Raw genomic sequence first — 57,394 nt, 5'->3', positions numbered from 1 at the left:
GCCCGGACTGCGGGGCCGCCGCCGAGCAACTGGGCATGGTGGAACGGCGGCTCGGCGAGCTGCTGGCCCAGGCCCTGCTGGGTGGTCCCGCCGGGGACTACCTCGCCTCCCGGCCCGGCCGTACCGGTCCCGGTGCCGGGGAGGGGCCACCCGCCGCGCCCTCCCCCAGGACCGGCCGGCCCCGCCGGCCCGGGCGGCACCGCCTCCCGCCGGACGCCGAGGCCCCGGGGCGGGGGCCCGCGCCCTCCGTGCGCGGGCACGCCAGGGTGCTGCTCACCGGAGTGGGCCTGGCCTCCGCCCTGGCCCTGGGCGCGGTGCTGACGTCCACGCTGTGGCCGGTCGGCGAGGTCCTGGACGCCCCCAGAGGGCCGGAAGGACCGGCCGCCGCCCGCACGGACGCCGGTGGCACCGGCGGCACCGACGGCGCCGGTGGCACGGCGGTGCGGCAGGCCGTACCGCCCACGCCGTCCTCGTCCACGTGGGACACGGGGCCCGCGGCGTACACGGGGCCCGCGGGCGCCTCGCCGGGCGGCGGGCCGCACGACGCCTCCGCCGGCCGCTGCCCCGACGTGCGCGGCGGCCGGGCGGAGCAGGCTGCGGGCGCGCCCCTGTCCGTGTACGCATCCGCCGCCCAGGGGCTGCGGTGCCGGGAGGACGGTCCGCCGTGCGGCCCGGCCGACCGTGCGCTGTGCCTTCCGCAGCCGGCGGACGGCGGGGTGCTGCACCTGGGCGGCTGTACGGACCGCTCCGCCGGGGCCGAGTCCTCCGGCGTGCGCCACGACCCGGCGTTGCGGGGCGGCCTCCTCGCCCGCGGGGTCCGGGACCCGGCCGCCGCACCCGCCGCCCCGCTGCCGGGCGCGGACGTCCCGGCGAAGGTCCGCGACGGATCCGCGGAGCAGCGGTGGCTGCGGGAGGGCGTCCCCCTCCGGTCCCGGACCGTGCCGGGCGCGGGCGCCCTCCCGCTCGACGCCCCGCCGCCGCGCCACGGGACCGGCTGCGGCTGCGGCTGCGGCACCACCGCGTGCACGACCGCCGTGCGCTCGGGCCGCGGCTGAGCCACGCTGGAGGCAGGAGGTGCCGATGCAGCCCGTCGAAGCGCTCGACCGGATCGCGTTCCTGCTGGAGCGGGCACAGGCGCCCACCTACCGTGTCCGTGCTTTTCGCACGGCGGCCGCCGCGGTCGCGGCGATGGGCGGGGACGAGGTCCGCGAGCGCGCCGCGGCGGGCACGCTCCGGTCGGTGAGGGGCATCGGGCCGCGGACGGCGCAGGTGGTGGCGGAGGCGCTGCAGGACCGGGTGCCCGGCTACCTGGAGCGGCTCGAACGGGACAGGGCACCGCTCGCCGAGGGTGGCGAGCGGTTGCGGGCGCTGATGCGCGGCGACTGCCACGTGCACTCCGACTGGTCGGACGGCGGGAGCCCCATCGAGGCGATGGCACAGGCCGCCGCCCGTCTCGGGCTCGACTGGGCGGTGCTCACCGACCACTCGCCGCGGCTGACCGTCGCCCGCGGCCTGTCCGCCGACCGGCTGCGCGAGCAACTGGACGTGGTGGCCGCGCTGAACGCGCGCCGGCACCCCTTCCGCCTGCTCACCGGGATCGAGTGCGACATCCTGCCCGACGGCTCGCTGGACCAGGAGCCGGACCTCCTGGACCGGCTGGACGTGGTTGTCGCCTCGGTCCACTCCGAGCTGCGGATGGACGCGGACGCGATGACCCGGCGGATGGTCGCGGCGGTGCGCGACCCGCGCACGGACGTCCTGGGGCACTGCACGGGCCGTCTGGTCGGTGAGCGTAAACGGCCCGAGTCACGGTTCGACGCCGAGGAGGTCTTCGCGGCGTGCGCGGAGACGGGCACCGCCGTGGAGATCAACAGCAGGCCGGAGCGGCGCGACCCGCCGCGCCGGCTGCTGCGTACCGCGCTGGCGGCGGGCGCGCTGTTCTCGGTCGACACCGACGCGCACGCGCCGGGCCAGCTCGACTGGCAGGTCATCGGCTGCGCCCGGGCCGAGGAGTGCGGCGTCCCGGCCGGCCGGATCATCACCACCTGGACGGCGGACGAGCTGCTGGCCTGGGCCGGGACCCGGCGAGCGCCCTGACGTGGCCGCGGCGCCGGCCCAGGGCCGCGGCCGGCACGCGGAACCGGCCCGGGGTCTTCTCCTCCCCCGGCTCAACTGTCCCTTGTGCCACATCGGCCGAGGTGACGAGGATGTTCGTACGGCCCACGGGTGTTGCCTCGGACATGGCGGCTCCCGGGCCCCCTGCCTGCGGCCGCCGCCGGCAGCCAGCGATGCGACAAGGAACGAGAGATGCCACTTTCCGGTGAGTACGAGCCCAGCACGAGCGAATGGGTGCGCGACCAGGTCGAGCTGTACGAGAGCTCGGGCGGCACGGAGGGGACGACGCTGCGGGACATGCCCGTCGTCGTCGTGACGATGCATGGTGCGAAGAGCGGCAAGATCCGCAAGACGCCGCTGATGCGGGTCGAGCACGAGGGCGCCTACGCGCTGATCGCCTCGATGGGCGGCGCCCCGAAGCACCCGGTCTGGTACTACAACCTGCTGGCCGACCCGCGGGTAGAACTCCAGGACGGCCCGGTTCGCCAGGACATGACGGCCCGTGAGGTCACCGGCGACGAGCGGGCCCTGTGGTGGCAGCGCGCCGTCGAGGCGTACCCGGACTACGCCGACTACCAGAAGAAGACCGACCGCCGGATTCCGGTCTTCGTGCTGGAGCGTGCCGCGACCCCGCACTGAGCGGCCGCCCGGGCGCTGCCGAAGCGGTGCGGGGCGCCTTTCCGTGCACCCGCGCCCCGCGCCGCCCACCACGCACCGCCTGCCGCCTGCCGCCCGCGATCGGATCACGCGCACCCGCCGCGCGCGGATCGGGCGGCCGGCCACCGGGCACCCGGCGGCGCCACGGGGGCAGGCCGCCGGGTGCCCGGTTGCCGAGGCCCTGCCGGCCCGGGACCGCGAACACCCGGGCCGCACCGGCCGGGCCGCACCGGGCCGCGCGGCCGGGCCCGGTCCTACCGGTGTCAGGAGGCCGCGGCCACCGCGCCGGACAGGCCGGCGAGGATCCGGTCCGGGGTCAGCGGCAGTTCGCGGTAGCGCACCCCCGTGGCGTGGTGCACCGCGTTGCCCACGGCGGCGGCGGTGCCCACGATGCCGATCTCCCCGATCCCCTTGCTGCCCATCGGGTTGAGGTGGGCGTCCTCCTCGTCGATCCAGTGCGCCTCGATGTCGGCGATGTCGGCGTGCGAGGGCACGTGGTAGAGCGCGAGGTCGGTCTCGGTGAAGTCACCGAAGGAGGGTTCCATGGTGCTGCCCTCCATCAGGGCCATCCCCGCGCCCATCGTCATGCCGCCGAGGAACTGGGAGCGGGCGGTTCGGGCGTTGAGTACGTGCCCGGCCGCGAACACTCCGAGCAGCCGGCGGATCCGCACCTCCCCGCTGTCGGTGTCCACCTGCACCTCGGCGAAGTGGGCGCCGAACGCGTCCCGTGCGTACCCGGCGCCGCGGTCGGCCGCGTCGGAGGTGTCAGCGGTCTCCCGGAGCCCTTCCGGCGGCAGCGGGCCCCGGTGCTCGGCGAGCCGGCCGGCCAGGGCGGTGCACGCCTCGTGGACGGCGGTTCCCCAGGACGCCGTCCCCGACGAGCCGCCGGCGAGCGGCGCTGTCGGCAGCGCGCTGCTGCCCACCTCGGCCCGCACCCGGTCCAGCGGCACGCCGAGCGCGTCGGCGGCGATCTGCGCGAGGACGGTGCGGGACCCGGTGCCGATGTCCGCGGCGGCCACGCGCACCACGTGGCTGCCGTCGGGGAGGGCGTGGGCGGTGGCCAGGGACGGCTGGAAGTGCACGGGGTAGAGCGCGGAGGCCACTCCGGTGCCGATGAGCAGCGCTCCCCTGCGGTCGCTGCCGGGCCGCGGGTCGCGCCCCGCCCAGCCGAAGCGGTCGGCGCCCTCGCGCAGGCAGTCCACGAGGTGGCGGCTGCTGAAGGGGCGGTCGCTGTCCGGCTCGCGGTCGGTGTCGTTGCGCACGCGCAGCTCGATCGGGTCGAGGCCGAGGGTGCCTGCGAGCTCGTCCATGGCCGACTCCAGCGCGTACATGCCGGGGGCGACACCGGGGGCGCGCATCCAGGAGGGGGTGGGCACGTCGAGCGGGACGGCGCGGTGCACGGTGCGGCTGTGCTCGCAGCCGTACATGGTGCGGCCCGGGGTGGCCGCCTGCTCCACGAACTCCTTCACCCGGGAGGTCTGCGTGGTGATCTCGTGGACCAGCGAGGTCAGCCGCCCCCCGCGGTCCGCGCCGAGCCTTATCCGGTGCAGGGTGGGAGGGCGGTGGCCGACGATGGCGGGCAGGTGCCGCCGCGGCAGCGCGAGGGTCACCGGCCTGCCGACCTGCCGGGCGGCCATGGCGGCGAGCACCGCGTGGGGCCGTGGTGTGCCCTTGGACCCGAAGCCGCCGCCGACGTGTTCGGCGACGACGGTGACATGGTCCTCGGGGAGTTCGAAGAGGGCGGCGAGCGCGGCACCGACCGCGCTGGCACCCTGGTCGGAGTCGTGGAGGGTGAGCCGGTCGCCGTGCCACTCGGCGGTGGCGGCGTGCGGTTCCATCGGCTGGTTGTGCTCCGGTGGCACCCGGTAGCCGGTGTCGACGCGGACCTGCGCGGCCTCGAAGGCGGCGTCCGGGTCGCCGCGTTCCCGCACGGCCGGATAGCCGCCGTTGACGGACTCGGGGATGTAGGCGTCCGGGTGGTCGGCGGTCAGGGCGGCGTCATGGGGTTCGGTCTCGTAGTCGACGTGTACCGCGGCGGCCGCGGCGCGCGCCGCCTCCAGGGTCTCGGCGACGACGAGGGCCACGTACCAGCCGCGGTGCGGCACCCGGTCGTCCTGCAGCACGCGCAGGACCGCGTCGCCCGCGTCGCCGAGCCGAGGCGCGGTGTCCGGGGTGAGGACGGCCAGCACACCGGGCAGGTCCAGGGCCTCAGCGTCGTCCACCCGCACCACCCGGCCACGGCTGACCGTGGCGGGCACGGGCCAGGCGTAGACGCGGCCGTGGGGGTGGTACTCGGCCGCGTAGCGGGCCGTGCCCCTGACCTTCTCGTGGCCCTCCCTGCGTTCGACGGAGGCTCCGAGGGCCGGGCCGTCGGGGGACTGGGACGGTGGGGGCGCCCGGTGGCCCGTGCGGGGGGCGGCTGCGGATGCCGCTGTGGTGTGACGCATCGCCGGTTCCTTCCTGAGCAGCGTCGGTCGGGTGCCGCGGCTGCCGCCCGTGCGCCTCGTGCCGCGGGCCCCGCGGCGCCCTGCGGCCGTGGGCGGCGTGCGTGGGCGGCAGGTCCGGGTGGTGCGGGTGGGCGGTGCGCGCCGGTCAGCGCGGCCCGGCCAGCCGGGTCAGCACCTCGCAGGCCAGGTTGCGCGCCAGCGGAACCTTGTAGGCGTTGTCCCGAAGGGGCTCGGCCGATGCCAGCTCGGCGTCGACGGCGCGTTCGACGGCGGCGCGGGTCGGCTCGACACCCCGTAGCGCCTCCTCCGCGCGGTGGGCGCGCCAGGGCCGGTGGGCGAGGGCGCCGAAGGCGAGCGCGCTGCGCCGCACCAGGCCGTCCTGCACCTCGACGAGGGCGGCCACCGAGGCGAGCGCGAAGGCGTACGAGGCGCGGTCACGGGCCTTGCGGTAGGCCGAGGGGAGGCCGGCGCTGTGCGGGGGCAGCACGATCGCGGTGATCAGCTCGCCGGGCCGCAGCACGGTGTCCTGCTCGGGCCGGTCCCCGGGCAGCCGGTGGAACTCGGCGGCCGGCACGGACCGCTCGCCGCCGGTGCCGTGCAGCTCGACCGTCGCGTCGAGGGCGGCGAGGGCGACGGCCATGTCGGAGGGGTGGGTGGCGATGCAGTGCGGGGAGTGCCCCAGCACGGCGTGGTCGCGGTGGCTGCCCTCGCGGGCGGCGCAGCCGCTGCCCGGCCGGCGCTTGTTGCACGGCTTCGCGGTGTCCTGGAAGAAGGGGCACCGGGTGCGCTGGAGCAGGTTGCCGCCGGCGGTGGCGATGTTGCGCAACTGCCCGGAGGCACCGGCCAGCAGGGCCTGGGAGAGCACGGGCCAGCGGTCGCGTACCACCGGGTGGGCGGCGATGTCGCTGTTGCGGGCGGTGGCTCCGATGCGCAGCGCGCCGTCGGGGCGCAGCTCGATGCCGTCCAGCGGGAGCCGGCTGATGTCGACGAGGGCGTCCGGGGCCGTCACACCGAGTTTCATCAGGTCCACGAGATTGGTGCCGCCGCCGAGGTAGTGCGCGCCGGAGTGCCCGGCGTAGGCGGCGGTGGCCTCGTCCAGGGTGGCGGCCCGTACGTAGGCGTAGGGCTTCATTCGATCACGTCCTCGACGGCGGCGACGATGTTGGGGTAGGCGCCGCAGCGGCAGATGTTGCCGCTGAGCCGGGTGCGGATCTCGGCCGCGGTGAGCGCGACGGGCGTCTTCGCCGGGTGGCCGGGGTCCGTGGCGTCGGAGGGGTGGCCCGCCTCGGCCTCGGCGATCATGCCGACCGCGGAGCAGAGCTGCCCCGGGGTGCAGTACCCGCACTGGAAGCCGTCCCGGTCCAGGAAGGCGCGCTGGAGCGGGTGGAGGCGCTCGCCGTCCGCCGCCGCGAGTCCCTCGACGGTGGTGATGTCGTACCCGTCCTGGGCGACGGCGGGCAGCAGGCAGGCGTTGGCGCGGCGGCCCTCGACGAGCACCGTGCAGGAGCCGCACTGCCCGTGGTCGCAGCCCTTCTTGGCGCCGATGAGGCCGAGCCGCTCGCGCAGCACGTCCAGCAGCGACGAGCGGTTGTCGACGACGAGGGTGCGCGGGGTGCCGTTCACGTTGAGGGTGATGCGGGAGTGGGTCGCCTCCGCGGGCTCGCCGGCGGCGCCGGTGTGGGGGCCGTGCGGCTCCTGCGGGGTCCTCGGGGCGTCGGTGCCGGGGAGCAGCGTCACGGTCCTCACCTCTGCGGGGGTTGCTCACGGGACTCGCGGAGCGCGTCGGTGCCTTCGGCGCTCTCCGGTACGACGTGCACGGCGGCCTCCTCCGCCGATGCGGCGGCGCCGCTGATGCCGACGTCCTCGGCGAGCAGGTCCTTCTCCTCGTCCTCGTGGGCGCCCTCGTCGGGGGCCACCAGGCGTCCTGCGCGGTCGTCGCCTACCTCGTCGTCGCGGGGCTCGCCGTTGCCGCCCGGGGCGTCGCCGATGCCGTCGTCGAGGAGCGCGTCGTCGAGGGCGGGGTCGGGCTCCTCCTCCGCGAGGCGCTGGTCCAGGCTCTCGCCCTCGTTCTGCTCCCGCGCCGTGGTGCCCTGGTGCTCCACGGCCAGCGGCCGCTCGGGCGGCGAGACGCCTTCGTCGTAGGGGTCGGCGCCCCGGTCGATCAGGGTGTCCTCGGGTTCCCGGATGCCCTCGTAGAGCGGCTCGTCGGGGTCGTCAGGCTGGTAGACGTCGTCGCCGCTCGTATCGTCGGCTGCCATGGGTGGGGCCCTCCCTCCGGCTTCTTCTCCCTGGAGCGCGTATCCAGACTGGGACGGACCACACCTGCCTCTGCGCGCCGGCCGCCGGCGGGAGGCACCGCCGCCGGCCCGCGGGAGGCACCGCCGGGGAGGGCGCTCAGCCGTCGCTGCGGCCCTCGACGAGCACCTCGCCCGCGCGGGTGCGGTAGTACAGCACCGACCGCCCGCTGCGCCGCCGTCCGGCGAGGCCGGCGTCGAACAGGACCTTGAGGTGACGGCCGACGGAGCCCAGGCCCTGGCCGGTCAGGGCCACCAGTTGGGTGGTGCTCTTCGGGGTGTCCAGCAGCACGAGGACCTGGGCACGTGCCGGTCCGATCAGCCGCCCCAGCGCCTCGGGCACCGCGGTGCGGCCCGCATCGGCGAGGGTTCCCGAGCAGGGGTGGACGACGGCGTACCGGTCGCAGGGCGGGGGCGTGGCCCAGCAGACCCAGCCGTGACCGCCGGGCGTGACCGGGACGAAGAACAGACGTGCGCCGGAGACCTCCCGCGGCGGGTGGTCGCGCGGGTTGACCTGCAACCTGCTGCCGCCCAGCCAGCGCATGCCGGGGCGCATGGCGTCCAGGACCGCTGCCCAGCCGCCCTGGCCGAGCCGGCCCGAGCGGGCGACGATGTCGGCCTCGATGATCCTGCGGCGCCGCTCCCAGTCGGGCAGCACGGTGTGCCGCCACACCCAGGTCAGCAGATCGGCGGCGCGTTCGGGCAGGTGGCAGCCGTCCAGCTCGGCGGGCAGCGGGCCGCCGAGCGCCATCCGCAGATCCTGCCGCGCGTGCTCCGCGGACATGGCCCTGACCTGCTGTATCTCCCGGTCGAAGGCGGGCTCGTGGACGCCGGTGGGGGCGGGGGTGAGGAAGTCGGCGATCCAGCGGTCGCTGTGTGCGGCCCCGACGAGCCGGGCGGTGACCGGGTCGGCGGCGAGGAGGGCCTCGTAGGCGCCGAGGTGGCGGTCGAGCCAGGCGCGCTCGCCGGGGTGCCCGGCAGTGCGGGTGTGCAGGGCGAAGAGGCAGGCGGTGGTCTCGGCAAGGGCGGAGACGAGGAACCTGCCGCCGGCCAGCGTGTCGGCGTTGACCTGCCACAGTCCCAATGGTTTCGCCTCCGGGCGCAACATTAGCCTCCGCCGTGTCCGCCCGCGGAGACTCCCGGCATGCGCACCTACGGGGATCTCTTTCGGGTGCCCGAGTTCCGGTCCCTCTTCCTGTCGGTGTCGGCGCAGGTCGCCGCGCAGACGGTGAGCGGTCTCGCCCTCGGCACCCTCGTCTACGGGGCGACGGGCTCGCCCCTGCTGTCCGCGCTGAGCATGTTCGGCTCGTCGTTCGCGCAGGTGGCAGGCGCGTTGACGCTGCTGTCCGCGGCCGACCGGCTGCCGCCGCGCGCCGCCCTGACCGGTATCGCGGTGGTCTTCGCGGTGGGCACCGCGGCGCTTGCGGTGCCGGGCCTGCCGGTGTGGGGGCTGCTCTGCCTGGTGCCGGGTCTGGGGCTGGTCGCCTCGGTCGGGGGCGGGGTGCGCTACGGGCTGCTGAGCGAGGTGCTGCCCCGCGAGGGCTTCCTGCTGGGCCGCTCGGCGCTGAACATGTCCGCGGGCGTCATGCAGGTGTCCGGCTATGGACTCGGCGGCGCGCTGGCGGTGGCGCTGTCCGCTCGCGCGACGCTGCTGGCGGCCGCCGTGCTGTACCTCGCGGGGGCGTGCGCGGCCCGCTTCGGCCTGGAGAGGCGCCCGGCCCGCGCGACGGGCCGGCCCTCCGTCGGCGAGACCTGGCGGACCGACAGACGGCTGTGGTCGTCCGCACCACTCAGATGCCTCTATCTCACGCTCTGGGTGCCCAATGGGCTGATCGTCGGCTGTGAATCGCTATTCGTGGCCTATGCGCCACATCACGCGGGGCTGCTTTTCGCCGCCGCCTCGTGCGGCATGCTCGTCGGCGACACGGTCGCGGGGCGGTTCGTCCCGCGGCGGCTGCGGCACCGGCTCGGGGTACCGCTGCGGCTGCTGCTCGCGGCACCGTACCTGCTCTTCGTGCTGCCGCTGCCCCTGTCCGCCGCGGTCGCCGCCGTGGCGGTGGCGTCGACGGGTTTCGCGGCGAGCCTGCTGCTCCAGGAGCGGCTGATGGAGTTGACGCCGGACGGGGTGGGCGGACAGGCGCTCGGACTGCAGTCGTCCGGCCTGCTCTTCCTGCAGGGCGTGGGGGCCGCCCTGGCGGGCGCCGTGGCCCAGCGGACCTCGCCGGGCACGGGCATGGTGGTGATGGCGGCGGCGTCGATCGCGGTGACGCTGGTGCTGGCGCCGGGGTTGCGGCCCGAGCGGACGGGTCGGCGGGGCCGGCGCGGCGGCGGGCACACGGCGGTGGACGTGCCGCGGCCCGGCGACGGAGCCGCAGCGGACCGTTGACCGGGCCATGCCCAGCCAGCCGCTTTTCGGACTGGTTTCCACGCCCGCGGGCATGCGGCCGGGTTCCGCCCCCACGGCAACCTCGGAACCTACCGTGATCCGGAAAATGACAAGTAGCCGTTTTCGGCCAGCCGACGTCATCCGCCGCCCGGCACGCGCATTGGCCGGAACCTCATGGTGACAAAGCCCTCGGGAATCGATATTCGTCGTCTGATCACACCATGTCGTGCGCGGGTCACGCTCCGCTCACCATGGAGTTGGCCGACGCGACGGGGGTTGCCGTGCACGACGAGATCCTGTGCCAGGTCACCGCCTACGGAGTGTGCGGGGGCAGGCGGGTCGGCGTACCGCTCGGCACCTACCGGGCCCCGACGCTCCCCCTGGCCCTGTGGTGGCTGCGGGACCGCGCGGCATGGATGGCCGACCGGCTCGACCCGGACCCGGCCAGCGCCTTCTTCCCCGCGGCGGCCCTCGCCCCGGTGGCGGACTCCGTACCGGATGTGCCGAGCGCGCTGCGCGCCTGGTGCTTCGACCCCGGGCACCAGGAGACCGTGGCCGAGGAGCTCGCCGCCGGACACCTCATGCGGTTCGTCACGCAGGACGACACGACGGAGTACGAGCTGCTGGCGGAGTCGGTGGACGCGATGCGCATGCACCGGGCGATGCCCCTGCTGACCGTCAGCGTGCCGACCGGCACGGACTGAGCGCCCAGCGCCTCCCCGAGCCCCGCCGCGGCCCCGCCCCCACCCCCTTCAAGCCCACCCGCACCCCTGCCCCGCCGACAGGCCCGCCCCCGCCACCTTCCCGTCTCCCCGGACCACACCACCGCCCAGGGGGCCGCCCCGTCACGACCCGCACGCAGAGCCTCCGCACTCTGGTCCGTACCAAAGCCTTGACATGAACATCACTCACTTCTTGAATCGGTGGCGGACCGCTCCCCGGAGCCGCCCCCACACCTTCCACCTCCCCCCACACCACGGGACAGGCTGCTCTCCGGCTTGTCACGGGAAGGAACCCGATGAGCAAGACCGACCCCGTCGCCCGCCGCCTCGGCCCCCGGCTCCTCGTGCTGCTCGCGCTGCTGCTGGGTATCGCCGTCGTGCCCGCATCCGCGCAGACCAGGGCCCCCGCCGCGGATCCGTTCAAGGTGCTCGCCTTCTACAACGGCACCTACGACGCCGCCCACATCGCCTTCGTGCACGAGGCCAACGAGTGGTTCCCCCGGGCGGGCGCGGAGAACGGCTTCACCTACACCGCCACCGACAACTGGGACCTGCTCGCGGACGGCTCCGCGCTGTCCCAGTACCAGGTGGTGCTCTTCCTCGACGACGCCCCGCAGACCCAGGCCGATCGCTCCGGCTTCGAGAGCTACATGGCGGGCGGCGGCGCCTGGATGGGCTTCCACGTGTCCGCCTTCACCACCGACGCGGGTAGCTGGCCCTGGTACTACGACCAGTTCCTGGGCAGCGGCGACTTCGTCTCCAACACCTGGGGGCCCACCGCCGCCACCCTGCGCACCGAGGACCCCGACCACCCCGCGACGGCCGGCCTGCCCGCCACGTTCACCTCGTCGGTGAGCGAGTGGTACAGCTGGAGCAACGACCTGCGCCAGAACCCCGACATCGACATCCTGGCCTCGGTCGACCCGGTGAGCTTCCCGCTCGGCACCGATCCCGACCAGTCCTGGTACGACGGCTACTACCCGATCCTGTGGACGAACACCAAGTACCGGATGCTGTACGCGAACTTCGGCCATGACGCCATGGACTACGACACCAACACCCCGCTGTCGTCGACGTTCGACAGCGACACCCAGAACACGTTCCTCCTGGACGGCCTGAAGTGGCTGGGGACGGGAGCGGCGCCCGCCGCCTGACCCGCCCACCCGGTCCCAGCGCGGTCCCGCCCGCGCCCTCACCCCACGTGGCCGGTCACTGCCCCAGTGCAGTGCCCCCCCACGGCCGCTCCGCCCGGTCGGCCCTCGCTTCCTACCGCTGTGGTCGACTTAACCTGGTATTGACCCGCTATGGCGGACTATGGAAGTAACACGACCGGGCTGCGGCGTGCGGCTTGCGATGCAGTCGGGCCTTGACCTGCTCTTTCACTCTGGAGTGATGGGGATGCACAGCCGTTTCCAGCCGGACCGGCGGCTGACCGCCCGCATGCTGGTAACCCTCTTCCTGCTCGGCCTGCTCTACGTGGGCTTCGTGGCCGCGCTCATCGTGCTGCTCAATTCCGTGATCCTCGTGGTCGTCATCGCGGCCGGCCTGCTCTGGGCGCAGTACTGGTTCTCCGACAAGATCGCGCTGTATGCCATGCACGGCCGGATCGTCTCCCGCGAGGAGGCGCCGCACCTGCACGGTGTCATCGACCGCCTGTGCGCCGCCGCGGACATGCCCAAGCCCGAGGTGGCCATCGCCCGCACCGACATGCCCAACGCGTTCGCGACCGGCAGAAACCCCAACCACTCGGTGGTGTGCGTGACCACCGGCCTCCAGCGACGTCTGGAACCCGAGGAGCTGGAGGGGGTCCTCGCCCACGAGCTCTCGCACGTGGCACACCGCGACGTGGCGGTGATCACCGTGGCGTCGTTCCTGGGTGTGATCGCCGGACTCGTGGTGCGGTTCGCGTTCTACTCGGAGCTGTTCGGGCGCGGCCGCCGCGATCAGAACACCCTGGCCCTGCTCGCGATGGTGGTCGGTGTGTCGATCGCGGTGTACGCGATCAGCTTCGTGCTGATCCGCGCCCTGTCGCGCTACCGCGAGCTCGCCGCGGACCGGGCCGGAGCGATGCTCACCGGCCGACCGTCGGCGCTGGCCTCGGCCCTGACCAAGCTCACCGGCGACATCGCCCGGATCCCGACGCGTGACCTGCGCACCGCCAAGGCGTTCAACGCCTTCTACTTCACGCCCGCGCTCGGGGCGGTTCCGGGCTTCAGGCAGTTGTTCTCCACCCACCCGAGCCTGGAGCAGCGGCTCGACCAACTGGCGAAGATCTCCGCCCAGCTCGGCCCCGCCGCGGGCAGCAGGAGCTGAGCGCATGGGTTTCCTCGACACCCTGTTCGGGCGCAGCCGTCCGGCCGCGCCCGACCTGGACCAGCTCTTCGCGCTGCCCTCGGCGGCGGTGACCCTCCAGGCCGCGGCCTCCTTCGTCCCGACCGGGGTCGGCTCGGTGTGCTTCTCCAGCGTGGAGGGCGCGGAGTTCACGCAGGTGTACGACGGCGTGCGGGAGCTGCTCGACGCGGACACCGCACGCAGCGGCCCGCCGATCGCCTTCGAGCAGGACGCCTACGGGTACTCCTGGCTGATCTCCCGCCGGGCGCCCGAGGACCTGCCCGCCGTCGTCGCCGACCTGCACGCGGTGAACTCCGCCCTGCACGAGTCCGGCTTCGGCCCGCAGCTACTCTGCTCACTGGTGGGCTTCAACGATCCCAAGGGGCGCAGGCTCGCCCTGGTGTACCTCTACAAGCGCGGCACGTTCTACCCCTTCGCGCCGCTGACCGGCGAGCGCCGTGACAACACGCTGGAGCTCCAGACCCGGGCGGTCCTCGCGGACGACGTGCGCATCGAGCCCGATCTCACGCGCTGGTTCCCGCTCTGGGGCGCGCCGGGGCTCTGACCGCGGCCCGGCGCACCGCCCGCGCCTGCGCCGGCACCCGCAGGCATCGCTCACGGTACCGAACGCGGTACCGGACCTGCCCTGGCGCAACGCATAGAACGCACCGAACGCAACCGAACGCACCGCACCGGGCCGACGACTCACTTTCCGAGCGCGGCGGCCCGTGCGGCGCGCCGGGCGAGGACCCCTTCCTCGGCCGCGGCCATCTCCCGCAGTGCCGACGCCCGCTCCTTGCGCGCCAGCCGGTCGAGGTAGAGGCGTCCGTGCAGATGGTCGACCTCGTGTTGCAGACAGCGGGCGAAGTACCCCCGGCCCTCGATCACCAGCGGGGTGCCGTCCTTGTCGCGGCCCCGTACGACGGCCAGGTCCGGCCGGGGCAGCACGCGGTAGGGGCCCGGCACCGACAGGCAGCCCTCGGCCTCCTCGGCGAGGCGGCGCCGCGCGGCGGGCAACTCGTCCAGCACGGGGTTGGCGATGTGCCCGACGTGCCGCACGCCCCACTCGTCGGCGCAGTCCCACACGAACAGGCGGAGGTCCGCACCGACCTGGTTGGCGGCGAGGCCCGCGCCCTCCGCGACGGCCAGGGTCGCGAACATGTCGTCCACCAGCCGCGCCAGCTCCGGCGACCCGAAGTCCACGACCTGTCGGCAGGGGCGGTGCAGCACCTCCTCCCCGACCACGGTGACCCGGCGCACCGCTCCCCGGACGGCCTCGGGGACGAGCCGCGGACAGGCGTCCACCGGCGCTCCCTGCACCCGCACCCGCACCCGTCGCTCTCCTGCGCTCCCATGCCCGAACCCCACCGCCATGGCGCCCCACACCCCTTCCGCTCACGGGTCCGTCCGAAGGCGCGGGCCGAGCCGCGCGGCCATGGACCCGAGGATGCTTGCAAAGTGGTTTGCAAAGTAGCACACTGCGGCGTGTGACCGAGGAGAACCGACACGACACCCCTGACACCCCTGGCCTCCCTGGTGCCCCTCCGTGCCGCACCGCCGGCGGTGCGGCGCCGCACACCCCGGGCCGCTCCCCTCAGCCGCTTCCCGACCATCCGGTGCGGATCGCGCTGCTCGACCTGCTCGCCGAGACCGGCACCGTCACGGCCACCGAGGCCGCGGCGCGGCTCGGGCACAGCTCGGGCCTGTGCTCGTTCCACCTGCGCCAGCTCGCCCGGCACGGGCTGGTGGAGGAGGCGCCGCACCGCGGCGGCAGGGCACGGCCGTGGCGGTTGCGGTGGGACGGACCGCGGCAGCCGGAGGGGGCGGCACGGGAGTTCACCGCGCTGGCCCGGGACCTGGAGGACGAGAGCCACAAGCGCTGGCTGGAGCAGCGCCCGCGGCTGCCGGTCGAGTGGCAGGGCGACCACTCGTTCTCCGCGGTGGTGCACCTCACCCCTGCGGAGGTCGCCGAGGTGGCCGCCGGAGTACGGGAACTGCTGGCCGCCTACCAAGGGCGGGACAGGGACCCGGCGGGGCGGCCGGCGGACGCGGTGGCCGTCGCCGCGGTCACCCGCCTCTTCCCGCTGCTGTGAGGATCCGGCGCCACCCGGGGCCCCGCTGCACCCAGCGCCGCCCCGCGGGGCCCCGGGGAGGGCTCCGAGGGCTCCGAGGGCTCCGAGGGCTCCGAGGGCTCCGAGGAAGCCGTACCGGTTGGTTCTCCGTGGGCCGGGGTCGTCGCTATATCCGCCAGGTGCGGAGTTGTTCCGCGGCCGAGTAGACGTCTGCGTCGCCGTCGCGCACCTTGCGCACCAGGCCCGACAGGGCCCCGTAGGGCGGGTCGACGCCCTCGCCCGACTGGCCCATGTACTGGGCGGCGACCAGGGCGGCGTAGAGGGAGTTCAGGTGGGGCAGCGGCTCCAGGCGCACGATGGCGTGCAGGAGCGCCGCGGCGCGCCAGGCCGCGTCCGGGTCGGAGGCGGCGAGCGTCGGCATCTTCGTCTTGTGGCGGGCGACGGCGGCGACCAGTGCGGAGTAGTCGGCGACCGACACGTCCTCGGGCATGGCACGCTCCTGGACGTCGAGAAGCCATGACACGTCGATGTAGAGGGGCATCAGGCGACCGCGGCTCCCCGGCCACCTCGCCGCGAGGGTGGCAGCTCGTCGGGGAACGCCTCGTCGAACTCGGCGCTCAGCTTCTCGCCCCAGGCGAGCGCGCCCGCCACGAACTGCTTCCGCTGGTGCTCGCGCACACCGAGATCGTGCAGATACTGCTTCAGGCTCTTCCCCTCGGCGGCTGCCGCCGCACGGACCCCCTCCAGTTCCTCGTCGGTGAACGACACATTCAGGGATGGCATACCCTCACGGTACCAACCTGGTGCCACCCGGGGAACGACCCTCCCGCCGCACGTGGGAGCGCAGACGGTCGCACACGGAAGCACGGAAACGGGGGAGGCGCCACGGGGCCGGCCGGAGGCACTGCCGTAGCGTGCGGCCATGACCACACACAGCTCGGTATCCGATCTCCCCACCACCACCCGCGCCATCGCCGCGCTCTCCGCGGGACCTGTCGACGCGGACAGTTCGTTCGCCGCCGTCGACATCGCGCTTCCCGCGCCCGGCCCGCACGATCTGCTGGTCGAGGTCAGGGCGGTCTCGGTGAACCCGGTCGACATCAAGGTGCGCACCGCGTTCGGCGCCGCCGAGGCGCCCAAGGTCCTGGGCTTCGACGCGGCCGGCGTCGTGGTGGCGATCGGCTCCGAGGTCAGTGCCTTCTCCGTGGGCGACGAGGTCTACTACGCGGGTTCCATCGCACGCAACGGCGCCAATGCGGACCACCATCTCGTCGACGAGCGCATCACCGGGCACAAGCCTCGGTCGCTGGACTTCGCGGCGGCGGCCGCGGTGCCGCTGACCACCCTCACCGCGTGGGAGTCGCTGTTCGAGCGGATGGCCCTGCGCAAGGACAGCACGGACACCGTACTGGTGATGGCCGGCGCCGGCGGGGTCGGCTCCATGGCGATCCAGCTCGCCCGGCAGCTCACCGGCGCCACCGTCATCGCGACGGCCTCCCGCGAGGAGTCCGCCGCCTGGGCCGAGTCGCTGGGCGCGCACCACGTGGTGAACCACCACGCCCTCCGCGACGACCTGCGCAAGGTGGCGCCGGGCGGTGTGAACCGCATCCTCTCACCGTTCTCCCTGGGCAACGTGCAGACGTACGCGGACGTGATGGCGGTGCACGGCCAGGTGGTCGCGATCGACGAACCGGCCGGCCTGGACACCCTTCCGCTGAAGGCCAAGAGCCAGACGTGGCACTGGGAGCTGATGTTCACCCGTCCGCTGTTCGATCCGGAGAGCACCGCCCAGCGGGAGATCCTCGACGAGGCGGCCCGCCTGTTCGACGCGGGCGTCCTGAAGTCGACGCTCACCAGGAAGCTCACCCCCATCACACCGGAGACGCTGCGCGAGGCGCACCGGGCGGTGGAGGGTTCCACCATGGTCGGCAAGATCGTGGTGGCCAAGGAGTGAGGCCCCCTCGGGGCACCCGGCGGCGGCACACCGCGGGCCCCGGGCCCCGTGACGCCCACGGGGCCCGGTACGGGCTCGACCCCCGGCTCGGGCTCCGGCAGGCGTGACCTGCGCGCGTCCGTAGGTGACCGTTCGGTGGGCGTGCGGCGGGCGTGCGGAACGGCACCGTGCGGCGGGCGCGAGCGGAGCGGTGCCCTGGTCATCGGCAGTGCCCCTCGTGGGCGGGGGCGCCCCTTGTCATCGGCGGCGCGCCGCCCGGTGCCCGGCGCGCCCCCGCCCACCGCCCACCGCCCACTGACGCCCACCACCCGCCCCGCCGTCCCGACCTCCTGACCCGGCTCCCCCGCGGTCCGGCTTCCTCTCCAGGCCGAGGGCGGGCCGGGTGGGGGCCCGCCCAGGCGCGCCGGACCCGCGGGCGACCCGTAGCCAATATCTCTTTGTCAGAGCTAACCTTTTCGTATGGCCCGAGAAGACCTTGCGGACGCACTGGCCGATGCGCTGGCCGGGATCCAGCGGCTGATCCGACGGCGGGTGCGCAGCACCATGGCCGAGCCCCGGCTGCGCGGTGCGCAGGTCGAACTGCTGCGGCTGGTCGTCGCCCGGCCCGGCATCCGCGTGTCGGCGGCGGCCAAGGAGCTGTATCTGGCGGGCAATTCGGTCTCCACGCTGGTCAACCAGCTCGGCAAGGCGGGTTACCTGATCCGCGAGACCGATCCCGAGGACCGCCGTTCCGCACTGCTGCGGCCCACGCCCGCCGCCGAGTCACGGCTGCGGGACTGGCAGGCGCGGCGCAGCGCCCTCGTCCGCGGGCAGGTGGCACGGCTGAGCGAGGCCGACCGCGCGGCCCTCGCCGCCGCCGTCCCCGCACTGCGCAGACTCGCCCAGAACCTGCACGAGGAAGTGGAGGGCCCATGACCGACACACCGGAGACGGACATGCAGAACACGGCCGACACGCCGGGGACGGGCGGCTCCGGTTCACCAGCGGCACCGTCCGGCGCCCCGGACGCTCCGTCAGGCGGGGCGGAGGGCAGCGCACCCCCGGCGTCCCGTGCCGCGCCGCGCACGACCGGCGGCGCCACCCCGGCACGCACCGCCCCCGAGGACCCGGTTCCGCGAGGCACCGCCCACGACGGCGGGACACCGGCGCCCCCCGCCCACGACGAGGCGCCGTCCCGCACCTCCGGGACGCACCCCGCGGCCGACGCGACGACCGACGCCAGGGCCGACCCCACGGCCGAGCAGCCCGCCCGCGGGCGCCGTGCACCCGAAGGCGCCGGGACGGACGCCGTCGCCTGCACGGGGCTCGACTACACCTTCGGGACGACGAAGGCCGTCGACGGCCTGGACCTGGCGGTGGCCGCGGGCGAGGTCTTCGGCCTCCTCGGGCCGAACGGCGCGGGCAAGACCACGGCGATCCGCTGCCTCACCACCCTGCTGCCGGTGTCCGCGGGCACGGTAAGGATCTTCGGGCACGACGCGGCCCGGGAGCGGATGGCGGTGCGCAGGCTGCTGGGTTACGTGCCCCAGCAACTGTCCGCGGACTCCGGCCTCACCGGCCGGGAGAACGTCGCCCTCTTCGCTCGGGTGTTCGACGTCTCCCGGCGGGAGCGCGCGGCCCGGGTCAGCCAGGCGCTGGAAGCCGTCGATCTCTCCGACGCGGCCGACCGAATGGCCAAGACCTACTCGGGCGGTATGATCCGCCGACTCGAACTCGCCCAGGCGCTGGTCAGCGCGCCGCGCCTGCTGATACTCGACGAGCCCACGATCGGACTCGACCCGATCGCCCGCACCAGCGTGTGGGAGCACATCAACGCCGTGCGGAACGCCACCGGCATGACCGTACTGGTGACCACGCACTACATGGACGAGGCCGACCAGTACTGCGACCGGGTCGCCCTGATGCACCGGGGCCGGATCCGCGCGCTGGGCACCCCCGACGAGCTCAGGTCCGATCTGCGTGCCCGCCGGGCGGCGACCGGCGAGACCCCCGCGAACCCGACGCTGGAGGACGTCTTCCGGGACGTCGCCGGCAGCGGCCTCGACGAGTCAGGAGACTTCCGCGATGTCCGAAGCACCCGCCGCACCGCCTCACGCGTCGGCTGACCCGCACTCCACCGCCCGGGCTTCCGGCGCTCCCCGGCCCCTCGACCTGCTGGTGACCCCGCCCGCGGCGCGCGCCGGATGGCGGGTGCTGCCCGCACGGGTCGCCGCGATGTGCGCGGTCGAGCTGCAGAAGCTGCGGCACGACCGCACCGAGCTCTACACTCGCGCCATCCAGCCCGCCCTGTGGCTGCTGATCTTCGGCGAGACCTTCACCCGCATCCGCGCGATACCCACCGGTGACGTCCCCTACCTCGACTACCTCGCGCCCGGCATCATCGCCCAGTCGGCGATGTTCATCGCGATCTTCTACGGCATCATGATCATCTGGGAGCGCGACGCCGGTATCCTCACCAAACTGCTGGTGACGCCCACCCCCCGGTCCGCGCTGATCACCGGCAAGGCGTTCGCGGCCGGTGTGAAGGCGCTCATCCAGGCGGTCGTGGTCGTCGTCATCGCTGCACTCCTGGGCGTGGCGCTGACATGGGACCCGCTGAGGCTGCTGGGCGTGGCGGTCGCCGTGATCCTGGGCTCCGCGTTCTTCTCGTGCCTGTCGATGTCCATCGCCGGGATCGTGCTGACCCGCGACCGGTTGATGGGCATCGGACAGGCCATCACGATGCCGCTGTTCTTCGGCTCCAACGCCCTGTACCCGGTGGGCGTGATGCCCGGCTGGCTACAGGCCATCAGCAAGATCAACCCATTGAGCTACCAGGTCGACGCGCTGCGCGGCCTGCTGCTCGGCACCCCCTCGCACCTTGGCGCGGATTACGCGGTCCTGGTACTCGCGGCGCTGCTCGGCATCACCGCGGCCTCCTCACTACTGCCCCGCCTCGCCCGCTGACGGCCCGGTCGCAGCATGGATCCACAAAAAAGGATCACCCGACCCCCTACACATAAACCGAAAATAAGGGCAGAATGGGATAAACAGCCACTAATCGTGGCAGTGAGTTCGGTCGGACTTCGTACAGTGAGGAGTCGAGTCCTATGGCCGAAGTTCACCACAGGGGTGACATCACAAGTCACCCCGATGTGGACGAAATGAGGGCACGATACGCCCGGGTACTCGGTGGACGTGACGTCGTACTGATGGATGCGCCGGTGTTCCTCATCGGCCTCTACTGCGCCGTCTCGCCCTGGGTGGTGCACTTCACCACGAACCAGTCGTTCCTGGTGGTGCACAACGTGATCATCGGCATCGCCATCGGCCTGCTGGCCCTGGGGTTCACCGTGACCCCGGCCAGGATGTACGGGCTGAGCTGGGCCATGAGCGCCATCGGCGTGTGGCTCATCATCTCGCCGTGGATCGTGGGCACCAATCCCGACGCGGGCGTCATCGCCAACAACGCCGTCCTGGGCGGCCTGACCGTGGCATTGGGGCTCTTGTGTGCGGCTGCAGCGGCGAAAGCCAAAAGCAGCCCACGCGCATCCGCTTAGGCCGGCGGCACGAGGGAAGGGGGCATGACCAGCCCTCGCTGCCGGCGCCGGGCCACACCGGACGCAGCGGCGCAGGGCGCTGCCCAACACACCGGACCGCCGTCCTCACCCGGGGACGGCGGTCGGCATCGGCCGGTTCGCCGCGGTGCGGACCGGCCGACGTGCTGGCGCAGTCGGGCACGGTGCGTCCGGAGTTGATCGAAGTCGCCTCCCCCGGCATCACACACCAACCGATCGTGTCTGGTGTCGACCGCTCCCCGGCAAAGCCCCAAGACCGGGGCGGGTGAGGGCATACCCTCGAAAACCGGGGGACGAGCGCGGTCGGTGGCACGAAGAGAGCGGTGGAGCGTGGTCGTTGGACAGCGGCATACCGGGACCCTTGCGGTGCAGCAGATGCGCCCCGGAGACCACGCGTTCCTCTGCTACGGCCAAGCGCGCGGCACCGACCCCCGGGAGGGCGGCGCATCCCCCGGCGCGGGGACGGACGGCTGGGACGTGCTGTCCGCCTTCATCTGGTCGGGCCTGGCCCGCGGCGAGAAGGTCCTCGTCCTGCCCCCGCCCGGCCTCACCGAGCCGATGGTGTGGGCCCGCCTCCAGCAGGCGCCCGGGCTGCTGCTCGCCACCGGCCGCACCTCCGGCCAGCTCCGTCTGACCAGCATGCGGGAACTGCTCGGCCACGGCGGGCGCTTCACCGCGGAGCGGCAGTGGCAGCGCATCCGGGAGCAGGCCGGGGCGGCCCGCCGCGAGGGGTACGCCGGCCTGCGCGCCTACGTCGACATGGGCTGGGCCGCGGACCTGGACACCGGTGTCGAGGAGCTGAGGGACCGGGAGCGGCGCGCCGACCACCTCTTCACCGACCGCTTCTACAGCGAGATCTGCGCCTACCACCGCCGCGACTTCCCCACCGGCGTCCTCGACACCCTGTGCGAGGCCCATCCCCGCAACCTGCTCTCGGGCCTCGGCCAGTTGCACGCACTGCACGACCCCGGGGCCCTGCGCCTGATCGGAGAGGCGGACATCGCCACCCGCGGGTGCTTTCGCCGAGCCCTGCGAACGGGGCTGTCCGGCGCGGCGCCGGGCACGCGGCTGACCGTCGACCTGACAGGACTGACGTTCCTCGGCGGCGAATGCGCCGCCGACCTCGTGGAGGCGCTGGACCCGGGCGCCGGCCAAGGGGACGTCAGGGTGCGGTGCACGGCCCGCGACGCCGCCCTGCTGTTCCGCCTCGGCGCCGACCGCTCCGCCGTGGACACCCTCCCCGCTGACGCCCGCACCGCCACGGCACCCGCCCGGTGGCCACCCGGCGGCGGCCGTCGCGAAAACGGTTTCCACGCCGGACCGCCGGTCGGATATCGTCCCCGGGACGTGCGGCAGCGGTGAGAGGAAGACACGGATGACCATGGAACGGATCGGCCCTCCCTCCGTCGCGGGAGAGCGCGAGATGCTCCGCGCATTCCTCGACTTCCACCGCGCGACACTCGCCCTGAAGTGCGAGGGCCTCGGCGACGAGGAGCTGGGCCGGCAGTCGATGCCGCCGTCGACGCTCTCCCTGCTCGGCCTGGTGCGGCACATGGCGGAGGTGGAACGCACCTGGTTCCGCCGTGTGGTGAACGGCGAGGACATCCCCCTCGTCTGGTCCGAGGAGGGCGACTTCCAGGCGGCGTACGACGCTCGCGGGGCCACCGGCCCCGAGGCGTTCGACGCCTGGCAGGCGGAGGTCGAGCGGGCCCGAGCCATCGAGGCCGCCGCGGACTCCCTCGACCTGGTGGTGCACTGCGAACGGTGGGGCGAGGACGTCTCCCTGCGCCTGGTGATGCTGCACCTCATCCACGAGTACGCACGCCACAACGGCCACGCCGACTTCCTCCGCGAGGCCATCGACGGCACCGTCGGGGTCTGATTCCGGCCGATTCAAACGGCCGATAATAAGCGATCGACCAACGATGTGAACTTCTGACGCCCCATCAGTCCGTGATGCGCACCCTGTTCCGCACCCCACCCGCTTCTTCCACCGCAGGACCTCCTCCCTGCTCAGCGGATCCGCACCCGGGCGCCCACGGCCCGTCCCCGGGGCCCGCTGCGCCGTTCTCCGCACTCTCTTGACGGGTACGCGTCGAGCTGTATGGTCTAGTCCAAGCAGCAGGACCTGCTCCGCCTCGCGTGTCCCCTGTGCGGTGGCGGTCACGGTTTGTGCCGCCGTCCCTTCGCGCCTCTTGGCCCCACAACTCGAGAGGCCGGCCTGCCGAATGCTCTCCGGTACCCCCATGACGCATTCGGGCGGGAAGACCTGATGTGAAGGAGTACGCATGCACGCAAAGAGAAAGCTGGCCGCGCTCGTCGGCGCGGCACTCGCCCCGGTCATCGCGGTCAGCCTCCCCTCGGGTGCCGCGAGTGCGCACGGCTACATCTCCCAGCCGCCGAGCAGGCAGGCGCAGTGTGCCGCGGGTGTGGTGAACTGCGGTGACATCAAGTACGAGCCCCAGAGCGTCGAGGGTCCCAAGGGCCTGACCAGTTGCAGCGCCGGAATTTCCCGGTTCTCGGACCTGGACGACAACAACAAGGGCTGGATCGTCACCAACGTCGGGAGCACGGCCACCTTCAGTTGGAAGTACACCGCGCGGCACGCCACCAGCAACTGGCAGTACTTCGTGGGCGGCACCAAGATCGCCGAGTTCGGCGGCAACAACCAGCAGCCCGGTGACACCACCACCCACCAGGTGAACTTCGGCGGCCTGCGCGGCCACCAGAAGGTGCTCGCGGTGTGGAACATCGCCGACACCGCCAACGCGTTCTACTCCTGCGTCGATGTGAACATCGGCTGAGGCACCGCGTCATGTCGGCCACCGGGCATCTCGCCCGGTGGCCGAACACCGGGCACCGCGCCCGGTGTGACGATCGCACCACCAACCCCCACACGCATGTGCACCACCAACCCCCCACACGCACCAGTGCCGCCCCCTCAGGGAGCGGCAGGCAGGAGTGACCAACGTGCGAAGGCGCATGATCGGGCTGCTGACCGCGGCCGCTTCCGTGGTGACGCTGTCCGTACTGTCCCTGGCGCCGACGGCCTCGGCCCACAACACCTCGGTGGAGGCCGACTTCGTCGTCAGCGAAGCCCAGTTCAACAGCATGTTCCCGAGCCGGAACTCGTTCTACACCTACAGCGGCCTGACCGACGCGCTCAGCGCCTACCCGGGGTTCTCGCACACCGGCAGCGACACCGTCCAGAAGCAGGAGGCGGCGGCGTTCCTGGCCAACGTCGCCCACGAGACCGGTGGCCTGGTCTACGTGGTCGAGCAGAACACGGCCAACTACCCGCACTACTGCGACACCTCGCAGCCCTACGGCTGCCCGGCGGGCAACGACAAGTACTACGGCCGGGGCCCGATCCAACTGAGCTGGAACTTCAACTACAAGGCCGCGGGTGACGCGCTGGGCATCGACCTGCTCGACAACCCCGACCTGGTGCAGAACGACTCCGCCGTGTCCTGGAAGACCGGCCTGTGGTACTGGAACACCCAGAGCGGCCCGGGCACCATGACCCCCCACGACGCCATGGTCAACGGCGCCGGCTTCGGCGAGACCATCCGCAGCATCAACGGCAGCCTGGAGTGCGACGGCAAGAACCCCGGCCAGGTCCAGTCCAGGATCGACAACTACACCAGGTTCACCCAGATCCTGGGCGTCGACCCCGGCGGCAACCTGAGCTGCTGACCCGGGGCGCGGCCCGGGCGCGCACCCGGGCCCGCCACGGGCCACCTCGACGCGGGGCCCTGCGCACGCAGGTGCGCAGGGCCCCGCGTGCCGTCCGGCCGCGGCCGCAGGTTCGGTGCCCGCCCCGGCCGTCAGCTCAGGCGCACCGCCGAGGCGAGCGCGCGAGCCGCCTGCGCGGACACCTCGGCGACGATGTCGGCGGCCGAGTCGACCCCGTTGATCAGGTCCACCGCCTCGCCCGCCCACACCGGGACGGCCGCCGTGTCACCGCGCGCCACGGCCGCCCGGTACTGCTCCAGCGCGGCCGCGTCCGCGCCGAGTTCGGCCTCCCTGCCGTGCCAGCGCACCAGGAAGTCGTTGCGCAGCGTCCGCGCCGTGTAGCGCGCCGGCCACGGGGCGCCGCGGGCGATGTCCAGCACCCGGCTGCGGTGGGTGTCCTCACCGCGGCCCTCGACCAGCGCCTTGAGCACCCGCGCGGGCACCAGCGCCTCCCGGCTGGCCTGGAAGCGGGTGCCCATCAGAGCACCGGCCGCCCCGAGGGCCAGCGCGGCGGCCACCCCGCGCCCGTCCGCGATACCTCCGGCCGCCAGGACGGGCGTCGGTGCGGCCGCGTCGACCACCGCGGGCACGAACGGCAGGGTCGCCCGGCCGCCCCCGTGCCCACCGGCCTCCGTGCCCTGCGCGACCAGTACGTCGGCACCCGCGTCGAGGGCCTGGACCGCTTCCGCCAGACTGGTGACCTGCACCAGCAGCGGAACCCCGGCTTCACGGACGCGCCCGGCGAACGGCCGGGGGTCTCCGAAGGAGAGCATCACCGCGGCGGGCCTGTACTCCAGTGCCCGTGCCACGGTGTCCCCGTCCACCGCCCAGCTCAAGAAGCCCACTCCCCAGGGCCGGGTGGTCTCCTGGGTGACCAGCGACAGCTCACGTTCCAGCCAGGCGCGCTCGCCCCGCCCGCCGCCGACCATGCCGAGACCACCGCCCCGCGACACCGCGGCGGCGAGCGCCCCGCCCGCGCTGCCGCCCATCGGTGCGCACACCACCGGACAGTCGATCCCCAGCAGTTCCGTCAACGCCGTCGTCCATGCCATGCGCCCATCATCACCCTGGCCTGCGGCGTCCGGGGTGCCGGGGCGCTGCGGGGCACAGGGCACCCGAGGCGTTCTTGCGGTGCGACACTAGTTGCGACCACCTTGCAACAAAGCCGGAGCCGCTGCTACGTTCTGGATGTTTCGGCTGGTCGTCGAGTGTTGGGGAGGCGCCTTGAGCGGCGACATAGGGATCGAGCCGACGCTGGGTGAGCGTCTCGGGCTGTTTCGCCGTTCGCTGACACGCCAGGACAGGCGGTCGCTGGGCGGGATGGCGGGCTTCATCGTGCTGCTGCACGTGGTGGGCTTCGGCGTCCTGTTCGGGCTCGTCGCGCCGCACCACTACCACCTCGGCGGCGACCACCCCGTCTTCAACGTCGGTGTGGGCGTACTGGCCTACACCTTCGGACTGCGGCACGCCTTCGACGCCGACCACATCGCCGCCGTCGACAACACCACCCGCAAGCTCCTCGCCGACAACACCGCGCGCGAGACGGCCGGGCGACCGGTGGAACGCAGGCCGCTGTCGGTGGGCTTCTGGTTCTCACTGGGGCACTCGACGATCGTCTTCACGCTCTCCCTGCTGCTCTCGTTCGGGGTGAAGGCACTCGTCGGCCAGGTGGAGCACGACGACTCCAGCCTGCACTCGGTGACCGGCATCATCGGCGCGTCGGTCTCCGGCGTCTTCCTGTGGATCCTCGGCATCCTCAACCTCGCGGTGCTGGTCGGCATCCTCAAGATCTTCCGGCAGATGCGCAGCGGCCACTACGACGAGCAGGAGCTGGAGGACCAGCTCAACAAGCGGGGCCTGATGAACCGATTCCTCAACGGCCTCACCAGGTCCGTGCGCAAGGCGTGGCACATCTACCCGATCGGCGTGCTCTTCGGCCTCGGGTTCGACACCGCCACCGAGGTGGGGCTGCTGGTGCTCGCGGGCGGGGCGGCGGCGTTCAGCCTGCCGTTCTACTCGATCCTGGTGCTGCCGATCCTGTTCGCGGCCGGGATGTGCCTGATGGACACCATCGACGGGGTGTTCATGAACGCCGCGTACGGATGGGCCTTCGCCAAACCGGTGCGCAAGGTCTTCTACAACATCACCATCACCTCCATCTCGGTCGCGGTCGCGCTGATCATCGGCACCATCGAACTCGTCGGCGTGCTCACCGACCAGGCGAACATCACCTCAGGACCGCTGGCCGCGATCGCCGCAGTCAACCTGGACTACGCCGGATACGGCATAGTCGCCCTGTTCTTCCTCTCCTGGCTGGTCGCGCTCCTCGTGTGGCGCTACGGCCGCATCGAGGAGAAGTGGTCGGCGAACCTCGCCCCGCACGGCGACTGAGGGCCCGCCGACCGCCAACCGGCCTCCCGGAACACTCGGTCCCGCCCACCGGCCGCACGGTGCCCGGACAGCCCCGGGGAGGGGGCACCGCGCCCGCCCCCGCCCACACCGGCCTCCCCCGCCCCGCAGCGCACTGGACGAGCAACGCCGCCGACAACGCCTGGATCTCCGTCGACCTCGGCGGCACGCTGCGGATCACCTGCGCACCCTGAAACTGGGACGCCTCCTACGGCACGCGGTACGTCCTGGGCAGGTCTCGGCGGCCGACGTCCGGCGGCGCCGCGCCGACGTGCAGTCCCCCGCGGACGCGTCCGGCCTCCACGACCGCATCGACCTGCCGGCCCCGGCGCGGGGCCGCTACGTGCGGACGCTGGGCCTGGAGCGGCGGTCCTTCTACGACCCCGCGCCCGCCACCGCCCAGTTCGGCTACTCGCTCTACGAGATGCAGGTGTGGGGCACGGGCGGCGGCGCCCGCGCGGCCTGCCCGGCCCTGCCCGCGGAGTCCGGCGGCGACCACCGCACCGTCTTCCAGGACGGCTTCGACGGCACCGCGCTGGATCGCGGCAAGTGGCGGGTGGCCACCACCGGCAGCACCATGGGCTCGGTCAACGGCGAGGCGCAGGTATACACGGACTCCGGCTCGTCCATCTCCGTGCCGAACGGCGCCCTGGCGCTGAAGGCCCGCCACTGCAAGGGCTGCACCACCGCGCCGGGCGGTGGGGTCTACGACTCCTCGTCGGGCCGCATCGACACCAACACCAAGCCGGACTTCACCTACGGCAGGGTCAGCGCGCGGATCCGGATGCCGGTGGGCGACGGGTTCTGGCCGGCGTTCTGGCTGCTCGGCAGCGACGTCGACGACCCCGCGGTGTCCTGGCCTGCGAGCGGCGAGACGGATGTCATGGAGAACACCGGCTACACCGACTGGACCAGTTCGTCCCTGCACGGCCCGGGCTACTCGGCGGACGGGAACATCGGCGTCACCCAGCACTACCCGTCAGGGCAGGACATCTCCGGCCGGCACACCTACACCGCCGAGTGGACGCCCACCGCCATCCGCTTCCACGTCGACGACCGTCTGACCACCGAACCGGCGCGGCAGAAGGTGGAATCCACACGCGGCTCATGGGTGTTCGACCGCAACCAGTACCTCATCCTCGACCTGGCCCCGGGCGGCGCCTGTCCGGCCGGCTGCAACAAGGTGACCGCACCGTACTGGGGCCTGCCGCAGTCCAGCGTGGACAAGGTCGCCGCCGGCGGCGTCCGACTCGACGTCGACTGGGTGAAGGTGGAGCAGAAGGGCTGAGGACCCCGTACCGGGCGGTGGGGGCGGTCGCGGGCCCGCCCCCACCGTATTCAGGCCAAAGGCTCGCAGGCGCGGTGTGCGGTGCGCGGGCTGCCCCGGCTCCGGTGCGACCGGTGGCTGACCACCGGTAGCCGGGGTGTCCGCGGGACGGCGCGGATGCGCGCACGCGCGCGTCTGCGCCCTCACGGACAGTGACGCTTCCCAGGTCCGGGGCAGGGGGGCAGTCTCGGCCACCGGTGTGATCACACCGCTGCCCGAGGGATCTTCATTGTCTAGAGTCCTCTGTGTCGGTGCCCGATCCCAAGGCCGGGCACCGACCGGACTGCCGCGCCGCAGGAGCTATATCGGCTGGGCTCCCCCGCCCCGACGTCTCCACGGCGCGGCAGTCGGTCTCCGCCCCGCTCCGGTCCCCGACCCACTCCGGTCTCCGACCCACTCCGGTCTCCGGGCGACACTGCCACTCAGGCGTTCTCCCCCGCCGACGGCAGTACAGCCCGGCCCTGGTGTCTCATCCTCAAGTCAAGGGTGAGACACCACTCTTTAGGTGCAACAGAGTCCACTCGTTGGTGGTGTCTTCTCCGGCAGAACGGCCGCACACACATGTCCGGCGCAGTACGAGAGACTTGACGACGCGGTGCCGCATGCTCCGATGTGGGTAGCATCCGGCACCAACACCGCACACACCACACACACAGAGAGCGGGGAGAGATGCCGGACAAGGCTTCGGACAACACCAACCTCAAGACCCAGTACGCCGAGCAGGTGGCCACCGACCTGGAGAACAACACCAAGGAGCAGGAACGTATCGGCGCGGAGATCAGCGCCCTGCAGAGCCATCTGGGTGAGTTGGAGCGCGATCACACCCTCCTGGTCAGCATGCAGCAGACGCTCGCCTCGGGTCCCACCGACACGCCTGCGGACACCCCCACGGGTGACACCGCGTCCTCCGACGCGCCTTCCAAGGCCCGGCTGCCGCACGCCCGCAGGTCCAAGGACGGCGCAGAGGAGAAGGGTGCGAAGGGCGCGGGGGCGGGTGCGGGCCGGCAGAGCACGAACGCCAAGGCGGGCGGCCAGGCGAAGCCCGCTGCCAAGGAGGCGGAGAAGGAGCCCGCGGACCGCAAGGGCACGCCCACCCTGCGCGAGGTCGTCAGCGCCCTGCTCGCCGCCCACGACGAGCCGCGCTCCGCCGCCGAGGTCACCAGCGCGCTCGAGGCGGCCCACCCCGAGCGCAAGGTCAGTCCCACCGTGGTGCGCAACACCCTGGAGGCCCTGGTGGCCAAGGGCCAGGCACACCGCTCGAAGCAGCAGAAGTCCGTCTTCTACTCGGCCGTGCGCACCGCGTCCGGCACCTCGTCGAGGGCCGGTAGCGGTACGGCGTCCAAGCGGTCCGGCGAGGGCGCCGGCGCCTGAAGCCGTCCGGACGTGTGCGTGGGGCGCACACGGCGGGCCCGGCGGCGGGGCCGGCGGCTCTCACCCCGTGGTGAGCGGGCAGTCGGTCACCAGGGCGGCCGGGTCCGCGTGCCGGGGCAGGGGCACGGTGTGGCTGGACGGTGGCCGCCGACCACCGTCGAGCCAGCCCTCCAGCGCGCGGAACGCCGAGTGGTGGCAGGGCGTCAGCGGGCGCAGCCGGTCGGGGAACGCGTCGAAGAGGCCGTCGACATGGGAGCCGCCCGCCACGCGGTAGTAGCGGAACAGCGCCCCGCGCCCCGCCTCGCGCACCATCCGGGCGTAGGTGTCGCCGGTACGGCTGATCGGCAGCAGGACGTCGTAGGTGCCCTGCAGGCTGATCAGCGGCTTGCCGATCCGTCCGGTCAGGGCGATCTTCGCGACCGCCCGCCGGACGTCCGCCGGGCGTGCGGCGTAGTCGTAGTCGGCGTCGCAGGCCGGGCTGCCCGGTGCGCAGAAGGGCGTGCCCGCCTGCTGCGCACCGTCGTAGCCGGGGTCGAGCTCCTCGCGGTAGGTGCGCTGGGTCAGGTCCCAGTAGGTCTGGTAGTAGTACGGCCACAGGAACTCGGAGCCCGCCGGGTAGCCGGCGTCGAGCAGAGCGCGGTGCGCACTGCGTGCGGCGGGCCCGCCGGCCGCGTAGCCGGGGTAGGCGCGCAGGGCCGGCGGCAGGAAGGTGAGCAGGTTCGGGCCGTCGGTGCGCCACAGGGCGCCCTCCCAGTCGACGCCCCCGTCGTAGAGGTCAGGGTGGTTCTCCAGTTGCCAGCGGACCAGGTAGCCGCCGTTCGACAGGCCCGTGACCAGGGTGCGGCGCACCGGCTGGCGGTATCTGTGGGCGGCCACCGCCCGGGCGGCGCGGGTGAGCTGGGTGACCCGCGTGTTCCACTCGGCGATCGCGTCACCCGGGGCGTGTCCGTCGCGGTGGAAGTCGGCTCCGGTGTTCCCCTTGTCGGTGGCGGCGAAGGCGTACCCGCGCGCCAGCACCCAGTCGCCGATGGCACGGTCGTTGGCGTACTGGGCCCGGGTGCCCGGCGCGCCGGCGATGACGAGCCCGCCGTTCCAGCGGTCCGGCAGCCGGATGACGAACTGCGCGTCGTGGTTCCAGCCGTGGTGGGTGTTGGTGGTGGAGGCGTCCGGGAAGTAGCCGTCGATCTGGACGCCGGGCACCGCGGCGCCGGGGGCCGGCAGGCCCGCCGGTGTGAGCCCCGTCCAGTCGGCCTGGACGGTGTGGCCCGAGGCGAGGGTGCCCCGGGTGGTGAGGTCGTCCAGGCAGGCCTCGACCTGGTGTTCGGCGGCCGGGACGGAGAGCCTTGTGCCTGCTGCGCAGTGCGCGGCCGGGCCGGCCTCCCGCGCTCCCGGGGGTACCGGCGCCGCCGCCGTGAGGGCCAGCACCGCGACCGCGCCGAGCGTCGCGGTGGCGCAGGGGCGCAGGGGGCGCGGACGGCGCGCGCGACGGGCGGGGCGGCGGGCCGGTCCTCTCTTCCAGACGGCGTTCATGGGCAACCTCCGAAAGCCGGTGGGCGCGGTGGGGGGCGCGCAGGAAGCGGGCGTGGGGAGGCTACGGTCACCCGGCCGCCCTCGGCATGGGTTCTCCGTACACAGTGCATCAGGGGGAAGTGGTGCCCGGCACCGTAGGGCCAGGGGCGCACGGCGGTACGGGCCGGCGGGCTGAACAGCGGAACCACGGAAAGGCGTGACAGCGCGGCCGGCCGCTATGTCCGGGTGAGGAAGCCGGCCCAGCCGTCCGGCGGCGCCTCGCCCACGTCGAGTGAGCGCAGCCTCTCGACGACCGCGGGCTCCTGGGCGTCGAGCCAGTCGACGAGTTGCCGGAACGACACCAGCCGTACGTCCGGGCAGTCGGACATCCGCTTCAGTGCCTCCTCCACCGCGTCCATGTAGATGCCGCCGTTCCACTCCTCGAAGTGGTTTCCGATGAACAGCGGTGCGCGGTTGGTCCGGTAGGCGCGCTCGAAGCCGGCGAGGTAGGACGCGACGGCCTGGAGGCGCCAGGCGTCGTGGTGCTCGGACGGGGCGTTCATGGAGTCGACCGACTGGTTGGCGAGGATGTTGTAGTCCATGGACAGCACCTCGAAGGTGCGGCCGGGGAAGGGGATCGACTGCAGGGGCAGGTCCCAGATGCCGTTGCGCCGCCGGGGCCAGCGCTGTGTGCCGCCGGACGAAGAGGCGTCGTAGCGCCAGCCGAGGTCGCGTGCGGTGGGCAGCAGGTTGGCCTGGCCGAGCAGGCAGGGGGTGCGGCCGCCGATGAGTTCGAGGTCGTAGTCGAAGGGCAGGGGCTCCTCGGTGAGCCAGCCGGTGTTGGTCCGCCAGGTCTTGACGAAGGTCCGGGCCTGCTCGATCTCGCTGCGCCACTGCCCGGGCGTCCAGTACTCCACCGATCCGGCGCCGTCGCAGAAGTGCCCGTTGAAGTGGGTGCCGATCTCGTGGCCGTCGAGCCATGCCTGCCGCACGCACCGCAGGGTCTGTGCCAGGTGGGTGTCGGTGAGGTAGTCGATGTCGGAGGCGCCGACCGGGTTGTTCGGGGGCCGGTAGAGGTGTCTCCTCGCCTCCGGAAGGAGGTAGATGCCGGACAGGAAGAACGTCATCCGGGCGTCGTGGTCCCGCGCGAGCCCGAGGAAGCGCGGGAAGAGTCCGGTGCCCACCTCGCCCGCGCCGTCCCAGGAGAAGACCACGAACTGGGGCGGCACCTGCCCGGGCGCCAGGGCGACGGGCGCGGCCGGCTGGCGGGGCTGGTCGCCGGTGTAGGCGGTGGAGCCGTCACCGATCCGCCGTACGACGTCCTTCGTCTCCGGCGGGGCGCCCATCCGGGCGTTCAGGCGCCGAGGCCGGGCCATGGCCCGCTCCTCCCCCGGCCCTGCGCATCCCGCGAGACCCGTCGCCGCGCCCAGTCCAAGCCCCAGCCTCACCGCGTCTCTCCGGCTGATCCCGCTCACTGGTATCCCAACCCGTGGCCTGACGGACACGTCGTGCGTCGCCTCCACCGATGGACGCACCATATATCCGATAAGCATATAAATAGGCGGTTCAACACGGGGTGCCGGACGAGGCGACCGGAACAGACCCGGCAAGGGGGCATCCGACCGGGCCGGGGGCGGGACACCATGGACACCGGAGGGGGACACGCCGGGGCGCCGGAGCGGAGTACACGCACAGGCGCCGCGGCTCGGGGCCGCGGCGCCTGCGGGCTCACGGGGTGTCAGGACACGGGGTCCGACGGGGTGGCCGCGGGTCTACGGGTACGACGTCACCGTGGAGGGCACGGTGCTCGTTCCCGAGGTCGCCGGGCCGGTGTTGTTGATGACGTGGGCGTACTGGCCCTGGCCGCCGAGCGACACCACCAGCAGGTCGTGGAACTTCACACCCGACTTGTCGGGTGCCTCGAACCCGTGGTCCTGCACGATGGACGGGGCGACGTTGTAGTAGCAGTAGCTGCCCAGGCCCCAGCCCTCGTGGGTGTTGACGGAGTCGGCCACCTTGTAGGCGGCGAACCCCCTGGTGCTGCCGTTCTGGATGGCCGCCTGGTTGGGGGCGTCGTACGACTTCTCGTTCTGGAAGAAGATCGTCTTGCCCCTCTCGCCGTTCCACTGCACGTCGTACTTGTTGAAGTGCTCGACGAACAGGCCGGTGGCGAGCACGTCGTCGCCGTTGACCACCAGACCGTAGTCGGCCCTGTTGGTGTCCCAGCCGACGCCGCTGCCGTGGTCGGCGCGCCACAGCCAGGTGTGGTCGATGATGGTGTCATCGCTGTTGACGGTGATGGCGGTGGTGACGAGGCCGGCCCCCGCGCCGCCGACCCGGGCGAACACATCCTGCAGCGATGTCGGGTTGCCCGAGTGGTCGGCGGAGGCACCGGGCGGGCCGACCTGGAGGAGCTCCGCGGAGTTCCTGCTGCCCGCGTCGAGCAGGAAGCCGGCCAGCTTGACGCCGTCCACGTCCGCGACCTTCATGGCCGTCACACCGTTGTCGGGCTCGATCGTGGCGTATCCGAGGCCGAGCACCACGGTGTTGGCCCGGTTGACGTTGATCGACTGGTCGACGTGGTAGACCCCGGGCGTGAACAGCAGGTTCAGGCCCTGGGCCAGCGCCGTGTTGATGGTCGCGGCGGAGTCCCCGGGGTGGGCGACGTAGAACTTGTCCAGCCCGATGGAGTCACCCGCCGGTGTGCCGTTCGCCCACGACACACCCTGCGCGTTGGTGCGCTTCGCGGGGACGAACACCTTGTAGGTGCTGCCGTCCAGGTAGAGGAACGGCTTCTCGCGGGAGACCGGTGTGGTGCTGAGCGTGGTGTACGGCGGGTTCGGGAAGGTCTGCGCCGGTGCGCCCTGCACACCGGAGAAGACCATGTTCCACACGCCGTTGCCCCAGCCCCCGATGGAGCTGTCGCGGGTGTACCACTGCTGCTGCGAGTAGGGGCCCACGGAACCGTCGATCTTGCTGTCCGCGATGTAGCCGCCGCTCGCCCAGCCGTAGCCGTTGGGGGCCAGGTTCAGCCCGCCCTTCACGTGCATCCGGCGGAACGGCGCGGCCTGCGCCACCGCCCAGCGGTCGTCGCCGCTCACCGGCTTGAGGGCCAGGTTCTCGGCGCTGCGCCAGAAGTTCTGGGTGGCGTTGCCGTTGAACCAGCCGGCGTCCACCGTCACGTCGCCGTTGATCGTGGTGCTGTCGGGCGTCAGGCCGAGGCCGGAGATGGAGGTGTAGAAGCCGAGCTGGGCGTTGAGGCCGTTGTAGGTGCCCGGCTTGAAGAGGAGCTGGTAGCGCGCCTCGCCGAACTGGTTGCTCTCCTGCTTCCTGAAGACGTCGTCGAGGGTGGCCTGGATGTTCGGCGTCGACGGGTCGAAGACGATGACGTTGGGACCCAGGTCGCCACCGCCGGCCAGCGGAGCCGCCTGCGCGGTGCCCGGCGTGAGTGCGGGCACCAGGGCGACGGCCAGCGCGGTCAGGGCCGCGCCGAGCACGGCCCTGACCGAGGCGCGGCGACGGCGGTGCGTCGGGTGCACTCTGCCCGGCTCCGCCGGGCTGCGTGGGGGAGAATGCATGTCGGAGTACTCCTGGAGTAGATGAGGTGCGGACTGCCGCCTCGACCCGAGAGAGCGCTCTCAGTCGGCAGGGGGATCCTTCTCCCGGCCGTGGCACCACGTCAAGACTTGTGCAGGGACTGGCAGTTGCCGCCGCCTCGCCGCACGTTCGGGCGCAGACACGGCAGCGACACCGGAGCAACATGGGCCGCTTGCCACTTACAGGCCGCATGCCCGAATTCAAGATCTCACGGAACAGGCGGCCGGGGACGCATGGTGCGATCAGAAGGTGAAGCACAGGCACGAACAGCCTGGTGGCACGGCCGCCGCGCAACGCGCCAGCCGTGCGGCGCGCCCGACTCCCGGTTCGGAAAGGTGTGTACCAGACCTTGACACTCTCTTGCTTCATTCCTTAAATCAAGGTCGAACCACGTACGTACCGAACCCCACCTCGGTCGGCGTCTCCCCCGGGGGGCACGCCTGCTGGTTTCTGTCAGATTCATGACAGGCTCACACACTCCGGAAGTACCCCCCCCCCCCCCACACACACCGGAAGGCAGAGTCATGGACTCTCCGCACGTTGGCCGGCGCCTGCTCATCGCCGGCATCTCCACCCTGGTCGCCGCCTCCGCCCTGGCCGTCCCGGCGGCGGCGGGCGCGAGCACCCCGGCCGACACCGCGGCCAAGCCGGCCGCGCAGTTGTCGGCGGACTTCTCCGACACCTTCGACGGCCCGGCCGGCTCCGCCGTCGACTCCTCGAAGTGGGTGCAGGAGACCGGCGACAACAACGGCAACAACCATGAGCGCCAGTACTACACGGCGGGCAACGCCAACGCCGCGCTCGACGGCGACGGCCACCTGGTCATCACCGCCCGCAAGGAGAACCCGAGCAACTACCAGTGCTGGTACGGCACCTGCGAGTACACCTCCGCGCGGCTGAACACCGCCGGCACGTACAGCGCCCAGTACGGGCACGTCGAGGCACGGATGAAGATCCCGCGCGGCCAGGGCATGTGGCCCGCGTTCTGGATGCTCGGCACCGACATCAACTCGGGCAACAACTGGCCGAACTGCGGCGAGGTCGACATCATGGAGAACATCGGCAAGGAGCCGGGCACCGTGCACGGCACCATCCACGGCCCGGGTTACTCCGGGGCGAGCGGTATCGGTGCCGGCTACGACCTGCCGGGCGGCGCCGCCTTCGCCGACGACTTCCACACCTTCGCCGTCGACTGGGCGCCCGACTCCATCAAGTGGTCCGTGGACGGCAACGTCTACGAGACCCGCACCCCCGCCGACGTCGGCGGCAACGAGTGGGTGTTCAACAAGCCGTTCTTCCTGATCCTCAACCTCGCGGTGGGCGGTGACTGGCCGGGCGACCCGGACGGCAACACCAGCTTCCCGCAGGAACTCGTCGTCGACGAGATCTCGGTCAGCACCAGCGGCTGATCCCCGCGGCACCACGCGGCACTCCTGCCGTCCGCCGCCGGACCGGCGCCTGAGACGTCGGTCCGGCGGCTCCCGACGGGCGCGCGGCACGGGACTCCCCCGCGCCGCGCGCCCGTCCGCGCGTGTGCTCGTCCACCCGTTCGCGCGCCCGCTCGCGCGTGTACGCGCGTCCGTCCGTTCGCCCACCCCTCCACCGGCCCGTGCGCCCGCCTCGGGGCGCTCCCCCGTTCGGACGGGTCGGCGCGGGCGGAGGGCCCCCGCCGCCCCGGTGCCGGCTGCTCCGCCGTGGCGCGCGCCGTGCCGCGGTGCGCGGGGTGCGGCCCTGGCGGCGGGAGGGCGCGGTGCGTCAGCCGTGGCGGGGCGGATTCGCAGGAGGAACCGGCGGGTGGGGCGGGGCCGGATGGCCTGGCGGGTGGGGAGGCAGGGTGGCCAGTGCGGGCGCGGCCGCGGGCCAGACCAGCAGGACGGGACACGGGGCGTGGTCGACGACGAAACGGCCTGCCGGTGCGAGGCTGTGCGGCCCGAGCCGGTCCGGGTCGCCGTCGCGTGCCACCACCAGCAGCTCGGCGCCCTCCGCCGCGGCCACCACCTCGCGCTCCACGTGCCCGTGGCGCTCCAGGCGCACGCAGGGGCGCCGCAGCCGCCGGGCCGCGGCGCGAAGGAGTTCCTCCGCGGCGTCGGCGCCCAGGTCCGTCAGCCGCTCGCCCGGGTCGTCCTCGGGTTGGCCGCGGCCCAGCAGACCCGCGAAGGCGCCGTGCGCGACCGCGGGCACGTCGTCCCCGCGGACGTGCAGCAGCGCGATCTCGGCGCCCTCGCGCGCATGGGCGCGGGCCGCGTCCACGCAGGCCGGCCAGGTGCCTTCGGCGATCCAGACGAGCACGGTCACGTATCAGCCTCCGATGACGAGCAGGGACAGCCACAGCGCCGGCACGGCGACGGCGAGCGCGGCGGGCACGGTCAGCGCCCCCAGCCGGGTGAACTCCGCCAGGCCGACGTCATGCGCGTGCCGGTGCGCGATCCGCCGCCACAGCAGGGTGGCGAGCGAGCCGGCGTAGGTGAGGTTCGGGCCGATGTTCACACCGAGCAGCATCGCCAGCACCGCACCTGGGCCGGCGTCGGCGGTCAGCGGCAGCAGGACGAGCACCGCGGGCAGGTTGTTGATCACATTGGCGAGTACGGCGGCGAGTGCGGCCACCGCGAACAGTTCGCCCGGCCCGGTGCCGTCCGGGACCAGCCGTCCCAGCAGCTCGCCGAGACCGCCGTCCACCACCGCGCGCACCACCACGCCGAGGGCCAGGACGAAGGCGAGGAACGGCAGGGCCGCCGCCCCCAGCAGTCCCGCAGGGCTGATGCGTCGGCGGGCCAGGGCGCGTACGGCGAGCACCGCGGCTCCGGCAGCCGCCGCCCAGGCCGGTGCCGCGCCCAGCGCGGACGCCAGGACGAACCCGGCCAGTGTGCACCCGACGGTGGCCAGCGCGAACAGCGGCGGTTCAGGCGTCTCGCCGGTGCTCGCGGGCGCGACGGGCGCGACCAGCTCCGCTGCGAAGAAGCGGCGCAGGACGACGTACTCGGCCCCGACCGCAAGCAGCCAGGGCAGGGCCATCAGCGCGGCGAACCGGGTGAAGCCGAGGCCGCTGGCCGAGAACGCCAGCAGGTTCGTCAGATTGGAGACCGGCAGCAGCAGCGACGCGGTGTTGGCCAGGTGGGTGCAGGCGTAGACGTGCGGCTTGGGCCGGACGCCGAGCCTGGCCGCGGTCGCGAACACCACCGGGGTGAGCAGCACGACCGTGGCGTCCAGGCTGAGCACGGCCGTGATCAGGGACGCCAGCACGAAGACGGCGCCCAGCAGCCGCCGTGCGCCGCCGTGTCCGCCGGCCGGCGCGCCGCGCGCCATCAGGGCGCCGCACCAGCGGAACAGCCCCTCGTCGTCGCAGAGCCGGGCGAGCACCAGCACCGCGGCCAGGAAGCCGACCACCGGCCCCAGACGGGCGGCCTCGGCGCGGGCCTGGTCGAGCGGCAGCGCCCCGGTGGCCAGCACCACCAGGGCGGCGGGCACCGCGACGGCCGCCTCCGGGAGGCCGAAGGGCCGCAGCACCGCGCCCGCCAGTACGGCGACGAGCAGGACGGCGGACAGGGCCTCCAGCAAGGGTGTGTTCAACCAGGGCGGCCTTTCCGTGGCGTGATGATCGACGGTGTCTCCATCATCGCGCCCGGTGCGGCCCCGGCCGGCGGCGGGTGGTGCCGGCCGGGGCCGCCCGTCACCCGTTCACCGGCCGGGGGCCGGTCACCCGCTCACCGGACGGAGTGCGCCGCGCTGCCCGCCGGGAGGGCGCCGGTGCGGGCGACCTGCCCGTACCAGCGTGCGCTGGACTTCGGGGTGCGCGTGCCGGTCGGGTAGTCCACGTACACGGCGCCGAACCGCTTGCTGTAGCCGTGCCCCCACTCGAAGTTGTCCAGCAGCGACCACAGGAAGTAGCCCCGCACGTCCACGCCCGCCTCGATGGCCCGGTGCACCGCCGCCAGGTGGCCCTGGAGGTAGGCGATGCGGTCCGGGTCGTGCACCTCGCCGTTGGGGTCGACGTAGTCGTCGAAGGCGGCGCCGTTCTCGGTGATCACCAGGGGCAGGCCCGGGAAGTCGGCGCCGAGCCTGCGCAGCAGGTCGTACAGGCCGCTCGGGTCCACCGTCCAGCCCATGGCGGTCCTGGTGTCGCCCGGCGGCTGGTGGAAGGCGACCCGCTCCGCGCCCGGCCAGGGGCTGTGTGCGCTCCTGCCGTGCCCGTCGAAGGTGTGGGTGCCCTCGCCCCGGGCGGCCGAGACCAGGGTCGGCGAGTAGTAGTTGACCCCGAGGAAGTCCAGCGGCTGGCGGGCCAGTGCGGTGTCGCCGTCGTGCACGAAGGACCAGTCGGTCAGCCGGGCGGTGTCCTCGAACAGGTCGGCCGGGTACGCACCGTTCAGCATCGGTCCGGTGAAGACGCGGTTGGCCACCGCGTCGATGCGGCGTGCCGCGTCCAGGTCGGCGGCGTCCTCGCTGCGGGCGCGGACCTGGTGGATGTTGAGGGTGACGGACAGCCGTGCGGCCGGCGACAGGACGGACCGCAGTGCCTGGACGGCCTTGCCGTGCGCCAGGTTGAGGTGGTGTGCGGCGCGCAGGGCGGCCACCTGGTCGGTGCGGCCGGGCGCGTGCACCCCCGAGCCGTAGCCGAGGAAGGCGCTGCACCAGGGTTCGTTGAGGGTGGTCCAGGTCCGCACCCGGTCGCCCAGCGCCTCGGCGGCCAGGCCCGCGTACTCGGCGAACCGGTCGGCGGTGGCGCGCTCGGGCCAGCCGCCCGCGTCCTCCAGTTCCTGCGGGAGGTCCCAGTGGTACAGGGTGACGACCGGTTCGATGCCCTTCTCCAGGAGCGCGTCGGCCAGCCGCCGGTAGAAGTCGAGCCCCTTCGGGACGGCGGGCCCGCGGCCGGTCGGCTGGATGCGGGGCCAGGACAGCGAGAAGCGGTAGGCGCCTACGCCCAGTCCCGCCAGCAGGTCGACGTCCTCGCGCCAGCGGTGGTAGTGGTCCGTGGCGATGTCGCCGGTGTCGCCGTTGCGCACCTTGCCGGGTGTGCGGCAGTAGGTGTCCCAGATGGAGGGGGTGCGCCCGTCCACGGCCGCGGCCCCCTCGATCTGGTAGGCGGCGGTCGCCGTGCCCCAGGTGAATCCCTCCGGGAAGGTGCGAACGGCGGTGGTGTCCGGGTCGGCTGCGGGGCGGTGGGTTGCTGTGGCCACGAGGGTCCTTCCGGGAGCGTGGGTCCGTCGGGTGGACGGAGGGTGGATCGGTGGTTCGGGGGCGGCCCGCTCGGGGGCGGCCCGTGGCGGCGCGGGGGCGGGAGCCGGGGGAGGTGGCTCGGTCCTGCGCGCCCGCGCGGGGCGGCGGCCGGGGCCCACCGTGCGCCCTCACCCCTTGACGGCGCCCTGCATGATGCCGCCGACGATCTGCCGCCCGAAGACGAGGAACATCGCGAGCAGCGGCAGCGTGCCGAGCAGGGCCCCCGCCATGATCAGCGAGTCGTCGCGGATGTAGCCCTCGCTGAGCTTGGTGAGCGCCACCGGCACGGTCGGGTTCTCCATGTCGAGCGCGATGTAGGGCCAGAAGAAGTCGTTCCAGGCGTGCACGAAAGTGATCATGAACAGTACGGCCATCGCGGGCCGCGCCACGGGCAGCACGATGCTCCAGAAGATCCGCAGCGAGTGGGCGCCGTCCACCCGGCCGGCCTCCACCAGCTCGTCCGGCAGCGCCTCGGCCAGGTACTGGCGCATGAAGAACACGCCGACCGCGCTGACCAGCGTGGGGAAGATGACGGAGGGCAACTGCTGGCTCCAGCCGAGCTGGGTCATCATCATGAACAGCGGGACGACACCGAGCTGCGGCGGCACCAGCATCGTGCCGATCACCAGCATCAGCAGGATGTTGCGGCCCCTGAAGCGCAGCTTGGCGAAGGCGAAGCCGGCCAGGGTCGCGAAGAGCACCGTCGACAGCGCGATGGTGCCGGCCACGATCAGGCTGTTCGCCATCGCCTTGCCGAGCGCGGCGTCCTGCCACGCCTTGCCGAGGTTGTCGAGCAGGTGCGGGCCGGGCAGGAACGGCGGCGGGGTCTGGGTGATCCGGGTGTTGTCGCTGGAGGCGGCCACCATCGTCCAGTAGAGCGGGAAGAGCGAGACGAGCGCGGCCAGGGCGAGCAGGACGTAGGTGACCGGTCCCGCGTGGTGCTGGCGTCCGGCGCGTGGCCGTGGCAGGAGCCGCGGGCGTCCGGCGGGGCGGTCCGGGGTGCGGGTCCGGGTGCCCGGCCGGGCCCTGAGGCTGTCGGTGGTCATCGCGGGTGCTCCTTCAGGACGTGCGGGAGAGAAGGCGCCTGAGGACGCGCTGGACGAGGAAGAGGAGGATGAGCAGCAGGAACATCGCCCAGGCGACGGTGGCGGCCCGACCCATCTGGTAGTTCTTCCAGCCCTCCTCGTACAGCAGCAGGCCGAGCGTCTGGTACTGGTTGTCCGCGCCGCCGGTGATGCCGTTGGGGCCCTGGCCGAAGATCAGCGGCTCGCCGAAGAGCTGGGTGGCGCCGATCGTTGAGAGCACGATGGTGAAGACGATCGTGGAACGGATGCCGGGGATGGTGACCTTGAGGAACTGCTGCCACCGCGAGGCACCGTCGATGGCCGCCGCCTCGTACCGTTCGAGCGGGATGGCCTGCATGGCCGCCAGGTACAGCAGCGCGTTGTAGCCGGTCCAGCGCCAGATCACGATCGAGGAGATGGCGGACTGCGCCGCCCACTTGTTGCTCTCCCAGTCGATGTGGTCGACGCCGAACAGGCTCAGAAACCAGTTGATCATCCCGAAGTCGCGTTCGAAGAGCATGGTGAAGACGAGCGCGGCGGCTCCCACGGACGTCGCGTAGGGCGTCAGCGCGGCCACCCGGAAGAACGCGGAGCCGCGCAGCCGGTAGTTGAGCAGGTGCGCGAGCCCGAGCGCCATCAGCAGTTGCGGGACGGTCGAGATCACCCCGATGGTGAACGTGTTGCGCAGTGCGTTCCAGAAGCGGTCGTCGTTCCAGAGCGCGGTGTAGTTGTCGAAGCCCACCCACTCCATCAGGTTCAGCGTGGACAGCTCCACGTGGTGCAGGGAGATCCAGCAGGTGTAGATCAGCGGGTAGAAGCTGAAGGCCGCGAAGACGACGAAGAACGGGGCGATGAAGGCGTAGGGGGCCGCGCGCAGGTCGAGGCGGTGCAGGAGGGTGCTGCGCCGCGCGCGGCGGCCGGGCGGTGCGGTGGCGCCCGGCGGGGGCAGGGGGGTGGAAGTGGCCACCGGAGGAGTCCTTACGTGAGGGGCGCTGTGGTTCCGTGCGTGCGGTGCCGCGCCCGAACGGGCGCGGCCCGGTGACCGTCTGGTGCGCGGTCACCGGGTGCCGTGCGCGGCACGGCGTCAGCCGACGGCCTTCTGGATGCGTTCGTCGGTGTCGGCCCAGGCCTTGTCGGGAGCGGTGTGCTGCGACTCGACCTGCTGCAGGCCCTGTCCGAAGATGTCCTTGATGGTGCCGTCCTTGCGGCCCAGCACCTGGTGGTCGGGGATCTGCCGGGCGGCCTCGGAGAAGATCCGGCCGATCGGTGCGCCGGAGAAGTAGTCGGACGTGGCGTCCTGCACCGCGGGCGAGGCGAGCGCCTTCTGCGAGGAGGGGAAGTTGCCGAGCTTCTTGAAGAGGAACTCCTGCTGCGCGGGGGCCGTGAGCCAGGCGACCAGCTTCTTGGCCTCCTCCTTGACCGGGCTCGCCTCGGTCACCCCCAGGAAGGAACCGCCCCAGTTGGCGTTCCTGGGCGCCTTGGCGACGTCCCACTTGCCGGAGTTGGCGGGGCCCGCCTTCTCGGTGATGTGGGCGAGCATCCAGGCCGGGCAGACCGTCGTCGCGAAGGTGCTGTTGGCAAGGCCCGGGTCCCAGCCGGGCTGGAACTGCCGCAGCTTGGCGGTCAGCCCGGTGGTCGCGGCCTGGGTGGAGAGGTTCCAGGCCGCCCTGACCGCGGGACTGGTCTTGTAGATCAGGTCGCCCTTCTCGTTGTAGAACTGCTCGGGGTTGCCGTAGACCATCGCGTTGAACAGGGCGCTGGCGCTGTCCACGTAGGCGACCTTGGGGTCCTTGTTGTGGGCTTTGAAGTCCTTGCCGACGTCCACGTACTTCTTCCAGTCGCCGGCCCACAGCTTGCCGACCTCGTCGCGGTCGGTGGGCAGTCCCGCCGCCTTGAAGAGGTCCTTGCGGTAGCAGACGGCCAGCGGGCCGATGTCCGTGCCGAGACCGATCACCTTGCCGTCCCCGGTGGTGACCTGGCCCTGCTTCCACGGCAGGAAGTGGTCGGTGCCCGGCACCTTGGCGAGGTCGACGAACTTGTCCGCCTGGGTGTCGACGAGTTCCTTGGCCCGGCCTATCTCGATGCCCTGGATGTCCTTCAGGCCGCTGCCGGCGGCCAGGTGGGTCTGCAGCGCGGTGTAGTACGTCTGCTCGTCACCGGCCACGTCGGTCTTGATCTGGACGTCCGGGTGCTCCTTCATGTACCGCTCCAGGAGCCCGGTCTCCTTGAACCCCATCACCCCGAACAGTCCCATGGTGATCACGGTCTTGCCGTCCTTCTTGCCTCCCCCCGTGCCGGAGCTGCTGCCGCCGCATCCCGCGACGAGCCCCAGGGCGGCCGCGGCCGCCACGGTGGCGATGATCCTGTTGCGCAACGTCCTGCGGGCAGTTCCCATTCGTCCTCCTAGCGGCGGCCCTGACGCACCGCAGCCCCGGCCGGGCCGACCGGGTCGACCGGTCGTGTCCCTGGCTCGAATCCTGCGGTGGGTACGTTCCCACCAGTGCGCGGATGTACGGTGGGAACGTTCCCAAAGGTGCCCGAAGCGTGACCGGCGGACGCTGACCGTGTCAAGGACATGACGGCACTTGTTGCGGACGACGCCTGCGGAACGTCGTCCGCAAGAGCCGGGAAAGGCCGTGCATTTCTGGCAGAATGCGCCGGTGACGGGCGGCCGGACCCGCGCGGAGGCAAGGGAGGAGCCATGGGGGGCAGGCAGCGTCCGACCATCAAGACCGTGGCCGCGCGCGCGGGCGTCGGGCGCACCACGGTGTCCCGCGTGATCAATGGCTCGGATCTGGTCAGCGACAAGGCACGCGCGGCGGTCCTCGCCGCGATCGCCGAGCTGAAGTACGTGCCGAACTCCGTGGCCCGTGGCCTGGTCACCAGCCGGACGGACTCCATCGCGCTGGTCATCCCGGAGTCGGAGAGCCGGCTGGGCTCGGAGCCGTACTTCTCCGCGGTCATCCGGGGCGTCAGCACCGGTCTCGCCGCCACCAGGACCCAGCTCCAACTGGTGCTGGTGCGCGACCAGGGCGAACTTGACCAGCTCACCGACACGGTCGCGACGCGCCGGGTGGACGGGGTGCTGCTGGTGTCGGTGCACGCGGACGACCCGCTGCCCGGGCTGCTGGAGGAGATGGGACTGCCCACCGTGCTGGCCGGGCGCCGCTCGTCCTGCGAGTCGCTCAGCCATGTGCACTCCGACAACGCCGGGGGCGCGGCGGCGGCCGTACGGCACCTGATGGCACGCGGGCGCAGGACGATCGCGACGATCGCGGGCCCCCAGGACATGGACGTCGGCCGGGGGCGGCTGGGCGGCTGGCGGGAGGCTCTGACCGGGGCCGGACGGGAGCCGGACGGCCTGGTGGCGGTCTCCGACTTCACCGAGGAGGGCGGAGAGCGGGCGATGGCCCGCCTGCTCGCCGACGCCCCCGGCCTGGACGCGGTGTTCGCGGCGTCCGACGTGATGGCGGCCGGGGCCCTGCTGGAGCTGAGGCGGCAGGGCAGGCGGGTCCCGGAGGACGTCGCGGTGGTCGGATTCGAAGACTCGATCATCGCGCGGCACACCAACCCGCCGCTGACCAGCGTGCGGCAGCCCGTGGAGGAGATCGGCGAGACCATCGCCCGGGTGCTGCTGGAGGAGATCGCCGATCCGGACGCGCCCCGCCGGCACCTCGTCCTGCCCACCGAACTGATCGTGCGCGCCTCCTCCTGAGCGCGAGGGCGGGGCGGCCCGGCGGCACGATCGTCCTGAACCCGGCTGGACAGCCGCGTCGGCCCGATCGTTATGCTGCCACGGAAAGCGTTCAAACGAACATCCATCGGGGCAGGGCGAGGGGCGGTCACCATGCGGGACACGGTCGGTGCCCGGCGCAGGCGGATCCTCGCCGCGGTGGACTCGCGCGGCACGGCCAGGGTCGTGGAACTCGCCCAGGAGCTGGGCGTATCGGTGGTCACGGTGCGCCGCGACGTGGAGGAGCTGGAGCGTGCCGGCAAGCTGACGCGCGGTCACGGGGTGGCCCGTTCGACGGCGGCGGTGCGCGCCCAGGCGCCGGTGGCCCAGGACCCGCCCGCGGACGGCGGCGCGGTGGGAGTGGTCGTCCCCGAGCGCCACTCCTACCTCTACGAGGCCCTGCACGGCGCCCGCACCGCCCTGGAGGCCGCCGGCCTGCGGATCGCCCTGCACATCACGCCGCCCGCGGCCGGCGCCGAGCGCCCCCTGGTGGAACGCGCGCTGGCCGGCGGCGCCCGCGGCCTGATCGTCGCGCCCCGGTGGCGCAGCGCCGCCACGGAGGAGGCTGACTACGGCTGGCTGGCCGCCGTGGACGTGCCCATCGTCCTGATGGAGCGCAGGCCGCGCCCCGGCAGCGCCCTGCACGCGCTCGACTCGGTCTGCTCCGACCACTGGTACGGCATCCATCTGGCGATCGACCACCTGGTGTCGCTCGGCCACCGCCGGATCGTGCTGGCCGCGCGGGACGACAGCCCGACGGCCCGTGCCATCCGCGCGGCGTTCGCCGGGATCGCCGCGGCCCGGCCGGAGGTGGACGACTGGTCGGTGGTGCTGAGCTCGCCGGAGGCGGCTCCCGGCGTGCCGGCCGGGGACGGCTCGGCGGCAGGGCCGCTGGACCTCGCGGCGGTGCTGCGCGAGCGGGGTGCGACGGCCGCGGTGCTGCACGGCGACGTGGACGCGCTGATCCTGGTGCAGCGGCTGACGGAGCGCGGGGTGCGGGTGCCGCGGGACTGCTCGGTGGTGGCCTACGACGATGGGGTGGCGGCCCTGGGCAGCACGCCGCTGACGGCGGTGGCGCCGCCGAAGACGGAGATCGGACGGGCCGCGGCGGAGCTGCTGCTGCGGCGGCTCGGTCTGCCTGAGGGCGCCGTGCCCGGGCCGGTGCGCAGGATCGAGCTGCTGCCCGAGTTGAAGCTGCGCGGCTCCGTCCGCGCCCTGGCCGCACCGGTCGCTGACTGAGCGTTTGACCGCTTCGAGTTTCTTCTGATCGGTCTATTGACCCGGTCTGGTCAGCCGATCAGGATGCCCGTGTCTCACACCGGAGCCGCGGGAGGCCGCCATGCCCAGTCGACTGCCTGCACCGCCTGCAGAGGCCGCACCACCGGCACCGCCCGCGCCGGACGCGGGCCCCCCGCCGTCGCAGGAGGCGCGGCAGCGGCCGGGCAGCAGCCGCAGGTCCGTGCTGACGGCGCTCACCGCGCTGCCGCTGGCGGGCGCCGTGAGCGCCTGCGGGAGCGGCGGGTCCTCCTCGGGCGGCTCGAAAGGGGTCACCCGGCTCACCTTCTGGTCGGCGCTGCGCGGCAGCCAGCAGGTGGTGGACGAGTTCAACCGCACCCACGAGCGCATCCAGGTCGACTTCGAGCAGATCCCGTCGGGGACCCAGGGCGGCTACCTCAAGCTCAGCAACGCCGCCCGGGCCGGCAACTCCCCCGACGTGGCCACCATCGAGTACCCCGAGGTGCCCGAGTTCGCCATCGACGGAGTGGCCCGCGACATCACCCCGCTGGTGGACGGCGGGCTGCGCAGGAAACTGCTGCCGCAGTCGCTGGGCCTGACGACGTTCAAGAAGCGGATCTACAGCGTGCCGCTGGACGTCGAGCCCATGGTGATGCACTACCGCAAGGACCTCTTCGACCGGTTCGGCATCGAGGTGCCGCGGACCTGGGACGAGTTCGAGCAGGCGGCGCGCACCGTGCGGAGGAGGGCACCGGAGCGGCGCCTGGCCGTCTTCCCCACGGACGGTGCCGAGACGTTCGCGGCCTTCGCCTGGCAGGCCGGCGCCCAGTGGTACGACATCCGCGACGGGGCCTGGAACATCTCCCTCGCCGACGAGCCCACCCGCCGGGTCGCCGCGTACTGGCAGCGGCTGGTCGACGAGGACCTGGTCTTCGCCAATCCCGGGACGGGCAAGCTGAACGACGCGCAGATCGGCAGGGGCCTGCTGCTGGCCCGGTTCTCCGGCGCGTGGGACGCCGGGGCGCAGATGAACGCCCGGCCGGCGCAGAAGGGCGACTGGCGCATCGCGGGTCTGCCGCAGTGGGACCCGGACCGGCCGGTGGTGAGCACCCAGGGCGGTTCCACCTTCGCCGTCACCAAGGACTGCCGGCACCCGGAGGCCGCGATGGAGTTCATCGCGTGGCAGGTCTGCGACCCGGCATCGCTGCGGGCCAGGCTGTCCAGCGGCGCCAGCAGCCAGTACCCGGCCGCCCCCGGTCTGGTACAGGTGGGCAGGAAGGCGTTCGACCGCTCGTACTACGGCGGCCAGGACATCTACCGGCTCTTCGACGAGGAGGCGCGCAAGATCGGCCCCAACTGGCGGTGGGGGCCCCGGATGCGGCCCACCGTCACGGTGATGCAGGACGGCTTCGCGCGGATGAGCGGCGGCCGGCAGTCCGTCATCGGCGCGGTGCGCGCCGCGCAGCGGGGCACCATGCCCGACCTCAGGGCGCTCGGGCTCGCCACCACGCAGCACAGCACATGACGCCGGAGCCGGCCGGCCCGGCACCCGCGGCCACCGGCGCCGGGCACCGCAGTGACCACAGCAGCGAAGAGGCAGGTGACACCTCCATGACCACGACCGCTCCCTGGCCCGCCGCCGGCGAGGGCCGGGCACCCGCCGCGGTGCCCGCGCCGCGCGGCGCCCGGCGCACCGCCCGGCGCCGTGCGCTCGGTGCCTGCGGCGTCCTGATGACGCCGTTCTTCGTCCTCCTCGTGACGGTCTTCCTCATCCCCGTCGCGACCGCCGTGTGGCTCAGCTTCTTCGGCTCCGACGAGCCCGGCCTCGGCTTCGGCCCCGAGCGCACCGTCTTCGTCGGCCTGCGCAGCTATGCGGCCGTGCTCACCGACCCCACCTTCCTCTCGGGCCTCGGCGTCGTGGCCCTGTACTGCCTCCTCTACATCCCGCTGATGGTGCTGTGCGCGCTGGTCCTCGCACTGCTGCTGGACTCCGGGGTGGTGCGGCTGCGGGCCTGGGCGCAGCTCGGGCTGTTCCTGCCGCACGCGGTGCCGGGCATCATCGCCGCCATCATCTGGCTGTACCTGTACACACCGGGGCTGTCACCGGTGATCGACCTGCTCGGCAGGGCCGGGGTCACCGTGGACTTCCTCGGCATCCACACCGTCGTACCGTCGATCGTGAACATCGCCCTGTGGAGCAACCTCGGCTACAACATGGTGGTGTTCTACGCCGCGCTGCAGGCCGTGCCCCGTGAGGTGGTGGAGGCCGCGGTGGTGGACGGCGCGGGCCCGGTGCGCACCGCGCTCCAGGTCAAGACGCCGCTGATCCGGGCGTCGATCGTGATGGTGGCGATGTTCACCCTGATCTTCGCGCTCCAGCTTTTCACCGAGCCGATGCTGCTCAGCCAGTCCACACCGATGATCAGCTCGCGCTTCTCGCCCAGCATGTACATCTACGACGCCGCGTTCAACCGCAACAACTACGGCCTGGCGTCCGCGGCCTCGGTGGTCCTGCTGGTGTGCACCATCGCGCTGTCCTACGGGGTCACGCGCTGGACCGGCCGGCTCGACGCCCGGAGCGTCCCCGACGAGCAGCAGGAGGCGGCGGTATGAGCATGGGCAGGGCCCGGGACGTCAGGGGTGTCAGGGGTGTCAGGGTGGACGGGCCGGCGGGGGCCTCCGCGGCGCTGCGCCCACGGCTTCTGGGCCGCTCCACCGTCAACGTGGTCGTGGCGGTGTCCGTGCTCTACACGCTGCTGCCCGTGCTGTGGCTGGTGCTGGCCGCCACCAAGGGCAGTGACGCCCTGTTCAGCAGCGACCTGCTGTCGTTCCGCGACTTCGCGCTGTTCTCCAACGTGCGTGCGCTGTTCGCGACGGACGGCGGGCTCTACGGACGGTGGTACGTCAACAGCCTGCTGTACGCCGTGCTGGGTGCCGCGCTCGGCGCACTGATCAGCGTGGCCTGCGGCTACGCCTTCGACAAGTACCGCTTCCGGCACAAGGAGAAGCTGTTCGGCCTGGTGCTGGCCGCGGTGATGGTCCCCCAGACGGTGCTGGCGCTGCCGCTGTACCTGATGGCGTCCGGTACCGGCGTGGTCAACACCTTCTGGGCGGTCTTCGTCCCCGTCCTGTTCAACCCGTTCGGTGTCTACCTGGGGCGTATCTTCAGCCAGGGGTACGTTCCCGACGAGGTGCTGGAGGCGGCGCGGGTGGACGGCGCGGGTGAGCTGGCGACGTATGCGAAGGTGTCCCTGCGGATGCTGGTACCCGGGGTCGTCACCATCTTCCTCTTCCAGCTCACCGGCATCTGGAACAACTTCTTCCTGCCCTTGGTGATGCTCTCCGACCAGCATCTGTACCCGGTGAGCCTCGGCCTCTTCACCTGGAACAGCCAGGCATCCGTGACACCCGACTACTACCCCGTGGTCATCACGGGATCGCTGCTCGCGGTGCTCCCGCTGATCGTCGCCTTCGCCCTGCTGCAGCGCTTCTGGCGTTCCGGCCTGACCGCCGGGGCCGTGAAATAGGCCGGACCGCCGCCACCGGGCCCGGGCCGTACGCAAAGGAGAAGAATGCCCGTCGCACCCAGCGATCGTCCCCGTCCGCGCGCCGCCGTGGCCATGGGGCCGGACGCGGCGTCGGCCGTGCTCGCCCCGCCCGCCCTCAAGGCGCTCGGCGCGGTGTGCGACCTCGCCCCGCCGCCCGTCCTCGACGACTTCGGCACCGACCGCGCCCGCGGGGTGCTCGCGGACGTCGAGCTCCTCGTCACCGGCTGGGGCTGCCCGCCGCTGGACGCGGCCGTGCTGGCATCTGCGCCCCGGCTGCGTGCGGTGGTGCACACCGCGGGCACCGTGCGCGGCCATGTCACCGAGGCGTGCTGGGAGCGCGGCATCGAGGTGTCGTCCGCCGCCGCGGCCAACGCACTGCCGGTGGCCGAGTACACCGTCGCCATGATCCTGCTCGCGGGCAAGCGGGTGCTGGAGCGGGCCGCCGCCTACCGGCTGGCACGCCGGCGCGACGAGCCGCTGCACGTCCCCGCCTCCGTCGGCAACTACCACCGCACGGTGGGCATCCTCTCGGCCTCGCTGATCGGCCGCCGCGTCATCGAACTGCTGCGCCCCTACGACCTGCACGTGCTGCTGCACGACCCGTACGTCACCGACGAGGAGGCCCGCGCGCTCGGCACCCGCCCGGTGGGCCTGCCCGAGCTGTTCACCGGCAGCGACATCGTCAGCGTGCACACGCCCCTGCTGCCCGCCACCCGGGGACTCGTCAGTCGCGACCTGCTCACGTCGATGCGCACGGACGCGGTGCTCATCAACACGGCACGCGGCGCGGTCGTCGACCAGGACGCCCTCACCGACGTCCTGCGGCAGGGCAGCATCCGTGCCGTGCTCGACGTCACCGACCCCGAGGTGCCCCCGCCCGACCATCCCCTGTGGGACTGCGGCAACGCGCTGATCACGCCGCACCTGGCCGGCTCGCAGGGCAACGAGTGGCGGCGTTTGGCGGACCTCGCCATCGGTGAGGTGAAGCGCTGGGCCGCGGGCGACGGCTTCGCCCATCCCGTGCGACGCGAAAGGCTGGCATTCCTGGCATGAGCTCCCCCCTTGAACTCCCCGGCGACGAACGGCAGCCGAGCCCGTACACCGGATACACCCGGGTGCACTGGGAGGCCGCCGCGGACAGCCTGCTGCGTGCCGCCTGGCGCTGGGCCACACCGGGCAGCGCGCTGCTCGACCTGCCGGGCCGGCCGTCCCGCTCCGGGGTGCGCTCGGACGGCCTCGAAGGGTACGCGCGCACCTTCCTGGCCGCCGGCTTCCGGGTCGCGGGCGCCGGCGGGAAGGACCCGTTCGGCTGGCTGGAGCGGTACGCGGCGGGCCTCGCGGCGGGCACCCGTACCCCGGGCCGCGACGATGCCGAGTCGTGGCCCCTCGTCCTCGACCACCATGTGCAGGGCCAGCCCATGGTGGAGTCCGCCTCCGTGGCCCTCGGGCTGCGCCTGACCAGGCCCTGGCTGTGGGACCGGCTGGAGCCTGGGGTGCAGGACCGCGCCGAGGAGTGGCTGCGCGGCGCGCTGCGGCACACCCCGGCACCGAACAACTGGTACCTCTTCCCCTTCACGGTCGCCGGCTTCCTGGAGTCGGTCGGCCGCGGCGACGCGGAGACGGCCCGGGCCCGTGAGAGGGCGCTCGAACTGCTGGACTCCTGGTACCTCGGCGAGGGCTGGTACTCGGACGGCGACGGCCGCGCCTTCGACCACTACAACGGCTGGGCGCTGCACCTGTATCCGGTGCTCGACGCCCACCTGGACGGCGACGCGGCCCGCTCGGAGCGCTACGGCGCACGGCTGCGCGCACACCTGGAGAGCTTCGGGCTGTTCTTCGGCGGTGACGGCGCCCCGCTGCACTTCGGCCGCTCGCTGACCTACCGGTTCGCCGCCGGCGCGGCGGTGGCGCTGGGCGCGGTCACCGGGCACACCCCGCTGTCGCCCGGCGCGTCGCGGCGCATCGTCAGCGGGGCGCTGAGGTACTTCCTGGACCGGGGGGCGAGCGGCCGCGAAGGACTGCTGAGCCTTGGCTGGCACGGGCCGCACGAGGCCACGCTCCAGCCGTATTCGGGGCCGGCCTCGCCGTACTGGGCGTCGAAGGCGTTCGTCTCGCTGCTGGCGCCGGGCGACCACCCGCTGTGGACCGACACCGAGGAACCCGCGCCGAGCGAGGGCCCCGACCGGGTGGTCGCGCTGCCCGGTCCCGGACTGCTGGTGCACAGCACCCGGGCGGACGGCATCGTCCGGCTCCACAACCACGGCTGCGACCACGTCCGCCCGCACGAGGGCGAGGCAGGCGTCGAGGACGATCCGCTCTACGACCGGCAGGCATACTCGACCCGCTCGGGGCCCACCTCCGCCGTGAACACCGCGGACAACCACCTCTGCGTCGAGGTCGGCGGAGTGCAGAGCGCCCGCCGCCGGATCCGGCCGCTGGGTGCGGGGCAGGGGGACGGGTGGGGCTGGGCGGCGTCCTGGCACCGGCCCGTCTTCCCGCAGGGCGCGCCGATGGTGCCGGGGCTGCGGGTGGAGAGCGTCACGGTGGTGCGCGGCCGTTACGAGCTGCGGGTGCACCGGGTGGCCGGCGCGCCCGACGGGGCGCGGCTGCGGCAGACCGGCTGGGCCACCGGGCCCGAGGAGCCGGTGACGTCCGCGCTGCACCCGGTGCACGGCTGGGACAGCGCGGACGAGGTACGCGCGCCGCAGGGCACCGCCTTCACCCGCTGGGCGCTCGTCCCGCGCCTGACCGCCGACGACGCGGGCGGCAGCGGGGTGTACGCGGCCCTTGCCACGCTGACCGCGGAGGAGGACCCCGAGCCGCTGCCCCGGACGCTGACGGAGGTGAGTGTGACGGCGGACGGCTTCGAGGCACGCTGGGCGGCGGACGGCGCCAGGACGCGGATCACGTTCCGTCCGCTGACGGTCGAACTGCTGCCCTGATACCGCCGGCCCCGGTGGGCGCCGGCCCGCTCCCGCCCGGTGCGGGCCGCGTCCCCCGGCGGGTCCGGCCGCCCGGACCCGGCCGACCGGACCCGGGCGGCCGGATTCGGGCGGCTGGACCCGGGCGGCCGGTGGCCGCTCGTCCCGGCCGGAACCCGAGGGGGCCTTGCGGCCGAGCGCACACCAGGACACTGTGGTGCCCCGCCCCACGCTCCACGCTCCACGACTCGCGACCCCGACCCCGACCCCGACCCCGACGCACGGCGGACGATCCACTCACGGCGGACGATCCACGCGAGAGACCACGTCCGCATCCCCCCACACACACGAGGTAACCGCGCATGACCAGAACAAGCCGACGACGCTTCCTCGGTGCGCTCGCCGCGGGAGCGGCCTTCGCCACCGCCCCCGCCTCCGCCGCCCTCGCCACCGGTGCGGCCCCCCGCGCCGGGCGCACCCTCTACCTCGGCACCTACGGGTCCGGGGTGGGTGTCGCCGCCTATGATCCGGCGAGCGGCGAGATCACCGCGCAGGGCACCGTGGACGGCGTCAGCAACCCGTCGTTCCTGGCGCTGCACCCGTCCGGAGACACCCTCTTCGCCGTCGACGAGCAGTCCGACGGCGGGGTGACGGCCATCTCGCTCGCCGGCGGCACCGCCAAGGTGCTGGGCACCCGGAGCACCGGCGGCGACGGCCCCTGCCACCTGTCGGTGCACCCGAGCGGCGCCTGGCTGCTGAGCGCCAACTACAACTCGGGCAGCGTGGCCGTCCACCCGATCGCCGCCGACGGGTCGCTCGGCGCGTACACCGACCTCGTCACCCACGACAGCCCGCCGCCGGGACCGCAGGGCGGCCCCCACGCCCACCAGATCCTCACCAGCCCCGACGGGGCCTTCGTGCTCGCCGTCGACCTCGGCACCGACTCCGTGTACACCTACACGCTGGACGAGAGCGCGGGCACGCTCACCCCGGTCTCGGTGGCCGCCTTCCCGTCCGGCTCCGGGCCCCGCCACCTCGCCTTCCACCCCGGTGGCGGGTTCGCCTACGTGGCCTGCGAGCTGGCGAACGCGGTCGTGGTGTGCGGCTACGACCGGGCCACCGGAGCGCTGACCCCGGGTGAGCCGCAGTCGACGGGCGCCGACTCCGACTCCAACGCCCCGGCCGAGATCCTGGCCACGTCGGACGGTGCCTTCGTGTTCCTCTCCAACCGCGGCGACGACACCGTCGCACGGTACGCCGTCGGATCGCAGGGGGCCGCGCTGCAACTGCTGGACACCGTGCCGGTCGGCGGCACGTTCCCGCGGCACCTCGCCCTCTCGCCCGACGAGAGCCTGCTGTTCGCCTCCAACCAGCACTCCGGCACCGTCACCGTCTTCCACCTCGACAAGGCCACCGGCGAACTGCGGAGCGCGGGCCCGCCCTTCGCCCAGCCGTCCGCGGTGTGCGCCCTGCCGCTGTGAAGCCGGTGCGGTGAGGCCCGCCCCGCACCGGAGAGGTACCGCACGCGATCGCAGGGGCGCCGCCTCCGCACGGCCGGGCGGGGGCGGCACCCCGGCGAAGGCGCCGGGCGCACCTGCGGAGGCGGCGGGACGGACCTGGCGCCGCGGCTCGGCGCCACGGTCGTGGCAGGGCCCCGAGGCACAGGGTCGACGCCACGGCTGAGGAAAACGCCACGGCGCAAGGGCGACACCACGGCTGAGGGCGGCGGTGGACGGCGCACGTCAGGTGGCCCGACCGCACAGGAGAGCGCTCTCCGTTCGGGTACAGTGCGGATATGAGCAGCAAGCCGCAGGGAGTCACGGCCGGGCCGCCCACGCTGGAGGACGTGGCACGGGTGGCCGGGGTGTCCCGCGCCACGGTCTCCCGGGTCGTCAACGGCATCCGCAATGTCGACCCGGCGATCCAGGAGGCGGTGCGCGCGGCGGTGGCCGCCACGGGGTACACCCCCAACCGTGCCGCCCGCTCCCTGGTGACCCGCCGCGCGGAGACCATCGCGCTGGTGGTGTCCGGCGCGGGCGGCGAGTCCCCCGAGGAGCAGGCCGCGTTCGCCTCCCGGGTGTTCTCCGACCCGTTCTTCGGCCGGGTGACCAGCGGCGTCATCGGCTATCTGCGGCCGCGCGCGATGCATCCGGTGCTGATGTTCGCGGAGACCGGCGCGGCGCGCGACCAGGTGGTGGCGTTTCTGCGGCAGGGCAGCGCGGACGGCGCCCTGGTGGTCTCGACCCACGCGGACGACCCGCTGCCGACGGTGCTCGCCGACGCCGGGCTGCCCGCGGTGCTGTTCGCACGCCCGGCGCGGCCGGTGCCGATCAGCTATGTCGACCTGGCCCACCGGGACGGCGCGCGGCTGGCCGCCGAGCACCTGCTGGCCCGCGGCTGCCGCCGGATCGCCACCATCACGGGACCGCTTGACGTGGTCGCGGGCCAGGACCGGCTGGCCGGTTTCCGGGATGCGATGGCGCGGCACGGGCACGGCTACGTGCCGGTCGCCGAGGGCGGCTTCACCCGGGACAGCGGTGAGGAGGCGATGGCCCGCCTGCTCGCCGAGCACCCCGGCCTCGACGGGGTGTTCGCGGCCAACGACCTGATGGCCCAGGGTGCCTGCCGGGTGCTGCGCGAGCAGGGCCGGCGCGTGCCCGAGGACGTCGCGGTGGTCGGCTTCGACGACAGCAGCGCGGCCGCCGCCTGCGTACCGCCGCTGACCACGGTGCGCCAGCCGGTGGAGGACATGGCGGCGGAGATGGCCCGGCTGCTCCAGCGGCGCATGGAGCACCGTGACGACCCGGACGGCGGCGTGGCCTCGGTCATCTTCGAACCGGAGCTGGTGGTCCGCGAGTCGGCGTGAGCGGCGCGGGGCCGGAGGCCGGGGCCCGAGGGCTGGGGGACGGGGGGGCTCAGCGGCCCGGGCATCTCCCACGGCTGCCGCAGGTCCGGGGCAGGGGACGGGCGAGCCCGAACCGGGTGTGTGCCGCGTGACGGCCTTGCCGTGGTCGGCCGTGGCGGTGCGGGTGGTGGGCGCCGCTTCCGCCGGCCCGGACAGCCCCTCGCCCGCCCACGGTCGGACACCCCTGCGACTCGTCCCGGAAGAAGCGTGGCGCCTTGCCCGCGACAGCTCGGGCGGCAGACCACCACCCCCACGGCCTTCGTCGCGATCACGTGCACCCTGGCCGGAGCACCTGACCGGACGAGGACCGCCGAGGCGACCCGGCGCAGGCCCGAATCAGCGGCCTGGTCCGAGACCCCTTTCGGCCCATCGGTAGCCTTCGTCCTCATGACGCGCGCTTGGAACCTGCCGGTTCTGCTGGTGCTGTCCGGCTCGCTCGGTGCAGCCGGGCTGTTCCTCAGCGGGGCCCCTGGCAGAGCCGTGGTGGTTCTGCTGGTGTTCGTGCTTCTCGCAGGCGTGCACTCGCCCCTGGTCTTCCCCAGGTCGATCGGTGCGCTGGAGGCACAACGCCGCAGCGCGGTCGACGGACGGCCGGTCGTCTTCTGGCGGCCGGGCTGCCTGTACTGCCTCCGGCTGCGCTTCCGGTTGGGTCGTGGCGCCCACCGGCTGCACTGGGTCGACATCTGGCGTGACCCGGCCGCCGCCGCGGTGGTGAGGGCGGCCAACGACGGCAACGAGACCGTGCCGACGGTCGTCGTGGCGGGCCGGCCGCACACCAACCCCGACCCCGCGTGGGTGCGCGAACAGCTCTCCCGCTCCGTGTGATCGAGAGCGGTGCCCTGCCGGAGAGGGGTGCGCAGAGCCGAGAGGCCGTCATCCGGTTCGGCGTCGTCCCCGCCCCTTCACCCGCGCCGTGCACCGCAGAGGGAACGTCAGGGAGAAGGCTCAGCGCGGCACCCGGTTCTCCAGCACCGCCTGCCAGTCGGGAGCCGCCTCCCCCTGCCCCTGCTCACGGGCCGGTTCCGCGCGCCGGCCGCCGCGGGCGAAGAAGTCGGCGAGCGGGAGTGTCGCTGCGCCCACGGTGACCGCGTCGGGCCCGAGCCTGCCGAGCTCGATGGTGACGCGGGCGGCGGGATGGCGCAGGGAGTAGCCGTCGGCGTAGGTGCGCACCGCCGGGAGCATGTAGGGGCCGAGCTGGAGGCCCGCCCAGCCGCCGATGAGGACGCGCTCGGGGCCGAAGAGGTTGATCAGGTCGGAGATGCCGGCACCCAGGTACTCGGCGGTCTCGTCGAGCACGGCGACCGCCACGGGGTCGGGTGCCCTGCCCTGCGCCGGCTGCGCCGCGGCCAGCAGCGCGGTCACGCCGGTCTCCTCGTCGGCGCCCTCCGGGAGCCGGCCGCCGGCCTCCTGCCAGCGCTGGAGCAGCGCCTCCGACCCGGCGTACGCCTCAAGGCAGCCGAGCGCCCCGCACCGGCACCGGCGCCCGCGGACGCTGACCGTCAGGTGCCCCCACTCCCCGGGGCTGCCGCCGGGCCGGCCGGGCGAGGAGGAGATGGCCCCGTCGGTGACGATGCACGCGCCGACACCGGAGCCGAACAGCACGATGGCGGCGTCCCGGGCTCCCCGGCCGCCGCCGAACCACATCTCGGCCTGGCCGAGCGCCTTGGCGCCGTTGTCGATGTACCAGGCCGTGTCCTCGGGCAGGTCCACCGCGTCGCGCAGCAGCGGCTCCATCGGCACCGCGTCCCAGCCGATGGTCTGGCCGTGCACCACGGCGCCGCGCGGGGCGGTGCGGTCGACGATGCCGGGCACCCCGACGCCGACGCCGATCAGGCCGGCCGGGTCGATGGCGGCCTCGGCCATCACCTCGGCGATCCCGTCCCTGATATGACGGACGATCAGGTCGACGTCGTAGCCCTCGTGGGTGAGGAGCCGCTCGGTGCGGGCCAGCTCCTCGAGCGCGACGTCGAACGCCTCCACCCGCACCCGGGTCTCCCCCACGTCGACGCCGATGAGGTACCCACTGGCGGGCGCGACCCGCAGCAACGTGCGCGGCCGCCCGCCATCGGATTCCACGACTCCGGCCTCCTCCAGCAGCCCGTCCGCGGTGAGTTCGGCGACGACGTTGCTGACGGAACCCGAACTCAACCCCGTGGCCGGGCCGAGGGCCTGGCGGCTCATCGGGCCGTCGAAATACAACCGTTGCAATACGGCCGCTCGATTGCCCCGCCGCAGGTCACGCACGGTCCGTCTGTTGCGCTCTGCCATGTGGCTCCTTCCCTTCCCGCAAGAT

47 protein-coding genes and 4 pseudogenes (1 of these 51 only partly in view) are annotated in these 57,394 nt (G+C 73.1%); 32 read left to right on the top strand and 19 right to left on the bottom strand.

Annotated elements, in window-relative coordinates:
* The 3 genes from IE313_RS05685 to IE313_RS05675 all read left to right on the top strand — a co-directional run.
* Positions 1-1,055: the 3' portion of a hydrolase gene (locus IE313_RS05685; protein ID WP_189929773.1), read on the top strand. It extends 685 nt beyond the left edge of the window; only the last 1,055 of its 1,740 coding nucleotides appear in the window; its start codon lies off the left edge, out of view; it ends in the stop codon at positions 1,053-1,055.
* A 25-nt stretch (positions 1,056-1,080) separates the two neighbouring features.
* Complete coding sequence (locus IE313_RS05680; RefSeq protein WP_189929772.1) at positions 1,081-2,097, top strand: PHP domain-containing protein; 1,017 nt, start codon at positions 1,081-1,083, stop codon at positions 2,095-2,097.
* 210 nt (positions 2,098-2,307) lie between these two features.
* Positions 2,308-2,754 (top strand): nitroreductase family deazaflavin-dependent oxidoreductase, encoded by a 447-nt coding sequence (locus IE313_RS05675; protein ID WP_189929771.1) that lies wholly within the window; start codon positions 2,308-2,310, stop codon positions 2,752-2,754.
* A gap of 281 nt (positions 2,755-3,035) precedes the next feature.
* Here IE313_RS05675 and IE313_RS05670 read toward each other — a convergent pair whose 3' ends face one another.
* The 5 genes from IE313_RS05670 to IE313_RS05650 form a co-directional block, all read right to left on the bottom strand.
* Entirely contained in the window at positions 3,036-5,219 is a 2,184-nt protein-coding gene (locus IE313_RS05670) for a xanthine dehydrogenase family protein molybdopterin-binding subunit (RefSeq protein ID WP_189929770.1), read from the bottom strand.
* A 145-nt stretch (positions 5,220-5,364) separates the two neighbouring features.
* On the bottom strand, positions 5,365-6,351 hold the full coding sequence (locus IE313_RS05665; protein WP_189929769.1) for an FAD binding domain-containing protein: 987 nt from the start codon (positions 6,349-6,351) through the stop codon (positions 5,365-5,367).
* Entirely contained in the window at positions 6,348-6,854 is a 507-nt protein-coding gene (locus IE313_RS05660; protein ID WP_229924414.1) for a (2Fe-2S)-binding protein, read from the bottom strand. The genes IE313_RS05665 and IE313_RS05660 overlap by 4 nt, the downstream gene beginning before the upstream one ends.
* Positions 6,855-6,961: 107 nt before the next feature.
* Positions 6,962-7,477 carry a DUF5709 domain-containing protein gene (locus IE313_RS05655; protein ID WP_189929768.1) on the bottom strand — a complete coding sequence of 172 codons (516 nt, stop codon included), beginning with the start codon at positions 7,475-7,477 and terminating at the stop codon, positions 6,962-6,964.
* A gap of 136 nt (positions 7,478-7,613) precedes the next feature.
* Entirely contained in the window at positions 7,614-8,597 is a 984-nt protein-coding gene (locus tag IE313_RS05650) for an ArsR/SmtB family transcription factor (RefSeq protein WP_189929767.1), read from the bottom strand.
* A gap of 60 nt (positions 8,598-8,657) precedes the next feature.
* On the opposite strand from IE313_RS05650, the gene IE313_RS05645 reads away from it, so the two are divergent.
* The 5 genes and pseudogenes from IE313_RS05645 (at position 8,658) to pspAB (ending at position 13,517) form a co-directional block, all read left to right on the top strand.
* Positions 8,658-9,899, top strand: coding sequence for an MFS transporter (locus IE313_RS05645; protein WP_189929766.1), 1,242 nt, complete (start codon positions 8,658-8,660; stop codon positions 9,897-9,899).
* A gap of 281 nt (positions 9,900-10,180) precedes the next feature.
* Entirely contained in the window at positions 10,181-10,603 is a 423-nt protein-coding gene (locus tag IE313_RS05640; RefSeq protein ID WP_189929852.1) for a hypothetical protein, read from the top strand.
* Between the two features lie 314 nt (positions 10,604-10,917).
* Positions 10,918-11,760, top strand: a pseudogene (locus tag IE313_RS05635) (ThuA domain-containing protein); the annotation flags it as partial.
* Between the two features lie 259 nt (positions 11,761-12,019).
* Positions 12,020-12,934 (top strand): zinc metalloprotease HtpX, encoded by a 915-nt coding sequence (htpX, locus tag IE313_RS05630; RefSeq protein ID WP_189929851.1) that lies wholly within the window; start codon positions 12,020-12,022, stop codon positions 12,932-12,934.
* A 4-nt stretch (positions 12,935-12,938) separates the two neighbouring features.
* Positions 12,939-13,517, top strand: a complete 579-nt coding sequence (pspAB, locus tag IE313_RS05625; RefSeq protein WP_189929764.1) for a PspA-associated protein PspAB — start codon at positions 12,939-12,941, stop codon at positions 13,515-13,517.
* Positions 13,518-13,657: 140 nt separating this feature from the next.
* Here the strand turns inward: pspAB and def are convergent, their stop codons facing one another.
* The gene (def, locus tag IE313_RS05620; RefSeq protein WP_189929763.1) at positions 13,658-14,326 is read right to left on the bottom strand and encodes a peptide deformylase; all 669 of its coding nucleotides are present in this window, start codon (positions 14,324-14,326) and stop codon (positions 13,658-13,660) included.
* A 242-nt stretch (positions 14,327-14,568) separates the two neighbouring features.
* Here def and IE313_RS05615 point away from each other — a divergent pair, with 242 nt between their 5' ends.
* Positions 14,569-15,045 (top strand): winged helix-turn-helix domain-containing protein, encoded by a 477-nt coding sequence (locus tag IE313_RS05615; protein WP_229924393.1) that lies wholly within the window; start codon positions 14,569-14,571, stop codon positions 15,043-15,045.
* Positions 15,046-15,190: 145 nt separating this feature from the next.
* Here IE313_RS05615 and IE313_RS05610 read toward each other — a convergent pair whose 3' ends face one another.
* Together IE313_RS05610 and IE313_RS05605 are read right to left on the bottom strand one after the other, a co-directional pair.
* On the bottom strand, positions 15,191-15,565 hold the full coding sequence (locus IE313_RS05610; RefSeq protein WP_189929761.1) for a toxin Doc: 375 nt from the start codon (positions 15,563-15,565) through the stop codon (positions 15,191-15,193).
* The gene (locus IE313_RS05605) at positions 15,565-15,807 is read right to left on the bottom strand and encodes a hypothetical protein (RefSeq protein WP_189929760.1); all 243 of its coding nucleotides are present in this window, start codon (positions 15,805-15,807) and stop codon (positions 15,565-15,567) included. Before IE313_RS05605 ends, IE313_RS05610 begins: the two co-directional genes overlap by 1 nt.
* 139 nt (positions 15,808-15,946) lie before the next feature.
* Here IE313_RS05605 and IE313_RS05600 point away from each other — a divergent pair, with 139 nt between their 5' ends.
* The 9 genes and pseudogenes from IE313_RS05600 (at position 15,947) to IE313_RS05560 (ending at position 24,231) form a co-directional block, all read left to right on the top strand.
* Positions 15,947-16,978 (top strand): zinc-binding alcohol dehydrogenase family protein, encoded by a 1,032-nt coding sequence (locus IE313_RS05600; protein WP_189929759.1) that lies wholly within the window; start codon positions 15,947-15,949, stop codon positions 16,976-16,978.
* A gap of 459 nt (positions 16,979-17,437) precedes the next feature.
* Entirely contained in the window at positions 17,438-17,893 is a 456-nt protein-coding gene (locus tag IE313_RS05595; RefSeq protein ID WP_189929758.1) for a MarR family winged helix-turn-helix transcriptional regulator, read from the top strand.
* A gap of 362 nt (positions 17,894-18,255) precedes the next feature.
* Positions 18,256-19,083, top strand: a pseudogene (locus tag IE313_RS05590) (ABC transporter ATP-binding protein); the annotation flags it as partial.
* The gene (locus IE313_RS05585; protein WP_189929757.1) at positions 19,043-19,924 is read left to right on the top strand and encodes an ABC transporter permease; all 882 of its coding nucleotides are present in this window, start codon (positions 19,043-19,045) and stop codon (positions 19,922-19,924) included. The pseudogene IE313_RS05590 and the gene IE313_RS05585, both read left to right, overlap by 41 nt.
* A gap of 143 nt (positions 19,925-20,067) precedes the next feature.
* Positions 20,068-20,517 (top strand): SPW repeat protein, encoded by a 450-nt coding sequence (locus IE313_RS05580; RefSeq protein WP_189929756.1) that lies wholly within the window; start codon positions 20,068-20,070, stop codon positions 20,515-20,517.
* Positions 20,518-20,910: 393 nt separating this feature from the next.
* The gene (locus IE313_RS05575; protein ID WP_189929755.1) at positions 20,911-21,897 is read left to right on the top strand and encodes an MEDS and STAS domain-containing protein; all 987 of its coding nucleotides are present in this window, start codon (positions 20,911-20,913) and stop codon (positions 21,895-21,897) included.
* A 13-nt stretch (positions 21,898-21,910) separates the two neighbouring features.
* A complete protein-coding gene (locus tag IE313_RS05570; RefSeq protein ID WP_189929754.1) occupies positions 21,911-22,417 on the top strand; it encodes a DinB family protein in 507 nt (168 codons plus the stop codon).
* Between the two features lie 406 nt (positions 22,418-22,823).
* Positions 22,824-23,339 carry a lytic polysaccharide monooxygenase auxiliary activity family 9 protein gene (locus IE313_RS05565; RefSeq protein ID WP_189929753.1) on the top strand — a complete coding sequence of 172 codons (516 nt, stop codon included), beginning with the start codon at positions 22,824-22,826 and terminating at the stop codon, positions 23,337-23,339.
* Between the two features lie 166 nt (positions 23,340-23,505).
* Positions 23,506-24,231, top strand: a complete 726-nt coding sequence (locus IE313_RS05560; protein ID WP_189929849.1) for a chitinase — start codon at positions 23,506-23,508, stop codon at positions 24,229-24,231.
* Positions 24,232-24,362: 131 nt separating this feature from the next.
* On the opposite strand, the gene IE313_RS05555 is transcribed toward IE313_RS05560, so the two are convergent.
* Positions 24,363-25,322: an NAD(P)H-dependent flavin oxidoreductase gene (locus IE313_RS05555; RefSeq protein WP_189929752.1), complete on the bottom strand. Its 960-nt coding sequence runs from the start codon at positions 25,320-25,322 to the stop codon at positions 24,363-24,365.
* Between the two features lie 172 nt (positions 25,323-25,494).
* Here IE313_RS05555 and nicT point away from each other — a divergent pair, with 172 nt between their 5' ends.
* From nicT to IE313_RS05535, 3 genes and pseudogenes are all read left to right on the top strand, one after another.
* The gene (gene nicT / locus IE313_RS05550) at positions 25,495-26,661 is read left to right on the top strand and encodes a Nickel transporter NicT (protein ID WP_229924392.1); all 1,167 of its coding nucleotides are present in this window, start codon (positions 25,495-25,497) and stop codon (positions 26,659-26,661) included.
* Between the two features lie 83 nt (positions 26,662-26,744).
* Positions 26,745-27,967, top strand: a pseudogene (locus tag IE313_RS05540) (family 16 glycosylhydrolase); the annotation flags it as partial.
* A 708-nt stretch (positions 27,968-28,675) separates the two neighbouring features.
* Positions 28,676-29,377 carry a helix-turn-helix domain-containing protein gene (locus tag IE313_RS05535; RefSeq protein ID WP_189929749.1) on the top strand — a complete coding sequence of 234 codons (702 nt, stop codon included), beginning with the start codon at positions 28,676-28,678 and terminating at the stop codon, positions 29,375-29,377.
* A gap of 60 nt (positions 29,378-29,437) precedes the next feature.
* Here the strand turns inward: IE313_RS05535 and IE313_RS05530 are convergent, their stop codons facing one another.
* From IE313_RS05530 to IE313_RS05520, 3 genes are all read right to left on the bottom strand, one after another.
* Positions 29,438-30,907, bottom strand: a complete 1,470-nt coding sequence (locus IE313_RS05530) for a 3-hydroxybutyrate oligomer hydrolase family protein (protein WP_189929748.1) — start codon at positions 30,905-30,907, stop codon at positions 29,438-29,440.
* A 215-nt stretch (positions 30,908-31,122) separates the two neighbouring features.
* Positions 31,123-32,262: a polysaccharide deacetylase family protein gene (locus tag IE313_RS05525; protein ID WP_373316920.1), complete on the bottom strand. Its 1,140-nt coding sequence runs from the start codon at positions 32,260-32,262 to the stop codon at positions 31,123-31,125.
* Positions 32,263-32,658: 396 nt separating this feature from the next.
* Positions 32,659-34,464 (bottom strand): pectate lyase-like domain-containing protein, encoded by a 1,806-nt coding sequence (locus tag IE313_RS05520; protein ID WP_189929746.1) that lies wholly within the window; start codon positions 34,462-34,464, stop codon positions 32,659-32,661.
* A 543-nt stretch (positions 34,465-35,007) separates the two neighbouring features.
* Here IE313_RS05520 and IE313_RS05515 point away from each other — a divergent pair.
* Positions 35,008-35,886: pseudogene (locus tag IE313_RS05515) on the top strand (glycoside hydrolase family 16 protein); the annotation flags it as partial.
* A gap of 352 nt (positions 35,887-36,238) precedes the next feature.
* Here the strand turns inward: IE313_RS05515 and IE313_RS05510 are convergent.
* From IE313_RS05510 to IE313_RS05485, 6 genes are all read right to left on the bottom strand, one after another.
* The gene (locus IE313_RS05510; protein WP_189929744.1) at positions 36,239-36,778 is read right to left on the bottom strand and encodes a universal stress protein; all 540 of its coding nucleotides are present in this window, start codon (positions 36,776-36,778) and stop codon (positions 36,239-36,241) included.
* 3 nt (positions 36,779-36,781) lie between these two features.
* Positions 36,782-38,050 carry an SLC13 family permease gene (locus IE313_RS05505; protein ID WP_189929743.1) on the bottom strand — a complete coding sequence of 423 codons (1,269 nt, stop codon included), beginning with the start codon at positions 38,048-38,050 and terminating at the stop codon, positions 36,782-36,784.
* Between the two features lie 134 nt (positions 38,051-38,184).
* The gene (locus IE313_RS05500) at positions 38,185-39,654 is read right to left on the bottom strand and encodes a GH1 family beta-glucosidase (RefSeq protein ID WP_189929742.1); all 1,470 of its coding nucleotides are present in this window, start codon (positions 39,652-39,654) and stop codon (positions 38,185-38,187) included.
* 168 nt (positions 39,655-39,822) lie between these two features.
* Positions 39,823-40,740: a carbohydrate ABC transporter permease gene (locus IE313_RS05495; protein WP_189929741.1), complete on the bottom strand. Its 918-nt coding sequence runs from the start codon at positions 40,738-40,740 to the stop codon at positions 39,823-39,825.
* Between the two features lie 13 nt (positions 40,741-40,753).
* Positions 40,754-41,725 (bottom strand): carbohydrate ABC transporter permease, encoded by a 972-nt coding sequence (locus IE313_RS05490; protein WP_189929740.1) that lies wholly within the window; start codon positions 41,723-41,725, stop codon positions 40,754-40,756.
* Between the two features lie 117 nt (positions 41,726-41,842).
* A complete protein-coding gene (locus IE313_RS05485; protein ID WP_189929739.1) occupies positions 41,843-43,153 on the bottom strand; it encodes an ABC transporter substrate-binding protein in 1,311 nt (436 codons plus the stop codon).
* A gap of 306 nt (positions 43,154-43,459) precedes the next feature.
* Here IE313_RS05485 and IE313_RS05480 point away from each other — a divergent pair, with 306 nt between their 5' ends.
* The 10 genes from IE313_RS05480 (at position 43,460) to IE313_RS05435 (ending at position 55,926) form a co-directional block, all read left to right on the top strand.
* Positions 43,460-44,473, top strand: a complete 1,014-nt coding sequence (locus IE313_RS05480; RefSeq protein ID WP_189929738.1) for a LacI family DNA-binding transcriptional regulator — start codon at positions 43,460-43,462, stop codon at positions 44,471-44,473.
* A 132-nt stretch (positions 44,474-44,605) separates the two neighbouring features.
* A complete protein-coding gene (locus IE313_RS05475; RefSeq protein WP_189929737.1) occupies positions 44,606-45,730 on the top strand; it encodes a substrate-binding domain-containing protein in 1,125 nt (374 codons plus the stop codon).
* A gap of 220 nt (positions 45,731-45,950) precedes the next feature.
* Positions 45,951-47,252 carry an ABC transporter substrate-binding protein gene (locus IE313_RS05470; RefSeq protein WP_229924412.1) on the top strand — a complete coding sequence of 434 codons (1,302 nt, stop codon included), beginning with the start codon at positions 45,951-45,953 and terminating at the stop codon, positions 47,250-47,252.
* Positions 47,253-47,338: 86 nt separating this feature from the next.
* Positions 47,339-48,340 carry a carbohydrate ABC transporter permease gene (locus tag IE313_RS05465; RefSeq protein WP_189929735.1) on the top strand — a complete coding sequence of 334 codons (1,002 nt, stop codon included), beginning with the start codon at positions 47,339-47,341 and terminating at the stop codon, positions 48,338-48,340.
* Between the two features lie 2 nt (positions 48,341-48,342).
* Positions 48,343-49,254: a carbohydrate ABC transporter permease gene (locus tag IE313_RS05460; protein ID WP_189929847.1), complete on the top strand. Its 912-nt coding sequence runs from the start codon at positions 48,343-48,345 to the stop codon at positions 49,252-49,254.
* A gap of 45 nt (positions 49,255-49,299) precedes the next feature.
* Positions 49,300-50,328, top strand: a complete 1,029-nt coding sequence (locus IE313_RS05455) for a hydroxyacid dehydrogenase (RefSeq protein WP_189929734.1) — start codon at positions 49,300-49,302, stop codon at positions 50,326-50,328.
* A complete protein-coding gene (locus IE313_RS05450; RefSeq protein WP_189929733.1) occupies positions 50,325-52,217 on the top strand; it encodes a DUF2264 domain-containing protein in 1,893 nt (630 codons plus the stop codon). Before IE313_RS05455 ends, IE313_RS05450 begins: the two co-directional genes overlap by 4 nt.
* Before the next feature lie 341 nt (positions 52,218-52,558).
* Positions 52,559-53,677, top strand: coding sequence for a lactonase family protein (locus IE313_RS05445; protein ID WP_189929732.1), 1,119 nt, complete (start codon positions 52,559-52,561; stop codon positions 53,675-53,677).
* Between the two features lie 314 nt (positions 53,678-53,991).
* Positions 53,992-55,062 carry a LacI family DNA-binding transcriptional regulator gene (locus IE313_RS05440; protein ID WP_189929731.1) on the top strand — a complete coding sequence of 357 codons (1,071 nt, stop codon included), beginning with the start codon at positions 53,992-53,994 and terminating at the stop codon, positions 55,060-55,062.
* Positions 55,063-55,488: 426 nt separating this feature from the next.
* Positions 55,489-55,926, top strand: coding sequence for a glutaredoxin domain-containing protein (locus tag IE313_RS05435; protein WP_189929730.1), 438 nt, complete (start codon positions 55,489-55,491; stop codon positions 55,924-55,926).
* A gap of 120 nt (positions 55,927-56,046) precedes the next feature.
* Here IE313_RS05435 and IE313_RS05430 read toward each other — a convergent pair whose 3' ends face one another.
* Positions 56,047-57,369, bottom strand: coding sequence for an ROK family transcriptional regulator (locus tag IE313_RS05430; protein ID WP_189929729.1), 1,323 nt, complete (start codon positions 57,367-57,369; stop codon positions 56,047-56,049).
* Positions 57,370-57,394 lie beyond the last annotated feature (25 nt).

The sequence above is a fragment of the Streptomyces sulfonofaciens genome, assembly GCF_014656295.1.
In the GTDB taxonomy this organism is placed as follows: domain Bacteria; phylum Actinomycetota; class Actinomycetes; order Streptomycetales; family Streptomycetaceae; genus Streptomyces; species Streptomyces sulfonofaciens.
The sequence above is the reverse complement of the archived record's forward strand: the minus strand, read 5'-3'. Positions and strand labels throughout refer to the sequence as shown.

Excerpts from the sequence above, each read along its gene's own strand:
- IE313_RS05680 (WP_189929772.1), top strand. The coding sequence starts at position 1,081 with ATGCAGCCCGTCGAAGCGCTCGACCGGATCGCGTTCCTGCTGGAGCGG.
- IE313_RS05675 (WP_189929771.1), top strand. The coding sequence starts at position 2,308 with ATGCCACTTTCCGGTGAGTACGAGCCCAGCACGAGCGAATGGGTGCGC.
- IE313_RS05670 (WP_189929770.1), bottom strand. The coding sequence starts at position 5,219 with ATGCGTCACACCACAGCGGCATCCGCAGCCGCCCCCCGCACGGGCCAC.
- IE313_RS05665 (WP_189929769.1), bottom strand. The coding sequence starts at position 6,351 with ATGAAGCCCTACGCCTACGTACGGGCCGCCACCCTGGACGAGGCCACC.
- IE313_RS05655 (WP_189929768.1), bottom strand. The coding sequence starts at position 7,477 with ATGGCAGCCGACGATACGAGCGGCGACGACGTCTACCAGCCTGACGAC.
- IE313_RS05645 (WP_189929766.1), top strand. The coding sequence starts at position 8,658 with ATGCGCACCTACGGGGATCTCTTTCGGGTGCCCGAGTTCCGGTCCCTC.
- htpX (WP_189929851.1), top strand. The coding sequence starts at position 12,020 with ATGCACAGCCGTTTCCAGCCGGACCGGCGGCTGACCGCCCGCATGCTG.
- pspAB (WP_189929764.1), top strand. The coding sequence starts at position 12,939 with ATGGGTTTCCTCGACACCCTGTTCGGGCGCAGCCGTCCGGCCGCGCCC.
- def (WP_189929763.1), bottom strand. The coding sequence starts at position 14,326 with ATGGCGGTGGGGTTCGGGCATGGGAGCGCAGGAGAGCGACGGGTGCGG.
- IE313_RS05610 (WP_189929761.1), bottom strand. The coding sequence starts at position 15,565 with ATGCCCCTCTACATCGACGTGTCATGGCTTCTCGACGTCCAGGAGCGT.
- IE313_RS05605 (WP_189929760.1), bottom strand. The coding sequence starts at position 15,807 with ATGCCATCCCTGAATGTGTCGTTCACCGACGAGGAACTGGAGGGGGTC.
- IE313_RS05600 (WP_189929759.1), top strand. The coding sequence starts at position 15,947 with ATGACCACACACAGCTCGGTATCCGATCTCCCCACCACCACCCGCGCC.
- IE313_RS05595 (WP_189929758.1), top strand. The coding sequence starts at position 17,438 with ATGGCCCGAGAAGACCTTGCGGACGCACTGGCCGATGCGCTGGCCGGG.
- IE313_RS05585 (WP_189929757.1), top strand. The coding sequence starts at position 19,043 with ATGTCCGAAGCACCCGCCGCACCGCCTCACGCGTCGGCTGACCCGCAC.
- IE313_RS05580 (WP_189929756.1), top strand. The coding sequence starts at position 20,068 with ATGGCCGAAGTTCACCACAGGGGTGACATCACAAGTCACCCCGATGTG.
- IE313_RS05575 (WP_189929755.1), top strand. The coding sequence starts at position 20,911 with ATGCGCCCCGGAGACCACGCGTTCCTCTGCTACGGCCAAGCGCGCGGC.
- IE313_RS05570 (WP_189929754.1), top strand. The coding sequence starts at position 21,911 with ATGACCATGGAACGGATCGGCCCTCCCTCCGTCGCGGGAGAGCGCGAG.
- IE313_RS05565 (WP_189929753.1), top strand. The coding sequence starts at position 22,824 with ATGCACGCAAAGAGAAAGCTGGCCGCGCTCGTCGGCGCGGCACTCGCC.
- IE313_RS05555 (WP_189929752.1), bottom strand. The coding sequence starts at position 25,322 with ATGGCATGGACGACGGCGTTGACGGAACTGCTGGGGATCGACTGTCCG.
- IE313_RS05535 (WP_189929749.1), top strand. The coding sequence starts at position 28,676 with ATGCCGGACAAGGCTTCGGACAACACCAACCTCAAGACCCAGTACGCC.
- IE313_RS05530 (WP_189929748.1), bottom strand. The coding sequence starts at position 30,907 with ATGAACGCCGTCTGGAAGAGAGGACCGGCCCGCCGCCCCGCCCGTCGC.
- IE313_RS05525 (WP_373316920.1), bottom strand. The coding sequence starts at position 32,262 with ATGGCCCGGCCTCGGCGCCTGAACGCCCGGATGGGCGCCCCGCCGGAG.
- IE313_RS05520 (WP_189929746.1), bottom strand. The coding sequence starts at position 34,464 with ATGCATTCTCCCCCACGCAGCCCGGCGGAGCCGGGCAGAGTGCACCCG.
- IE313_RS05495 (WP_189929741.1), bottom strand. The coding sequence starts at position 40,740 with ATGACCACCGACAGCCTCAGGGCCCGGCCGGGCACCCGGACCCGCACC.
- IE313_RS05485 (WP_189929739.1), bottom strand. The coding sequence starts at position 43,153 with ATGGGAACTGCCCGCAGGACGTTGCGCAACAGGATCATCGCCACCGTG.
- IE313_RS05480 (WP_189929738.1), top strand. The coding sequence starts at position 43,460 with ATGGGGGGCAGGCAGCGTCCGACCATCAAGACCGTGGCCGCGCGCGCG.
- IE313_RS05475 (WP_189929737.1), top strand. The coding sequence starts at position 44,606 with ATGCGGGACACGGTCGGTGCCCGGCGCAGGCGGATCCTCGCCGCGGTG.
- IE313_RS05465 (WP_189929735.1), top strand. The coding sequence starts at position 47,339 with ATGACCACGACCGCTCCCTGGCCCGCCGCCGGCGAGGGCCGGGCACCC.
- IE313_RS05460 (WP_189929847.1), top strand. The coding sequence starts at position 48,343 with ATGGGCAGGGCCCGGGACGTCAGGGGTGTCAGGGGTGTCAGGGTGGAC.
- IE313_RS05455 (WP_189929734.1), top strand. The coding sequence starts at position 49,300 with ATGCCCGTCGCACCCAGCGATCGTCCCCGTCCGCGCGCCGCCGTGGCC.
- IE313_RS05450 (WP_189929733.1), top strand. The coding sequence starts at position 50,325 with ATGAGCTCCCCCCTTGAACTCCCCGGCGACGAACGGCAGCCGAGCCCG.
- IE313_RS05445 (WP_189929732.1), top strand. The coding sequence starts at position 52,559 with ATGACCAGAACAAGCCGACGACGCTTCCTCGGTGCGCTCGCCGCGGGA.
- IE313_RS05440 (WP_189929731.1), top strand. The coding sequence starts at position 53,992 with ATGAGCAGCAAGCCGCAGGGAGTCACGGCCGGGCCGCCCACGCTGGAG.
- IE313_RS05435 (WP_189929730.1), top strand. The coding sequence starts at position 55,489 with ATGACGCGCGCTTGGAACCTGCCGGTTCTGCTGGTGCTGTCCGGCTCG.
- IE313_RS05430 (WP_189929729.1), bottom strand. The coding sequence starts at position 57,369 with ATGGCAGAGCGCAACAGACGGACCGTGCGTGACCTGCGGCGGGGCAAT.